The organism is Kutzneria sp. NPDC051319, from assembly GCF_040682195.1.
Classification (GTDB): domain Bacteria; phylum Actinomycetota; class Actinomycetes; order Mycobacteriales; family Pseudonocardiaceae; genus Kutzneria.
In genome coordinates, this window is the sequence record NZ_JBFBAM010000062.1 from 1 (window position 1) to 53,034 (window position 53,034).

The 53,034-nt window shown below is 70.3% G+C and carries 57 protein-coding genes and 1 pseudogene; 30 read left to right on the forward strand and 28 right to left on the reverse strand.

The genetic code is table 11. The annotated features are described in order from the left end of the window. Positions 1-55: 55 nt before the first annotated feature. From AB0M73_RS38050 to AB0M73_RS38060, 3 genes are all read right to left on the reverse strand, one after another. Positions 56-1,180: a DUF3500 domain-containing protein gene (locus AB0M73_RS38050; protein ID WP_363901765.1), complete on the reverse strand. Its 1,125-nt coding sequence runs from the start codon at positions 1,178-1,180 to the stop codon at positions 56-58. 87 nt (positions 1,181-1,267) lie between these two features. Further along, on the reverse strand, positions 1,268-2,512 hold the full coding sequence (locus AB0M73_RS38055) for a GGDEF domain-containing protein (protein WP_363901768.1): 1,245 nt from the start codon (positions 2,510-2,512) through the stop codon (positions 1,268-1,270). 178 nt (positions 2,513-2,690) lie between these two features. After that, a complete protein-coding gene (locus AB0M73_RS38060; protein WP_363901771.1) occupies positions 2,691-3,878 on the reverse strand; it encodes an MFS transporter in 1,188 nt (395 codons plus the stop codon). Between the two features lie 145 nt (positions 3,879-4,023). Here AB0M73_RS38060 and AB0M73_RS38065 point away from each other — a divergent pair, with 145 nt between their 5' ends. From AB0M73_RS38065 to AB0M73_RS38115, 11 genes are all read left to right on the forward strand, one after another. Then, positions 4,024-4,605, forward strand: coding sequence for a helix-turn-helix domain-containing protein (locus AB0M73_RS38065; RefSeq protein WP_363901774.1), 582 nt, complete (start codon positions 4,024-4,026; stop codon positions 4,603-4,605). 47 nt (positions 4,606-4,652) lie between these two features. Beyond that, positions 4,653-5,195, forward strand: coding sequence for an RNA polymerase sigma factor (locus tag AB0M73_RS38070; protein WP_043728975.1), 543 nt, complete (start codon positions 4,653-4,655; stop codon positions 5,193-5,195). Then, on the forward strand, positions 5,192-5,848 hold the full coding sequence (locus AB0M73_RS38075; protein ID WP_363901778.1) for a Rieske (2Fe-2S) protein: 657 nt from the start codon (positions 5,192-5,194) through the stop codon (positions 5,846-5,848). Before AB0M73_RS38070 ends, AB0M73_RS38075 begins: the two co-directional genes overlap by 4 nt. A 54-nt stretch (positions 5,849-5,902) precedes the next feature. Continuing rightward, on the forward strand, positions 5,903-6,283 hold the full coding sequence (locus AB0M73_RS38080) for a cupredoxin family copper-binding protein (protein ID WP_363901781.1): 381 nt from the start codon (positions 5,903-5,905) through the stop codon (positions 6,281-6,283). Next, the gene (locus AB0M73_RS38085; RefSeq protein ID WP_363901784.1) at positions 6,280-7,230 is read left to right on the forward strand and encodes a metallophosphoesterase; all 951 of its coding nucleotides are present in this window, start codon (positions 6,280-6,282) and stop codon (positions 7,228-7,230) included. Before AB0M73_RS38080 ends, AB0M73_RS38085 begins: the two co-directional genes overlap by 4 nt. Then, entirely contained in the window at positions 7,227-7,595 is a 369-nt protein-coding gene (locus tag AB0M73_RS38090; RefSeq protein ID WP_363901787.1) for a hypothetical protein, read from the forward strand. The genes AB0M73_RS38085 and AB0M73_RS38090 overlap by 4 nt, the downstream gene beginning before the upstream one ends. A gap of 131 nt (positions 7,596-7,726) precedes the next feature. Continuing rightward, positions 7,727-8,482, forward strand: coding sequence for a nuclear transport factor 2 family protein (locus AB0M73_RS38095; protein WP_363901790.1), 756 nt, complete (start codon positions 7,727-7,729; stop codon positions 8,480-8,482). Between the two features lie 287 nt (positions 8,483-8,769). Further along, complete coding sequence (locus AB0M73_RS38100) at positions 8,770-9,480, forward strand: SDR family oxidoreductase (RefSeq protein ID WP_363901793.1); 711 nt, start codon at positions 8,770-8,772, stop codon at positions 9,478-9,480. Then, positions 9,480-10,664, forward strand: a complete 1,185-nt coding sequence (locus AB0M73_RS38105; RefSeq protein WP_363901796.1) for an MFS transporter — start codon at positions 9,480-9,482, stop codon at positions 10,662-10,664. The genes AB0M73_RS38100 and AB0M73_RS38105 overlap by 1 nt, the downstream gene beginning before the upstream one ends. 152 nt (positions 10,665-10,816) lie before the next feature. Beyond that, positions 10,817-11,230 carry a helix-turn-helix domain-containing protein gene (locus tag AB0M73_RS38110; protein ID WP_363901799.1) on the forward strand — a complete coding sequence of 138 codons (414 nt, stop codon included), beginning with the start codon at positions 10,817-10,819 and terminating at the stop codon, positions 11,228-11,230. 201 nt (positions 11,231-11,431) lie between these two features. Beyond that, a complete protein-coding gene (locus AB0M73_RS38115) occupies positions 11,432-11,776 on the forward strand; it encodes a hypothetical protein (protein ID WP_363901802.1) in 345 nt (114 codons plus the stop codon). Here AB0M73_RS38115 and AB0M73_RS38120 read toward each other — a convergent pair. Together AB0M73_RS38120 and AB0M73_RS38125 are read right to left on the reverse strand one after the other, a co-directional pair. Beyond that, positions 11,745-12,239 (reverse strand): hypothetical protein, encoded by a 495-nt coding sequence (locus tag AB0M73_RS38120; RefSeq protein ID WP_363901805.1) that lies wholly within the window; start codon positions 12,237-12,239, stop codon positions 11,745-11,747. The two genes, AB0M73_RS38115 and AB0M73_RS38120, sit on opposite strands and share 32 nt — an antisense overlap. A 41-nt stretch (positions 12,240-12,280) precedes the next feature. Further along, a complete protein-coding gene (locus AB0M73_RS38125; RefSeq protein ID WP_363901808.1) occupies positions 12,281-13,306 on the reverse strand; it encodes a hypothetical protein in 1,026 nt (341 codons plus the stop codon). 77 nt (positions 13,307-13,383) lie between these two features. Here AB0M73_RS38125 and AB0M73_RS38130 point away from each other — a divergent pair, with 77 nt between their 5' ends. Beyond that, positions 13,384-14,070 (forward strand): class I SAM-dependent methyltransferase, encoded by a 687-nt coding sequence (locus AB0M73_RS38130; protein ID WP_363901811.1) that lies wholly within the window; start codon positions 13,384-13,386, stop codon positions 14,068-14,070. A gap of 22 nt (positions 14,071-14,092) precedes the next feature. Here the strand turns inward: AB0M73_RS38130 and AB0M73_RS38135 are convergent, their stop codons facing one another. The 3 genes from AB0M73_RS38135 to AB0M73_RS38145 all read right to left on the reverse strand — a co-directional run bounded on the left by AB0M73_RS38135 (position 14,093) and on the right by AB0M73_RS38145 (position 17,101). Then, on the reverse strand, positions 14,093-14,944 hold the full coding sequence (locus tag AB0M73_RS38135; protein ID WP_363901814.1) for an LLM class flavin-dependent oxidoreductase: 852 nt from the start codon (positions 14,942-14,944) through the stop codon (positions 14,093-14,095). Positions 14,945-15,246: 302 nt separating this feature from the next. Beyond that, entirely contained in the window at positions 15,247-16,098 is an 852-nt protein-coding gene (locus AB0M73_RS38140) for an LLM class flavin-dependent oxidoreductase (protein WP_363901817.1), read from the reverse strand. 46 nt (positions 16,099-16,144) lie between these two features. Beyond that, positions 16,145-17,101 (reverse strand): WYL domain-containing protein, encoded by a 957-nt coding sequence (locus AB0M73_RS38145; RefSeq protein ID WP_363901820.1) that lies wholly within the window; start codon positions 17,099-17,101, stop codon positions 16,145-16,147. A 59-nt stretch (positions 17,102-17,160) separates the two neighbouring features. Between AB0M73_RS38145 and AB0M73_RS38150 the strand changes: the two genes are divergently transcribed. Then, complete coding sequence (locus AB0M73_RS38150; protein WP_363901823.1) at positions 17,161-17,838, forward strand: alpha/beta hydrolase; 678 nt, start codon at positions 17,161-17,163, stop codon at positions 17,836-17,838. Here the strand turns inward: AB0M73_RS38150 and AB0M73_RS38155 are convergent. Continuing rightward, positions 17,822-18,889, reverse strand: a complete 1,068-nt coding sequence (locus AB0M73_RS38155) for a hypothetical protein (RefSeq protein WP_363901826.1) — start codon at positions 18,887-18,889, stop codon at positions 17,822-17,824. The genes AB0M73_RS38150 and AB0M73_RS38155 overlap by 17 nt on opposite strands. A 113-nt stretch (positions 18,890-19,002) precedes the next feature. Between AB0M73_RS38155 and AB0M73_RS38160 the strand changes: the two genes are divergently transcribed. Next, positions 19,003-19,362 carry a YciI family protein gene (locus AB0M73_RS38160; RefSeq protein WP_363901829.1) on the forward strand — a complete coding sequence of 120 codons (360 nt, stop codon included), beginning with the start codon at positions 19,003-19,005 and terminating at the stop codon, positions 19,360-19,362. A gap of 102 nt (positions 19,363-19,464) precedes the next feature. Here AB0M73_RS38160 and AB0M73_RS38165 read toward each other — a convergent pair whose 3' ends face one another. After that, a complete protein-coding gene (locus AB0M73_RS38165; RefSeq protein WP_363901832.1) occupies positions 19,465-20,058 on the reverse strand; it encodes a TetR/AcrR family transcriptional regulator C-terminal domain-containing protein in 594 nt (197 codons plus the stop codon). 98 nt (positions 20,059-20,156) lie between these two features. On the opposite strand from AB0M73_RS38165, the gene AB0M73_RS38170 reads away from it, so the two are divergent. Beyond that, a complete protein-coding gene (locus tag AB0M73_RS38170) occupies positions 20,157-21,083 on the forward strand; it encodes a zinc-binding dehydrogenase (RefSeq protein WP_363901835.1) in 927 nt (308 codons plus the stop codon). A 6-nt stretch (positions 21,084-21,089) separates the two neighbouring features. Here AB0M73_RS38170 and AB0M73_RS38175 read toward each other — a convergent pair whose 3' ends face one another. Both AB0M73_RS38175 and AB0M73_RS38180 read right to left on the reverse strand, forming a co-directional pair. Further along, entirely contained in the window at positions 21,090-21,515 is a 426-nt protein-coding gene (locus AB0M73_RS38175) for a MarR family transcriptional regulator (RefSeq protein WP_363901837.1), read from the reverse strand. A 10-nt stretch (positions 21,516-21,525) separates the two neighbouring features. Further along, complete coding sequence (locus tag AB0M73_RS38180) at positions 21,526-22,365, reverse strand: LysR family transcriptional regulator (protein ID WP_363901839.1); 840 nt, start codon at positions 22,363-22,365, stop codon at positions 21,526-21,528. 70 nt (positions 22,366-22,435) lie between these two features. On the opposite strand from AB0M73_RS38180, the gene AB0M73_RS38185 reads away from it, so the two are divergent. Further along, on the forward strand, positions 22,436-23,308 hold the full coding sequence (locus AB0M73_RS38185) for an NAD(P)H-binding protein (RefSeq protein WP_363901842.1): 873 nt from the start codon (positions 22,436-22,438) through the stop codon (positions 23,306-23,308). Here the strand turns inward: AB0M73_RS38185 and AB0M73_RS38190 are convergent. From AB0M73_RS38190 to AB0M73_RS38205, 4 genes are read right to left on the reverse strand one after another with little or no spacing between them, the layout of a single operon-like run. After that, positions 23,298-23,585 carry a DUF1905 domain-containing protein gene (locus AB0M73_RS38190; RefSeq protein ID WP_363901925.1) on the reverse strand — a complete coding sequence of 96 codons (288 nt, stop codon included), beginning with the start codon at positions 23,583-23,585 and terminating at the stop codon, positions 23,298-23,300. The genes AB0M73_RS38185 and AB0M73_RS38190 overlap by 11 nt on opposite strands. Next, the gene (locus AB0M73_RS38195; protein ID WP_363901845.1) at positions 23,585-24,127 is read right to left on the reverse strand and encodes a DUF664 domain-containing protein; all 543 of its coding nucleotides are present in this window, start codon (positions 24,125-24,127) and stop codon (positions 23,585-23,587) included. Before AB0M73_RS38195 ends, AB0M73_RS38190 begins: the two co-directional genes overlap by 1 nt. Next, positions 24,124-24,966, reverse strand: a complete 843-nt coding sequence (locus tag AB0M73_RS38200; RefSeq protein WP_363901848.1) for a DinB family protein — start codon at positions 24,964-24,966, stop codon at positions 24,124-24,126. The genes AB0M73_RS38195 and AB0M73_RS38200 overlap by 4 nt, the downstream gene beginning before the upstream one ends. 1 nt (position 24,967) lies before the next feature. Beyond that, positions 24,968-25,387, reverse strand: a complete 420-nt coding sequence (locus AB0M73_RS38205; protein WP_363901851.1) for a nuclear transport factor 2 family protein — start codon at positions 25,385-25,387, stop codon at positions 24,968-24,970. 182 nt (positions 25,388-25,569) lie between these two features. On the opposite strand from AB0M73_RS38205, the pseudogene AB0M73_RS38210 reads away from it, so the two are divergent. Both AB0M73_RS38210 and AB0M73_RS38215 read left to right on the forward strand, forming a co-directional pair. Then, positions 25,570-26,279, forward strand: a pseudogene (locus tag AB0M73_RS38210) (SDR family oxidoreductase). 2 nt (positions 26,280-26,281) lie between these two features. After that, on the forward strand, positions 26,282-26,629 hold the full coding sequence (locus AB0M73_RS38215; protein ID WP_363901854.1) for a hypothetical protein: 348 nt from the start codon (positions 26,282-26,284) through the stop codon (positions 26,627-26,629). On the opposite strand, the gene AB0M73_RS38220 is transcribed toward AB0M73_RS38215, so the two are convergent. After that, positions 26,608-27,327, reverse strand: coding sequence for an alpha/beta fold hydrolase (locus AB0M73_RS38220; RefSeq protein WP_363901857.1), 720 nt, complete (start codon positions 27,325-27,327; stop codon positions 26,608-26,610). The genes AB0M73_RS38215 and AB0M73_RS38220 overlap by 22 nt on opposite strands. Before the next feature lie 288 nt (positions 27,328-27,615). Between AB0M73_RS38220 and AB0M73_RS38225 the strand changes: the two genes are divergently transcribed. After that, on the forward strand, positions 27,616-29,457 hold the full coding sequence (locus tag AB0M73_RS38225; RefSeq protein WP_363901861.1) for a hypothetical protein: 1,842 nt from the start codon (positions 27,616-27,618) through the stop codon (positions 29,455-29,457). Here AB0M73_RS38225 and AB0M73_RS38230 read toward each other — a convergent pair. Further along, positions 29,448-29,993, reverse strand: a complete 546-nt coding sequence (locus AB0M73_RS38230) for a GNAT family N-acetyltransferase (protein WP_363901864.1) — start codon at positions 29,991-29,993, stop codon at positions 29,448-29,450. The genes AB0M73_RS38225 and AB0M73_RS38230 overlap by 10 nt on opposite strands. Positions 29,994-30,078: 85 nt before the next feature. On the opposite strand from AB0M73_RS38230, the gene AB0M73_RS38235 reads away from it, so the two are divergent. Then, on the forward strand, positions 30,079-30,639 hold the full coding sequence (locus AB0M73_RS38235; RefSeq protein WP_363901867.1) for a CGNR zinc finger domain-containing protein: 561 nt from the start codon (positions 30,079-30,081) through the stop codon (positions 30,637-30,639). Positions 30,640-31,248: 609 nt separating this feature from the next. After that, entirely contained in the window at positions 31,249-31,446 is a 198-nt protein-coding gene (locus AB0M73_RS38240; RefSeq protein WP_363901870.1) for a hypothetical protein, read from the forward strand. Here AB0M73_RS38240 and AB0M73_RS38245 read toward each other — a convergent pair. Continuing rightward, a complete protein-coding gene (locus AB0M73_RS38245; protein ID WP_363901873.1) occupies positions 31,409-31,738 on the reverse strand; it encodes a MazG nucleotide pyrophosphohydrolase domain-containing protein in 330 nt (109 codons plus the stop codon). The two genes, AB0M73_RS38240 and AB0M73_RS38245, sit on opposite strands and share 38 nt — an antisense overlap. A 504-nt stretch (positions 31,739-32,242) precedes the next feature. Between AB0M73_RS38245 and AB0M73_RS38250 the strand changes: the two genes are divergently transcribed. Further along, a complete protein-coding gene (locus tag AB0M73_RS38250; RefSeq protein WP_363901875.1) occupies positions 32,243-33,670 on the forward strand; it encodes an alpha/beta fold hydrolase in 1,428 nt (475 codons plus the stop codon). Then, positions 33,667-34,818 (forward strand): serine hydrolase domain-containing protein, encoded by a 1,152-nt coding sequence (locus AB0M73_RS38255; RefSeq protein WP_363901878.1) that lies wholly within the window; start codon positions 33,667-33,669, stop codon positions 34,816-34,818. The genes AB0M73_RS38250 and AB0M73_RS38255 overlap by 4 nt, the downstream gene beginning before the upstream one ends. Here the strand turns inward: AB0M73_RS38255 and AB0M73_RS38260 are convergent. Then, the gene (locus AB0M73_RS38260) at positions 34,797-35,219 is read right to left on the reverse strand and encodes a VOC family protein (protein WP_363901881.1); all 423 of its coding nucleotides are present in this window, start codon (positions 35,217-35,219) and stop codon (positions 34,797-34,799) included. The genes AB0M73_RS38255 and AB0M73_RS38260 overlap by 22 nt on opposite strands. A 168-nt stretch (positions 35,220-35,387) precedes the next feature. After that, positions 35,388-35,993, reverse strand: a complete 606-nt coding sequence (locus tag AB0M73_RS38265) for a TetR/AcrR family transcriptional regulator (protein ID WP_363901883.1) — start codon at positions 35,991-35,993, stop codon at positions 35,388-35,390. A gap of 59 nt (positions 35,994-36,052) precedes the next feature. Between AB0M73_RS38265 and AB0M73_RS38270 the strand changes: the two genes are divergently transcribed. After that, the gene (locus tag AB0M73_RS38270; RefSeq protein WP_363901886.1) at positions 36,053-36,280 is read left to right on the forward strand and encodes a hypothetical protein; all 228 of its coding nucleotides are present in this window, start codon (positions 36,053-36,055) and stop codon (positions 36,278-36,280) included. Here AB0M73_RS38270 and AB0M73_RS38275 read toward each other — a convergent pair. Continuing rightward, the gene (locus tag AB0M73_RS38275) at positions 36,277-38,139 is read right to left on the reverse strand and encodes an ABC transporter ATP-binding protein (protein ID WP_363901889.1); all 1,863 of its coding nucleotides are present in this window, start codon (positions 38,137-38,139) and stop codon (positions 36,277-36,279) included. The two genes, AB0M73_RS38270 and AB0M73_RS38275, sit on opposite strands and share 4 nt — an antisense overlap. Before the next feature lie 61 nt (positions 38,140-38,200). Between AB0M73_RS38275 and AB0M73_RS38280 the strand changes: the two genes are divergently transcribed. Next, complete coding sequence (locus AB0M73_RS38280) at positions 38,201-39,085, forward strand: BadF/BadG/BcrA/BcrD ATPase family protein (RefSeq protein WP_363901892.1); 885 nt, start codon at positions 38,201-38,203, stop codon at positions 39,083-39,085. A gap of 91 nt (positions 39,086-39,176) precedes the next feature. On the opposite strand, the gene AB0M73_RS38285 is transcribed toward AB0M73_RS38280, so the two are convergent. The 3 genes from AB0M73_RS38285 to AB0M73_RS38295 are packed head-to-tail and all read right to left on the reverse strand — an operon-like array spanning position 39,177 to position 43,131. Further along, the gene (locus AB0M73_RS38285) at positions 39,177-40,778 is read right to left on the reverse strand and encodes an alkaline phosphatase family protein (protein WP_363901895.1); all 1,602 of its coding nucleotides are present in this window, start codon (positions 40,776-40,778) and stop codon (positions 39,177-39,179) included. A 20-nt stretch (positions 40,779-40,798) separates the two neighbouring features. After that, positions 40,799-41,992, reverse strand: a complete 1,194-nt coding sequence (locus AB0M73_RS38290) for a Dyp-type peroxidase (RefSeq protein ID WP_363901897.1) — start codon at positions 41,990-41,992, stop codon at positions 40,799-40,801. Beyond that, positions 41,989-43,131, reverse strand: coding sequence for an EfeM/EfeO family lipoprotein (locus AB0M73_RS38295; protein WP_363901900.1), 1,143 nt, complete (start codon positions 43,129-43,131; stop codon positions 41,989-41,991). Before AB0M73_RS38295 ends, AB0M73_RS38290 begins: the two co-directional genes overlap by 4 nt. A 177-nt stretch (positions 43,132-43,308) precedes the next feature. Here AB0M73_RS38295 and AB0M73_RS38300 point away from each other — a divergent pair, with 177 nt between their 5' ends. The 3 genes from AB0M73_RS38300 (at position 43,309) to AB0M73_RS38310 (ending at position 48,096) form a co-directional block, all read left to right on the forward strand. Beyond that, positions 43,309-45,558 carry a hypothetical protein gene (locus tag AB0M73_RS38300; RefSeq protein WP_363901903.1) on the forward strand — a complete coding sequence of 750 codons (2,250 nt, stop codon included), beginning with the start codon at positions 43,309-43,311 and terminating at the stop codon, positions 45,556-45,558. Beyond that, entirely contained in the window at positions 45,555-46,613 is a 1,059-nt protein-coding gene (locus AB0M73_RS38305) for a glycoside hydrolase family 88 protein (RefSeq protein WP_363901905.1), read from the forward strand. The genes AB0M73_RS38300 and AB0M73_RS38305 overlap by 4 nt, the downstream gene beginning before the upstream one ends. 280 nt (positions 46,614-46,893) lie before the next feature. Next, positions 46,894-48,096, forward strand: a complete 1,203-nt coding sequence (locus AB0M73_RS38310; protein WP_363901908.1) for an acyltransferase — start codon at positions 46,894-46,896, stop codon at positions 48,094-48,096. A 118-nt stretch (positions 48,097-48,214) separates the two neighbouring features. On the opposite strand, the gene AB0M73_RS38315 is transcribed toward AB0M73_RS38310, so the two are convergent. Then, positions 48,215-49,009: a class I SAM-dependent methyltransferase gene (locus AB0M73_RS38315; RefSeq protein ID WP_363901911.1), complete on the reverse strand. Its 795-nt coding sequence runs from the start codon at positions 49,007-49,009 to the stop codon at positions 48,215-48,217. Between the two features lie 99 nt (positions 49,010-49,108). Here AB0M73_RS38315 and AB0M73_RS38320 point away from each other — a divergent pair, with 99 nt between their 5' ends. Further along, positions 49,109-50,932 carry a glycoside hydrolase gene (locus tag AB0M73_RS38320; protein WP_363901914.1) on the forward strand — a complete coding sequence of 608 codons (1,824 nt, stop codon included), beginning with the start codon at positions 49,109-49,111 and terminating at the stop codon, positions 50,930-50,932. On the opposite strand, the gene AB0M73_RS38325 is transcribed toward AB0M73_RS38320, so the two are convergent. Together AB0M73_RS38325 and AB0M73_RS38330 are read right to left on the reverse strand one after the other, a co-directional pair. Then, positions 50,922-51,656, reverse strand: coding sequence for a hypothetical protein (locus tag AB0M73_RS38325; RefSeq protein WP_363901917.1), 735 nt, complete (start codon positions 51,654-51,656; stop codon positions 50,922-50,924). The two genes, AB0M73_RS38320 and AB0M73_RS38325, sit on opposite strands and share 11 nt — an antisense overlap. Further along, complete coding sequence (locus AB0M73_RS38330) at positions 51,644-52,240, reverse strand: RNA polymerase sigma factor (protein WP_363901920.1); 597 nt, start codon at positions 52,238-52,240, stop codon at positions 51,644-51,646. Before AB0M73_RS38330 ends, AB0M73_RS38325 begins: the two co-directional genes overlap by 13 nt. A gap of 13 nt (positions 52,241-52,253) precedes the next feature. Between AB0M73_RS38330 and AB0M73_RS38335 the strand changes: the two genes are divergently transcribed. After that, positions 52,254-52,943, forward strand: a complete 690-nt coding sequence (locus AB0M73_RS38335; protein WP_363901923.1) for a L,D-transpeptidase family protein — start codon at positions 52,254-52,256, stop codon at positions 52,941-52,943. The last annotated feature ends 91 nt before the right edge of the window (positions 52,944-53,034 follow it).

A 53,034-nucleotide genomic window follows, 5' to 3' on the forward strand; every position in this document is an offset into this window, starting at 1 on the left:
GGACGCCTTACCCTCGTTGAACGCGGGTAAGGCGTCCTTCCCTGCATCGGTGTGGTCAGCGGTGGTGGGCTGCGATGTGGCTGGCCAGCACGTCGTCACCGAAGTCGTTCACCGGGTCCCGCCACACCGTGTGCACGTGGTTGGCCTCGCGCTGGGTGTTGTCGTACTCGGCCAGCAGGTGTGGGCCCTGCAGCCGGTAGTAGTGCGGCCGCCCCGGTTCTCTCGAACCCGCCCAGGCGAAGCGCACGTCCTTGATGGCGTCCCCGGCGAACTTCTTTGCCTCCTGCTCGGCCAGCTCGTCCGGGACCCTTCCGAGGAACGTCATGAGCACCGCTCGCAACTGATCTCGTTGCCCTGCCGTCATTTCAGCGGCCGACACACCTTTCGGCTTCGCGGTCAGGCTCAGCCGGTCGTGATGCTCCGGCGTGATGCCGATGTGGGCGTCGGCCTGGCGTTGGAACTCCTCCACCGCGTCGGCCAGCCTCGGGTCGTCGAACCGTCCCCGCCACACCTCGGGCAGCCCCATCGCCTTGTCGCCTTCGCCTACGCGGGGCCGATTCCCCGTCACGAGGTCGGTCGGCGCCACCGCGCTGATCACCGCCTTGGTTGCCGTCTCCTCGTCGAACGAGCCGATCAGGTCCCGGGCCAGGTCTTCGAGGGCACCCAGCGGCCGCAGCACGTGGCCGCCCAGCAGCGGCGAGGCCGCCGGGTCCGCCCCGAGGAAGCACGGCGTGCTGCCCTGAACTGTCCCGTCCAGTACAACGTGGTGCACCGACACGTGATGCCCGCCGAACCGCCACGACCACGGGCCTTCGGTCGACGGCTCCCCGAACACCCTCAGCCAGTACAGCTGCGGGTCCCGGCCGCGCTCCCGGCCCCAGTCCACCTGCCAGCCTTCCAGCTGGTCCAGGACGTTCTCCAGGCCCAGGATCGTCGACACCGTCACGAAGCCCGGCCTCGACAGGCCCGAGGCCACCAGCCTCATCGCCAGCTGTTGCTGCCGTTGACCCATCCGGGCCAGCGGCAGGCCCCCGTGGTCCGTCGGCGTGTAGTACCAGCGGTGTCTTTCCTCCTCCGCCGGCCACGGCCACCGGGCCGCCTCTCGCTGCCCGTCGTCGAGACTGCCCAGCCAGGCCCGCGCCGCTTCCACCATGCGCCCGGCCACATCACCGTCCGTCACCTTCCCGACGCTACGGCTCGCTCACCACGAGCACCAGTGAGCCGTCGTACACCGCTTGCTCGCGGTCGGCCGAGGCGCGATAGGCCCTCACGCTGCTGGGGGTGCGAGGCGGACGCGGTCGCGGCCGGCGGCTTTGGCGGCGTAGAGGGCGGTGTCGGCGGCGAGTTGGAGGTCGTCGAGGCTGGTGATGCCGGGGCTGGGGTAGAGGGCGCCGCCGATGGAGACGGTCTGGTCGGTGACCTGGCCGTCGCCGGGGATGTCGACGGTGAGGGAGCGGACGCGGTGGCGGAGGCGCTCGGCGATCTCGTGCAGCTCGGAGGGGGAGACCTCGGGCAGCAGGATGGCGAACTCCTCGCCGCCCCAACGGCAAGCGGCGTCGTAGCTGCGGACGGCGTCGTTGATGGTGTCGGCGACGGCGCGGAGGACCTGGTCGCCGGCGAGGTGTCCGTGGGTGTCGTTGAGCCGCTTGAAGTGGTCGAGGTCGAGCATGAGCACGCCGAGGCAGGCACGGGAGGCCTCGGCGCGGGTGAAGGCGCCCTCGGCGATCTGGTGCCACCAGTTGGGCGTGTAGAGCCCGGTCTTGCCGTCGGTCTGGGAGGCGCGGCGGAACTGGGGCAGCAACACGCTGCGGTGCAAGGCATAGAGGCCGACGACGACGCCGATGAGCAGCCGCGGGTCGTACTCGACGAGCCCGGCGGCGGCGAGGCCGATGCCCATGGCGCCGGCTTCGAGGACCTGCTCGCCGAACTCGCCGACGATCTGGCCGGCCCGCAGGTCGGGCGAGGAGACGAGGATCGCGCCGAGGATGAGGGAGTAGTTGATCAGCCACCGGACCAGGGCGGCGGCCAGGATGAAGGCGATGCCGATCCAGCCCTCCGGCAAGCCGGGATGCGGCCCGGGGGCGGCCAGCAGCAGGACGGCGGACGCCTGCGTGGCCAACAGGACCGTGGCGGCGCTGAACACCCACTTGTACAGCGGCCGACGGCCCCGCCACACGCGGAACCACACGTAGGTCTGGGTGAACACGACCAGGGCGGTGGCCAGCGGCGCGGGCAGGATCAGCACGGCGGTGAAGTGCCACACGGTGAGGCCGTCGACGAAGGGCCCGGCCCCGGACGCCAGCTTGCGGGCGCGCTCGATCGACCGTGACAGCTCGACGTGGGCCAGCACGCAGCCGAAAAGAACACCGAGCCGGATCCAGTCAGTCTCGGTGACGGGCAGGATGCCGGCGGTAGCGCCGGTGGCGATCACGGCCAGGGCGTCGACGATCAGCACGTACGCCAGCACGTGCCGAGGCGTGGTCCACACCTCGAAGCCGCGGACCCATCCCACGCACAGCAGCGTAACCGAACTGGCGCATCCGGAGTCTGCGCTGGTAGGAGACCATATGAACCGCACCCGGTTGGCCCAGCGTCCCCTAGGACACCCGCCTGGAGAACGAGGAGGTGAGCTGCGATGCGTGAGAACACCTGGCGCGAGAACACCTGGAAGTGACCCGTTCGGCGGAGTCTCAGCTCGCCGCGCGTCGCCAGGCAACACCAGCGGCGACGGCGGCGACCACGCCGGCCGCCCCCGCGAGTCCGACCACGGCGGCCGGCGTGAGGACCTGGGCCAGCAGACCGGCCAGCACGATGCCGACGCCCTGCGCCGCCTGCATCGCCGCGCTGGCCAGGCCGATCGCCTGCCCCCTCGACTCGTCCGGCACCCGCTGCACGAAAGCGCCCTGCACCACCATGTCGTGCGCGCTGGCCAGGCCGGACACCGCCCACAGCGCCACGGACACCGCCAGCACGGGGGCCCAGCCGCTCGGAACCAGGATCGCGCACGTCGCGACGGTCAGCGGCGCCATCAGCCGTAACCGCAGGTCGGGGCGGACGCTCTTGAGCCAGATCATGCCGACGATCGAACCGGCCGGAACCGCCGCCAGCAGCCAGCCCACCGCGCCCGTGCCCTGGCCCAGCTGGGCCGCGTAGGGCACGGCCAGCGACTCCGGCACCACATAGAAGCCGTTCACGCAGGCGATCGCCACGAGTGCCCTGAGCTGCGGATTTCCGGTGACGATACGGAGTCCGGCACCCAGGTTCACCCGCTGTCCGGCCCGCGGCGGCCGATGCCGGCCGACGCCCAGCCGAACCAGGACGGCCGACGCCGCGAAGGTCGCCGCGTCGATCATCAACGTGGTCGAGGTGCCCAGGTACGTCACCAGCGTCGCGCCGATCGCGATGCCGCCGACCAGGCCGAGCTGGTCGGTCGTGCGCATTACGGCCAGGCCGACCATGTACCGGTCGCCCGGCAGCACCGCGGGCAACACCGCGTTGCGCGCGGCCGAGAACGGCGCGAACGGCAGTTGCACCAGGCACAGCAGCACCACCAGCACCGCGATCGGCTGGCCCGGGATCACCATGACCGCCACCAGTGCCGCACGGGTCAGGTCCGCCGCCACCATCACCGTCCGACGGTCGAACCGGTCGGCCAACCCCGCCAACAGTGTCCCGCCGGCCAGGTTGGGCAGGATCGTCATCGCGTACGTCAACGCGGTCCACGCCGGCGAGTGGGTGCGCTCGAACACCAGCACCGACAGCGCCACCCGGGCCAGCTGATCGCCGATCCTCGACTGCGCGTGGGCCAGCCACAGCACGCGGAACTGGCCCACCGCCGCCACGTCCCGCCACCGCGCCGCCGCCACACCGCCCGCCACCCCGACACCATCGCACGAAGTGACGACCCGGTCACTCAAAAGCCACCCGCCCACTCACCACCCGCGCCCGCTTTTTTGCCACATGCGCTTCCCATATGGCGCCTGATGCCACATGGGAAGCGCATGTGACGTTAGGTAGGGTTGGATGCGGAGTCGGTTCCGCTTAGATCCCCTGGAGGCCGCCGTGGCGGAGCGTCGCAAGCTGCGGGCGGACGCCCAGCGCAACGAGGACCGCCTGCTGGTCGCCGCGGCCGCGGCCTTCACCCGGGACGGCGCGAACGCCTCCGTGAAGGACATCGCCAAAGAGGCGGGGGTGGGCGTCGGCACCCTCTACCGGCGGTTCCCGTCCAAGGAGCTGCTGATCGAGGCCACGTACCGCAACGAGGTGCAGCGCCTGTGCGACGCCGCGCCCGAGCTGGCGACCGGACTGCCGCCCGCGGAGGCGTTGCGGGCGTGGATGGAACGCTTCATCGACTTCATGACCACCAAGGACGGCATGGCGGACGTGCTCCGCGTCGTCCTGACGGACGAGGGCGAGAAGCTGGAGACCCGGGCGATGCTGGCGACCGCCATCGAAGGCCTGCTCACCGCGGACATGCGGCCCGACGCCAACGCCCACGACGTGCTGATGGCCCTCGGCGGCATCAGCCTGATCGCCGCCAGCGAGGGCCGGCGCGACCTGGCCGGCCGGCTGATCGACCTGCTGCTGCACGGCATCCTCGTGTAACCCCGCTCCGTACCCGTCTTCGGGACGGGTGGAGGATGGTGGGCAGCGTGGGCGAGCGGCAACGAGCCGAGCCGAGGGGGCTGCACCTGGTGGGCGAGGAGGTCTACGCCGACTGGGAAGCGGTCTACCGGGACAACATCGGCCGGATTCACCGGCTGATGTACGCCAAGGTCGGCAACCGGCCGGATGCGGAGGATCTGACGACCGAGGTGTTCCTGACAGCGCTGCGGCCGCTGCGGATCTCGGCCAGCGTCGGCGAGGTCCGGTCCTACCTGCTGGCCACGGCCCGCACGGTGCTGGCGGACTACTGGCGGCGCACCCTCGGTCGCGAGATCACCACTCTCGACGAGGAGCTGGGCATGTCGACGCCGGAGCCGGCGCCGACGGACCCGACCGCGCCGGCCCGGGCGGCGGCGATACTGGCCGAGCTGCCCGAGCGCTATCGGCGGATCCTCGAGCTGCGGTTTCTCGGCGCCTGCTCGATCAAGGAGGCCGCCGCCGAGATGGGGGTCTCCATCGGCAACGCGAAGGTGCTGCAACACCGGGCCCTGCGTCAGGCCGCGACGGTGGCGGAAGGGATGCTGTCGTGAAGACTCCAGTGTGGCGCTACGTCGAGGACCTGCTGGCCGGGCGCCGGCCGCGCCGGTTCCGGCCCGACGAGGACGATGCCGCGGAGGTGCGGGCGGCGATCCTGTTGCGGGCGGCGGAGGATCCCGGGGAGCCGTCGGCGGAGTTCGTGGCGAGCCTGCATGACCGGCTGGCCGCCGAGATGGACGGGGAGAAGCCGGCCAACCGCCGGCGTTTCGTCAAGGTCACCACGGCGGCAGCGGCCGCCGTGGCCGTGGGCGCCGGCGTCGACCACGTGATCACCGATGCCGTCACGGCCGCGGCGCCGAAGGACCAGAACCTGGTGCCGGACGACGGGGAATGGCGGCCTGTGGTGGCCTCCGCGGACCTGCCCGACGGCAGCGTGCGGCCGTTCGATCTCGGTGCGGTGGCGGGATTCCTGCGGCGCGACGGCGCCGAGGTGTCGGCGGTGTCGGCCGTCTGCACCCATCTCGGCTGCCGGCTGCGGCTGGACGCCCCGGAGCGCAAGCTGAACTGCCCGTGCCATCGCACGTCGTTCAATGTGGACGGATCCTTGGCCGCGCATGAGCTTCCGGTGGCCCCGCCGCCGCTGCCGCACGTGCTGGCCCGGGAGTCCAACGGCCACGTCGAAGTTTTCGTGCCGCCGTCGGCGTAACCCCGCCCCGTATCCCATGGCATGAGGAAATACCGTGGGACAAGGGAAATCGCGGTGATCGGCTTGGCGCTCGTGGCGCTGGCCGCCTGCAGCCCGGCCCAGTCGTCGACCGCCACGAGCCCGACGTCCGGCATGGACATGCCGTCCAGCTCACAGTCCACACCGGACAAGCCGGTGGCGACGAACACCGTGTCCATCAAGAACTTCACCTTCGATCCGGCCAGCATCACGGTCAAGGTCGGCACCACGGTCACCTGGACCAACGCCGACCAGGACCCGCACACCGTCACCAGCGACGGCAAGTCCGGCCCGCTCAACTCCAAGCCGCTCAACCAGGGCGACACCTATCAGTACACCTTCACCCAGGCCGGCACGTTCTCCTATCTCTGCACCATCCACCCGTTCATGACCGCGACCGTGACGGTGACGCCGTGAGTGAATCCACAGAGGACGAACACGGCATGACCCGCCGGCAGCTGATGCGCCACACCGCCTGGTTCGGCGCGGCCGTGGTGCTCACGGTCGCCGGCGGCGAGGTGATCAGCCACATCTCCGCCGGCCCGGCCGACGCGGCCGCCCCCGACCCGTTCGCCGATCCGCACGCGCTGCGGTTCGTGCAGGTCAGCGACAGCCACATCGGCTTCAAGGGCACGGCCAACACCGCCGTCGAACAGTCCTTCACCCACGCCGTGAACCAGGTCAACGCGCTGCCGTTCCGGCCGGACTTCGTGATGCACACCGGGGATCTCACCCACCTGTCGACGCCGGGCCAGTTCGACCAGGTCAAGCAGATGATGAGCCGTCTCAACACATCCCAGACGCTGACCGTGCCCGGCGAGCACGACTCCGTGGACGACGCGGGCCAGAAGTACCGGGCGGCCTTCGGCGCGGGCACCGCGGGCGACGGCTGGTACAGCTTCGACCTGAAGGGCGTGCACTTCCTGGCCCTGGTCAACACCTTGAGCCTGGAGAAGCTGGGCCACCTCGGCGCCGACCAGCTGGAGTTCATCCGCAAGGACGTCGCCAAGCTGTCCTCGGACACACGGATCGTGGTGTTCAGCCACATCCCCCTGTTCGCCATGTATCCGGCCTGGGGCTGGGGCACCGACGACGCCGTGCAGGCGCTGTCCTACCTCCGCCGGTTCTCCTCGGTGACGTGTCTCAACGGGCATGTGCACCAGCTGTTCACCAAGACCGAGGGCAACATCACCTTCCACAGCGCGACCACAACCGCGTATCCACTGCCCAAACCCGGCGTCGGCCCCGCGCCGACCCCGGTCACGCTGCCGGCCGGCAAGCTCGCCGACGCGCTCGGCATCCGCGAAGTCGCCTATCGGCCGGGGAATCCGGGATTGGCCCTGAAGGACGTGAAGCTGTCATGACCAGGTACGTCTGCGCGGTGCTGCTCGCCGCCGCCGGTTTTGTCCACGCCGACCTGTACCTGCACGGCTATCGGGCGATTCCCCTTGTCGGGCCGGCGTTTCTGCTCCAGGCCAGCGGCTCGTTCGCGATCGCCGTGCTGCTGCTGGTGAGCAACGTGCTGATCCTGCGGCTGGCCGCCGCCGGCCTCGCGGCCGGCGCGCTGGCGGGCTTCGTTTTGTCCCGCACGGTCGGCATCGGCACCTTCGTCGAGCGCGGTTTCGATCCCGCGCCGCAGGCATTGATCAGCGTGCTCCTGGAGGTCGCCGTCGTGGTTCTGCTTGCGGCTCCCTGGCTTGTCGGCCGGCTCCGGCCGGCGCGTGCCTAGACCGCCGTGGGAGATGTCCACTTTTGACCACACGTGGGCGTGAACCGACCTCGTTCGGACGCCCCGTGGGGGAGAGGGTGAAGCGGTGCCCGGCGGACATCCCGTCCGCCGCGAACCGATGAGGACACCCCATGAGCAACAAGGATCTGGTGCTGCAGGCCGTTGGTGAGCTGTTCGGCGACGCCGACCCCGGCGCGGTGGACCGTTGGGTGGCGCCCGACTACCGTCAGCACAGCGCGCTGGCCGCCGACGGCCCCGAGGGTCTGCGGGCCCTGATTTCCCAGCTGCCCAACGGTTTCCGCTACGAGCTGGCCCGCGTGCTGGTCGACGGCGACCTGGTCGCGCTGCACGGCGTCTACCACGGCTTCGGCCCGGTGCCGCTGGTCGCGTTCGACCTGTTCCGGGTGGCGGACGGCAAGCTCGCCGAGCACTGGGACGCGCTGACCCCGCTGGTGGAGAACACCGCCAGCGGTCGCACGCAGACCGACGGCCCGTCGACGCCGTTCGCCTCCGGGCTGACCGAGCACAACCGGTCCCTGGTCGCCGTTTTCGCGCAGAAGGTGTTGCAGGACGCGGACTACTCCGTGCTGACGGACTTCATCTCCACCGAGTCCTACCACCAGCACAACCCCGAGGCGGCCGACGGCCTCGACGGCTTCGGCGCCGCCGCCGCGGAGTGGGCCGAGCAGGGCAAGCACCTGGCGTACAAGACGATCCACCGCGTCATCGCCGACGGCGACCTGGTCCTCGTGCAGTCCGAGGGCGAGTTCGGCGTGCCGGTCGCGTACTGGGACCTGTTCCGGGTGCAGGACGACAAGATCGTCGAGCACTGGGACGTGATCGCGCCGATCCCGGCCCAGCTGCCGCACGGCAACGGCCTGTTCTGACCATCAGGCGGCGAGGTCCAGCCTCCGCGTCGGGCGGAGGCGAACCGCCCTGTCGGGCAGGCCGGCAGCGGGTGGCCCCGAGCCAGCCTCTGTTTCGCGTACGTCCGGCATGAGTACAACCAACAGGGACAGGCTAAGGAACGGCCGAGCTCCTAGCATTGCGAGCAAAGAGCCGAAGGCCGAAAAGCACTGCCCGGCCATAGGTGATTCCCTCGCGCACGCAGTTCGGCGTGCGCAGTTCGAAAAGGTGATGACATGGCGGCACCACTTGCGGGTCGGCGGCGCTGGTGACCGGGGCTTCGCGGGGTATCGGGGCGGCGGTCGTGCGGCGGCTGGCAAATGACGGCGCCGCGGTGGCCTTCACTTACGGAGCCTCGGCCGAGGCTGCGGAGAAGCTGGTGGCGGAGGTCGTCGAAACCGGGGGAATCGCGGTGGCGATTCAGGCCGACAGCGGCGACCCCGTGCAAGTGGCCGGGGCGATCGACCAGACCGTGACCCAGTTGGGAGGCCTGGACATTCTTGTCAACAACGCCGGCATCCTCCCCGCGGCCCCGATCGAGTCGCTGACCATGGAGCAGTTCGACCGAGTGGTCGCGGTCAATGTGCGGGGTGTCTTCGCCGCAATCCAGGCGGCTGTGCCGCATCTGGGCGCCACCGGTCGAATCGTCAACATCGGCAGCATCAACGCGGACCGGGTGCCGTTGTCCGGGATGTCGATCTACGCGATGTCGAAGGCGGCGGTGGCCGGATTGACCCGCGCGCTGGCCCGCGAACTCGGGCCCCGCGGCATCACGGTCAACAACCTTCAGGTGGGACCCACCGCAACCGACATGACCCCCGAGGACAGCGAGATCGCCGACTCGTTGCGCGAGCTGATGGCGCTCGGGCGTTTCGGCCGGCCCCACGAGATCGCCGGTGCGGTCAGCTACCTGGTCGGACCGGAGGCGGCGTTCGTCACCGGCGCCAACTGGAATGTCGACGGCGGCTTCACCGTCTGATGGCGCAGCCCGTGCCCGCGGTGGTGGGAGGAGACCGCCTTCCGGGCAAGGCCCTCCTCGGGCTCTTCCTCACCGGGTTCGTGGGCATCCTCACCGAGTGCCTGCCGGCCGGCCTGCTGCCGGACATGGCGCGTTCGCTGCACACGAGCGTCGCGCTCACGGGCCAGACCGTAACCCTGTACGCGGCGGCCACCTCGATCGCGGCGATCCCCCTCTCGCGCGCGTTCTCAAAGTGGCCTCGCAAGAACGTGCTGCTGCTGGCCCTGGCCATCGTGGCCGTCACGAACGCGCTGACCGCCCTGTCCGACAACTACCCGCTGACCCTGGTGATCCGGTTCGTCGCCGGCCTGGGCACGGGTCTGATCTGGCCCCAAATCGGCGGATATGCCGCTCGGCTCGCTCCTGGCGGGCAGCAGGGCCGCGCCATCACCATCGCCCTGGCCGGCACGCCCATTGGGCTGGCCCTGGGCATTCCGCTGGGAACCTGGCTCAGCACCCTGGGCGGGTGGCCGGTCGCCTTCTACTCGTCCGCCGGCCTGACCGTGTCGACCATGCTGTGGGCGCTGGCGACGTTGCCGAACCTGCCCGGCCGGCCGATGGACCAGCGCCGCAAGGCTTCCGACACGCTGACCGTCCCCGGGCTGCGGGTCATCCTGTTCGCGAGCGCCACATACATGGTGGCGCACAACATCCTCTACACCTACGTCAGCGACTTCCTGCGCCACGCGGGTATGGAGGGCCAGACGGGGACGGTGCTGTTCGTCCTCGGCGTCACGTCAGTGCTAAGCATCCTCGTGGTCGGCGCGCACATCGACCGTCACCTCCGCAAGCTCGTGGTGGGCAGCACTGTGGTGTTCGCGATCAGCGTGCTCGTCCTGGCCGTGCTCTCCGGCGTGCCCGTTCTGGTCTACATCGCCGCGGGGGCCTGGGGTTTCGCCTTCGGCAACTCCTCCACGCTGTTCATCGGCGCCGCGATCAACGCCTCCCGTGACGCCGCCGACGTCGCCCAGTCGATCATCATCACCGTCATCTCGGCCTCCATCGCGGCCGGCGGCCTCCTCGGCGGCCTGCTCATCGCCAACCTGGGCGCCGCATCACTCACGTGGGCCGCCCTGGCGCTGCTGGTCGCCGCCACCGCGGCCGTCGCCGGCGGCAGGAAGCACGCCTTCCCGAGCAGCGCCTGATCTGGCGGTACCCAGCCGGTCCAGGATCCCCGCTGCTGTTCGTTCAGCCGGCCTCGGGGCGGGGTCACGGGCAGAACCCTGGCCGATCACTTGAATGCTCACATCGGCGTTGCTACGTTTCGTGAACATTCAAGTAACTCGTGGGTGATGTCATGCCACTGTCCGCAGTCCGGCCGCCGGCCGGGGCCTGGGAGGAGCACGCCATCCGCTCGCTCGCGGACGGCGTGGGCGCCAACGCCTGGGCCCGCCGCGCCCAACTGGTGCTGGCGGCCTGGCGCGGCGAGTCGGTCACCTCGATCGCCAGCGACGCCGGCCTGACCCCGCACACCGTCAAGCGCTGGCTGGCCGCGTTCGACGAGCAGGGCGTGCAAGGCCTGATGGCCCAACCGGGTTCGGGCCGCCGTTCCACCATCACCGAGCGGGACCGCGACCGGATCGTCGCCGTCGCCGGCAAGCGCCACTGGACGCTGGAGGCGCTCGCGGAGGCGGTGCGCGCCGACGGCATTCGTCTCAGCGCGGGCCAGCTCCGCAAGATCCTCATCGCCGCCGGCGTCAGCTGGCGCTGATCGGAGCCTTGTTTCGGTGTCATCGGGGACACCCATGCGCGGCGCAGTGTCTACATCGGACACCGTCGGTGCGGCCCTGGAGCGCCGTGCCTGCGCTCGGTGCACCGGGGCGTGACCGGCGCGGCGAATCCCCTGCGCGGATCGAGGGACGCCCCTATGCTCCGATGTGAACGATCCACAACTGAGCAGGGGGAAAGACAAGTGTTGCTCACACGTGCGCTGACATCCGTGGGACTCGCCGCGCTGGCCGCCGTCGGCTTCGCGTTGCCGGCCGCTGCCGCGCCCACGGCCAACCAGGGCGTGTTCACCGCCGACGGTGTGAAGATTCGCACCTGCGCCGCGACGACCTGCACGGGCAAGGGCTCGGGCTACAAGGGCCAGTCCGTGACCGTGTACTGCTACAAGTACGGCACCGCGCCCGGCCCGGGCTTCAACGAGGTGTGGTTCTCCGTGCGCGACAACGCCACCGGTGTCAGCGGCTTCGCCCACTCCGGCGGCCCCGACCAGCGGTACTTCACCGGCACGGCCGGCGTTCCCCAGTGCTGAGGGCCGCCACCAGGTCCTGAAGGATCCCGGTCAGCACCTCGACCTGGATCTCCGCGGTGAAGACCATCCCCGCGTGCTCGGGATGCTCGCGGAGGTGGTCTTCCCGCCAGAACTGGGCCGTCAGCACAAGTCCGTCGCCGTTGCGGAAGGCGAACGAGATCACGTTGTCGGTGGTCGGGCCCCAGCCGTCGAGGAACCAGAACTCCGACAGCAGCTCGTTGTCCTCCGCCAGCAGGCGCCGGTGGGCGGCGGCCGCGGACAGGCCGGGGAAGGGCACGGCCGCGGGCGGCAACCGATCCAGGGTGAGGCCGACGTGGTGCCGGAACTGCGGCACGTAGACGGTGTTGTCGTCGCAGGTCAGCCACTGGCCGGCGGCCCACAGATCCACCCGGCGCATGTCGGTTCCGTCGCAGTCGCCGACTTCTGCCGCGAAGGTGCGCTTGTCACCGAGGAGGAGAGCCACCGGGGCACAGTGCCAGCCCCGGTGGCCGATCCACAAGCGACTTAGTGCCAGGGCTCGTCGTCCACGCGGACGGCGAGGCCGCTGTCGGCGGCTTCCTCGATGGCCAGGGCGATGCGGTGGTCCTGGATGCCGTCGGCCAGGGGGTAGGGCGCCGGCCCCTCGTCACGGACCCAGCGGCCCATGTCCCGCAACAGGGTGGCGATGGCGATCTCCTCATCGTTCCACCGCTTTCCCTGGTACGGGTTGCGGTAGAGGACCTCGTCGCCGAAGGTGATGTGGTCGGTGTCGTAGCCGTCCAGGTCGAGGTCGTAGCCGGTCTGCCGGCGCACGATCTCGCTGCGCACGATGGTCTTCGGCGCGGTCAGACGCACAACCTCGTTGTCCCGCAACTCACCCAGGGTGCCGCGCACGAGGATTCGCCGCATCAGCAGCTGGTTGTGCCACTGGTTGTCGGTGAAGTCGTACAGCCCCAGGCCGCCACCCTCGAACTCGACGGTGGCGATGGTCGTCGAGGCGTCCTTGACCTCGGCCGGATCGGCCCAACCGTCGCGGGTCAACGGATCCGTCAGCCGGGCGATGGTCCGCACCGCCCGCACGTCGGCCCGTCCAAGGCCGATGCCCAGTAAGGTCCGCATCAACGACACGGCGTGGTACTGGTGCGTCGACGACACGTCAACGCGAGTCGGTTCGCCCAGCACTCCCTTGCGCACCAAGGCCACCCGCGCGGCATGTGACGGCATCCGGGTGTACTGCTCAGCCACCTGCACCAGACCCGTGGACCCGACGCGAGCCCACAGCGCCCGCAGCCCCGCCACGTCCGGCGCCGGCGGTGTCTCCGCCAGCACCGGCACGCTCGCTGCGGCCAGCTCCGCCACCAGCGACGGCGTCACCGCCCACGGCGTCGCCGTCACCACGAAATCGGGCCCCGCCGCCAGACATTCGTCCACGGTCCGGAACACCGGCACCGGCAGGTCGCTCCTGCTGCGGGACACCACCCCGACGCAGTCCAGGTCGTCCAGCTCCGCCGCCAGCCGCCAGAAGAACTCCGCCCGCCAGCCCGTTCCCACGATCGCGAATCCACTCACAAGACCCCATCCAACCAGCGCAAACGATAAGATCAAGGCTCACGGGGGAGGGTCTTCACATGGATCGCCGCATTCGTTGCGTCGAGGACGTGCTGAGCGTGCTGGACGGCCTGTTCACCATCGACGCCGCCTGGTGGGACCGGTTCTACGCCGACCGCTCGCGGCCGGTGCCGTTCTTCGCCGCCGAGCCGGACGAGAGCCTGGTGTCGTACCTGGAACGCGGTCTCGTCACCCCCGGCCGGGCCCTGGACGTCGGCTGCGGCGCGGGGCGGAACGCCCTCTACCTCGCGGCCGAGGGCTTCACGGTGGAAGGCGTCGACCTGTCGTCCGAGGCGATCGCCTGGGCCGAGGATCGGGCCCGGGAAGCCGGCGCCACGGTCGATTTCCGTTGCCAGAACGCCTTCTCCGTGACCGGGACGTACGACCTGATCTACGACTCCGGATGCTTCCACCACCTGCCGCCGCACCGCCGGATCAGCTACCTCCAGCTCCTGGACCGCGCCCTGGCGCCGGGCGGACACCTCGCCCTCACGTGTTTCACCACCGAGGAGGGCTCCAGCCGTCCCGACGCGGACTTCTACCGGAACCCGGTGCTGGGCGGGGGAGTCGGCTACGAGCCCGACGACCTGCGCTGGATCTTCGCCGACCTGGCCGAGGTGGAGATCCGGCGCATGCGGGCGGACACCCCGCACTTCGGCGTGGACTTCCTGTGGACGGCGCTGTTCCGGAAAAGGCCGGAGGCGTGAGCAGCCCCCGGCCTTCAGGACGTCACAGCACGATTTCGGCGAGCCGCTCGATGTCGTCGAGGTCGTCGGTGGTGGGGTTGAGGATCAGGTCGGTGGCCCCGATGGCCTCGAAGCTCTTCACGGTCTCCCGCAGCTTCTCGGCGGTGTCGGACATGTTGGCCGACACCAGGTCGGCGAACTCGCCGGACACGACGTAGTAGTCGTGCACGTTGGCGCGGCCCTTGTCGGGGTTGCCCAGCGCGAAGTAGGCGATGGCGACGAGGCGCTGCTCCTCGGTGCGGCCGGCGGCCTGCCACGCGGCGCGGGCCTGGTCGAAGTGGCCGGCCACCCAGTCGGCGGGCACGGAGCCGGCGACGTAGCCGACGCCCCACTTCGCCATGCGGTTGAACGAGGCCTCGGCCATGCCGCCGAACAGCATCGGCACCTCACGGGTGCCGGCCGGCACGCCGGGGTTGGCGCCGCCGCCGACCGGCTGCCCGGTCCAGAACTTGCGGTACTCCTCGAGGTCGGCGTCGATCCGCTTGCCGAGGCCCTTGGGGCCGCGGCCCTCGACGACGAAGTCGTCCTCGCGGCCGCCGATGCCGAAGCCGATGGTGAGCCGGCCGCCGGAGACGCCGTCGATGCCGGCCAGCTCCTTGGCCAGCAGCTGCGCCGGCCACACCGGGGCCAGCATGACGTTGCTGATCAGGCCGATGGTGCTGGTCGCGCCGGCCGCGGCGGCCAGCGTGACGCTGTCCATGACGCCGGGGTAGGCGATGCGGCCGACGGTGCCGAGGGTGGAGAAGCCGGCCGTCTCGGCCCGCCGGGCCCAGGCCGGGATCACCGTGGGGTCGACGTCGCGCACCTGGTTGGGAAGTCCGATGCCGATCTTCATCAAAGTACTCCTGTAAGAAAATATTGAGTCTTCAACCTATAGCCTATCCAATCATCCCTGACACGCAAGGGCCCTCGTCCCCCGAACCTCGGCGGACGGAAGACGGCGGGAGACTGCCCGATCGGTCTACGGCACGGCCGCGGGCGAGCCGCTGACGCCGGCGATGGAGCAGTAGTCGCGCACGTTGGCGCGGCCCTTGCCGACGTCTCCGAGGGCGAAGTAGGCGATGGCGACCAGGCGGATCTCCTCGGTGCGACCGGCTTCCTTCCATGCGGCGCGGGACTGCCCGTGCGCGCGCTGCGTCAGAACACGATTTCGGCCAGACGGTCGATGTCGGACACATCGTCGGTGGCCGGCACGAGCATGTACTCGGTGACGCCCAGTGCCCGGAAAGCGGCGATCGCCGCCCGCACGGAGTCCGCGTCATGGCTGAGGTGCGCCGCGGCCATGTCGGCGTACTCGCCCATGCCGGCGTAGTAGTCGAGCACGTTGGCCCGGCCCCGGTCGGGGTCGCCGAGGGCGAAGTAGCCGCCGGCGACCAGGCGCTGCTCCTCGACGCGGCCGGCGTCCCGCCACGCGGCCCGGGCCTGGTCGAAGAAGACGGCGGCGTCGGCGGCGGGCAGGCCGGGGACGATGTATCCCGCGCCCCACTTGGCCATCCGCTTGAACGAAGCCGCCGCCGTGCCGCCGATCAGCATCGGCACCTCGCGCGTCCCGGCCGGCACGCCGGGATTGTCGCCGCCGCCCACGGGCTGTCCCGTCCACACCTCCCGGTAGCTCTCCAGGTCGGCGTCCAGACGCTTGCCGAGGCCCTTCATGCCGAGCCCCTCGACGACGAAGTCATCCTCGCGACCGCCGAGGCCGATGCCGAGCGTGAGCCGCCCGCCGGAGACGCCGTCGATGCCGGCGATCTCCTTGGCCAGCAACCGGCCTGGCCACACGGTCGTCAGCATCACCTGGCTGAGCAGGCCGATCGTGCTGGTCGCGCCGGCCGCCGCGGCCAGCGCCACGGTGTCCATCACGCCCGGGTAGGCGATCCGGCCGATGGTGCCCAGCGCCGAGAAACCGGCCGCCTCGGCCCGCTTCGCCCACTCCGGGATCACCGTGGGATCGACGTCGCGGACCTGGTTCGGCATGCCGATGCCGATCTTCATGGCCACTCGCCAGTTAGTCAGTAATCATGACAGTAACGAATACTGACTACTCGGGCAACCGGGCCAGCGACGCCGTCAGCCGGGCCACCAGCGTGGCCATGGCCGCCCGCAGCTCGGGGCCTTCCTCGATGCGGAACGGCAGCGGCACGCCTGCCAGCCACTCCTGCGCGTACATCTCGGGATTGTTGGTGCTGCCCACCAGCACGCAGCCGTCGCCGAGCGGCTCCAGCCGCCCCATCGGCCCCCGGATCCACGGCGCGACCCGCGCCACCGGCGCGTCGAACACCACGCGCGTCGAGTACTGCCAGCCCGCGCCGAGGTTCTCCTCCAGGGATTTCACCGGATCGAGGTCCTCGGGCGGCTCGAACTCCAGCGCCGTCGGCTCGACGGCGCGGATCCGGTCGATGCGGTACGTCCGCACGGCCTCGGCCCGATGCGAGTGGCAGAGCAGGTACCAGCGCCCGTGGCGCGCGACCACCGCCCACGGGTCCACCTCGGTGTGCCACTCGTTCCCGGCCTCGCTCCGGTACGTGACCGCCACGCGCCGGCTGGCCGCGACCGCCGCGACGAGCGCGCTGGTGGTGGCCGGATCGGGCCGGGCGGCGCCGCGGTCCGGCGCGGCGGAGGCGTGCTCACGCAGCGCGGCGGCCTGCCGTCCGATGCCCTCCGGCAGGGCCCGGATGACCTTGCCCAGCGCCCCGCCGAGCAGGTCGTCGCCGGGCGGCTGGCCGTCCAACACGGCCATGACCAGCACCAACGCTTCCGCCTCGGTGAAGACGATCGGCGGCAGCTTCATCCCGCGCCCGAGCCGGTAGCCGCCGTGCGGGCCGCGGACCGACTCGACCGGGATGCCGGCCTCACGCAGGATGCCGACGTAGCGCCGGGCGGCGCGCTCGGTCACGCCCAGGCGCTCGGCCAGCTCGTCCGCCGTGGTGCCGGGCCGGGTCTGGAGGATCTCCAGGGTCCGCAGCGCCCGCGCGGTGGGGCTGATGTCGGTGCTCACGTCAGCAGGCTAGGTGAACCGGAAGCCGAACGTCCGGAATTGCTCCTAGGGTGCCCCGCATGGACATTCTGTTCGCCTCCGGCCTGTGGCTGGACGGGTCGACCGCGTGGGACGACGTCGTGGCCGCCCTCGACCACCGGGCCGTGCCGATCACCCTGCCCGGCCAGGGCGACGGCAACGCCGCCGCCACCCTCGACGACCAGCTCGCGGCCGTGCTGTCCGCCGTGGACTCGGCGAAGGAAAACCCCGTGGTGGTCGGGCATTCCGCCGCCTGCACGCTGGCCTGGCTGGCCGCCGACCGGCGGCCGGACCGGGTGGCCAAGGTCGTGCTCGTCGGCGGCTTCCCGACCTCGGACGGCCAGCCCTACGCCAACTTCTTCGACATCCGCGACGGCGCGATGGCCTTCCCCGGCTGGGATCCGTTCGAGGGACCGGACATCGCCGACCTCGACGCCGCCACCCGGCAGCGCATGGCCGCCGCCGCGATCCCCGTGCCCGAGGGCGTGGCCACCGGCACCGTCCGCTACACCAACGAACGCCGCTTCGCCGTGCCCGTCACGCTCGTGTGCCCGGAGTTCAGCCCCGAGCAGGCCAAGAAGTGGATCGACGGCGGCGAGGTCGCCGAGCTGGCCAAGGCCGAGCGCGTGGCGTACGTGGACATCGACTCCGGGCACTGGCCGATGGTCACCCAGCCCGCGGAGCTGGCCCGGCTGCTCGACGCTATCGCTGCGAGTTGATCTCCGCCTGAAGCCGCAGCCAGGTCGGATCGGTCGGCTCGGCCTCGGTCACGGTGGCCAGGTCGTCCCAGCTGCGGGTGCCGTCGGTCTTGGTGGCGACCGACCACACGTCGGCGTCGGCGGGAATCTCGTTGGTGGCGGTCAGGAATCCTTCGACACCAACGGGATCCGCCGGCGTGGCGCCGGCGACCAGCACGAGCTCGCCGGCGCTGGCCACGACGAGGTTGCCGGTCGCCATGGCGGCCAGGGCGGTGATCGGGGCGCCCACCAGTTCGTCGTGCTCGACGGCGCTCCCGTCGGCGATGTCAACCTCGACCAGGGACCCGCTCGGCGTGCCGATCCACAGGGCGGCGCCGAACGCGATGTTGTGCCGCGACCAGGTGTGCATCTCCGCCCGCCAGTCGTCCGGGATCGGGTAGCCGGGGAAGGGGGTGCCGAGCGTCGTGGACAGCACGCGCCGCAGCGATGGGAACTCGAACACCGCCACTGTGTTCTCGTAAGCGTTGCCACGGATGGCGATGTGCCGGCCGTCGGCGCTGAAGATCGGCGCGCGGTACCCGTCGGCGTCCAGGATCAGCGCACGGTCCAGCAGCCGCAGCGCTCCCCGGTCGACGCGGGCGAACACCGCCAGCGTCGCGCCCTGCTCGCTCTGCAACGCCACCGCCAGCCCGCCGGCCGGGTGCACTGCCAGCCCGGTGTCCCAGCGCGGGCCGGATTCGACCCTGCCGTTGGTGATCGCGTCGGCGTGGTCCCAGTCGCCTTCGCTCGGTGACGCGAAGACCGTCTCGCCGTCGGGGCTGAACGCCAGGTAGTCGTAGTGGTCGGCGAGATCCGACGGTGTCACTCCGTCCGGCGTCCAGCGCACGGTTCTGTTCAGCAGCAACGGTTCCGTCGGGTGCCAGGCCACAGGGCCGCTGGCCGCGACGACCTGGGGCGCACCCTGGCCGTCCCAGATGTGGATCACGTCCGGGCCGATGCCGGCGATCAGGGGCAGTCGCGGGTGGCCGATCAGCCGCTCGATCGGGCCGGCCGGCACACGGGTGATGATCACGGCGTCACGGTACGGGGACCGACGGCGAATTTTGGGCGTTTTCGCAGCACAGCGGGGGATCGTCTGCTGGGATCGGGGGACGGACCGGCCGAGCGACGACAGGGAGCACGACGATGCGGTTCCTCATGATGCACCGGATGGACGAAAGCCTGCCCGAGGCCTGGAACCCCAGCCCGGAGTTCATCCAGAAAATGGGCGAGAAGATCGGGGACTGGACCGCCCGCGGCATCCTCATCACGGCCGAGGGCGTGCACCCGTCGGCCAAGGGCGCCCTGGTGCGCAAGACCGCCGCCGGCTCCATCGCCTCGACCGACGGCCCGTTCACCGAGGCCAAGGAGGTCATCGGCGGCTTCGCGCTGATCAACGCCGACAGCCGCGAGCAGGCCGTGGCCTACGCCGAGGAGTATGCCGCGCTCTTCACGGAGATCGAGGTCGAGGTGCGCCAGGTCGTCGAGTTCGAAGACTTTCAGTAGCCAACACCGTCAGTAGACAACACCGTCAGTAGACGACACCGTCAGCGCGCCGAACCGTCAGCAGAGCTGACGTTCAGGGGGCCGGTCGATCGCGGCCGGCCCTCAGGTCGCGGCGCGGATGCCCGTGACGATCAGCCGCAGCCCGTGCTCGAAGTGCTCGTCGGGATGGGGCGCCGGCACGAACTCGATGGCCGCCGCGAGGTTCGGGTACGGCTCGACGGCCGCGGCCAGCCGTTCGGCGCCCTCGTCGGTCAACGCCAGCTGGTGCTCGATCGTATGGGCCACAACGTGATACGTGACGGTGTCGGCGGTCCAGGCGGCGTCGCGATGCGACAGGCCGGCCTCCAATAGCGCCCCGATCATCGCGTCCCCGTAGGCCAGGGCGTTGGGCAGCGGGAAGAACACCGCCGAGTAGACGCGGGCCCCGTCGCGGCGGCTCAGCAGCGCCCGCCGAAGCCGTCGCGCGAGGTCGGCGACCCTCGTGTCCCACGGCCCGGTCACGCCTTCGGCGGCCCCGGTCAGCAGCTCGTCGGCCATGGCCTCCAACAGGGCCTGCTTGCTGCGGAAATGCCAGTACGTGGCCCCGTTCTGCACGCCGAGGGCGGTGGTCAGCCGCCGCATGGTCAGCTGGTCGAGCCCTACCTCGTCGAGCAGGTCGAGCGCGGCGGACAGCACCTGCTCGCGATTGAGCCGCACGGGCCTCTCCTCGGTGACGCGTTGACGACGGCCACCAGTATGCCGCAGACTTCAACGGCGTTGAAGTTCAACAGCGTTGAAGTTGCGAGGGGGCAGACATGCGTCGCGTCGTCTTTCGCCGCTACGGCGGACCCGAGGTGCTGGAAACGGACCACGCCGAGCGGCCGGAGCCGGACGAGGGGCAGGTGCTGGTCGAGGTGGACGCGATCGGCGTCAGCCTGCCGATCGTGCGCCTGAGCAGGGGGAACAGCGCCGAGCTGCCGCACGTCCCCGGCGGCGAGGTGGTCGGCCGCGTGGCGGCGATCGGCCCGAACGTCACCGGCTTCCGGCTGGGGCAACGCGTGGCGGGCCTGGCCTTCTCCGGCGCCTACGCCGAGTTCGCCATGGTCGCGGCGCCCTTCCTCGCCCTCGTCCCGGACGGTGTCGACGACGGGGCGGCGGTCTCGCTGGTGCGCGGCGGTCAGGTCGCCCTCGGCACCCTCCGTGCGGCGGCGATGCAGCCGGGCGAGAGCGTGTTGATCACTGCGGCGGCCGGGGCCGTCGGCCACCTCGCGATCCAGCTGGCCAACGCCTTCGGCGCGAGCCGGGTCGTAGCCGCGGTCAGCGACGAGAGCAAGGCCGACTTTCTGCGCGGCATCGGGGCGCACGAGGTCATCCGCTACGACCAGACCGCGTCCCGGCCGGTCGACGTCGTGCTCGACGGTGCCGGCGGCGAGGCCCAGAACGCGGCCCTGAACCAGCTTGCGCCGTTCGGTCGCCTCGTCTCGTTCAACGCGGCGGGGGAGAAGGTGGACGTCAACGAGCTCCGCTTCCACGGCCGCACCGTCATCGGGTTTGCCATGGCACACTTGGCTTCCCGTCGTCCGGAGGTCTACGTCCGACACCGCGGGGAACTGTGGGACCTATACGCGCGAGGTGCCCTGAAGCCGGCCGTCCACGCCATGCTGCCGCTCGAAGAAGCCGCCCAGGCACACCGGATCATGGAGGCACGGGCCAGCCTCGGCAAGATCGTGCTGACGCCCTAGATCGCCCTAAATCCCTTGGGCCAGCCGCTCGATCAGCGGCACGGCGAGGGCCAGCGCGGCCAACTCCTCCTCGGAGAAGCCGGAGCCGAGGGCGGCGGCCAGCTGCCGGGCGTGGGCGGCCCGCTTGCGGCGCAACATTTCCCGCCCCGACTCGCTGGCCGACATGATGATCCGGCGGCCGTCGTGCGGGTCGTTGCGGCGCTCGACCAGGCCACGCTGCTCCAGCCCTCCGAGCGTGGTGGCCATGGCCTGCGGGGTGATCTGCTCCGCCCGCGCCAGTTCGGCCGACGTCGACGGCCCGCCACGGTCCAAACGGGACAGTGCCGAGCGTTCCGGCAGGGTGAGCTCCCCGGGCGTCGCGGCCTGGCGGAGTCGGCGCGCGAGCAGGCTCACGCTGTCCTGCAACGCGGAAGCCAGATCGTCGACGTCCATGGGCGCGAGCCTAGCCTGCGGTGGCCGGCACCAGGCTGGCCACGGTCATTGCCGTGCGCACGAACGCGGCGACGGCCGGCGACCGCGCCTCGCGGGGCCAGGCCACGGCGATGGTGATCGGGTCGAGGTCGAGCACCGGCCGGTAGACGATGCCGGGCCGGGCATGGCGGCGGGTGACCGACAGCGGCGGGTACCAGACGATCTTGCCCAGCTCGACCAGGCCGAAGATCTGCGCCAGATCCAGCGGCCGGCCGCCGCTGACGTCGCTCGGCCCCGGCCGCCCGGCCAGGTCGGCCTGGCCCAGGGTTTCCTTGGCCACCAACGGATCCGTCGCGGCCAGGGCGACGAAGCAGGGCTCGGTCGTCAACGGCTCGAAGTCGATGTCCCGGTCGTCGAACGGGGCCGGGACGAGGGCGACGTCGGCCCGGCCGTCACGCAGGGCCGGGGCCTGCTCGCCGCGGCCGCCCATGTGCACCGACACCGGCACGGCGGCGTCTTCTTGTTCGTACAGAGCCAGGATCTGCGGCAGCAGTCCGCCGTCATAGTCGGCCTTGAGGGTCAGTCGAAGCCCGGGTTCGTCCCGGCCGGCGTGCTGGGCCCGCCGGCCGGCCGCCGCGACGGCGTCCAGCGCGGCCAGCCCGTCTCGCAGCAACACCTCGCCGGCCGGGGTGAGCGAGACCTGCCGGGTGGTGCGGATCAGCAGCTGCACGCCGAGCTGCCGCTCCAGGTCCCGGATCGCCCGGGACAGCGGCGGCTGCGCCATGCCCAGTCGCTCGGCGGCCCGCCCGAAGTGCAGCTCCTCGGCCACCGCGACGAAATACCGGAGCTGTCGGACCTCCAGGTCACTCATATCTCCAGGGTATCAATCGCAACCGGATCGGTCATTCCGTTTTTGCGGGGCCGGCGGTTGACTTCAGGACATGATCGTTGTGACCACCCCGACCGGAGCCATCGGCAGCAAGGTGCTCCGGAACCTGCTCGCCCACGACGCCAAGGTCCGCGTGATCGTGCGCGACCCGGCCCGCCTGCCCGAAGACGTCAGAGAACGAATCGAGGTCGTCACCGGCTCGCACGGCGACGCCGATGTCGTCAACACCGCCTTCGCCGGCGCGGACGCCGTGTTCTGGTTGGCGCCGCCGAACTTTCGGGCCGAGAGTCTCGACGCGGCCTACCGCGACTTCGCCCGCGCCGCCTGCGACGCCTTCACCAGCCAGGGCGTGCACCGCGTCGTCGGCGTCTCCGCCCTCGGCCGCGGCACGGCCGTCGCCGACCGGGCCGGCTTCGTCACGGCCGCGCTGGCCATGGACGACCTGATCGCCGGCACCGGCGTCAACTTCCGTGCCCTGGCGCTGCCCGGCTTCATGGACAACGTGCTGCGGGATCTCGCGGAGATCGTCGAGCACGGCGTCTACCGCACGCCGCTGCGCCCCGACCTGAGGCTGCCGCACTGTGCCACCAAGGACATCGCCGCCGCGGCCACCCGGCTGCTGCTCGACGACACCTGGACCGGCCAGGGCCACGTCGCCGTGCTCGGCCCCGAAGACATCTCCAGCAACGAGATGGCGGCGATCATGGGCGACGTGCTCGGCCGGACCGTCCACTGTGAACACACCGAGCCCGAGGCCTTCCTGGCCGGGCTGCGGGCCTCCGGTGCGACCGAGGCCGTCGTGCAGGGCTTCTACGACATGATGACAGCCAAGAACAACGGCCTGGACAGCGCCGAGCCTCGTACCCCGCAATCCTGCAGCCCCACCGGTTTCCGCCAGTGGTGCGAGGAGAACCTCAAGAGCTGACCGCCAGCCGGAGATCGACGGTCATGCCCTCGTCGACGTCCTCGGCCCGGCGCACCTTCGCCTTCAGCGGCACGAGATAGCGGCCGTCCTTGGGGAACATGGACGTCTGCCAGGTGGTGTCGCCGAGGGTGACGGTGCACGGCACGCAGCCCCAGCCGTACGAGACCGCCGCCGACACCTCGTGCAGCTCGCGGCACTGCTCCTCGGGCATCGTCACGAAGTAGAACGGCGACGGCCCGCGCCAGTGCCAGATCTCGCCGCTGAAGCGGAACTCCATCACGGGGCGTCCTCCCCGACCCGGCCGTCGATCGCCTCGCGGATCAGGTCGGCGTGGCCGGTGTGCCGGGCGTACTCCTCGATCATGTCGGTCAGCAACCGGCGCAGGCTGGGCGTGCCCCAGCCGGGGAACTCCTGCCCCTTGGCCCGGTCGAGGCCGCCGTCGGCCAGCGCCTCGGCGACCAGCCGCCGCGACCGCTCCACGGCCGCCCGCCAGTCCCGCCAGGTCTGCTCGACATCGCTGTCCGGGCCCCATTCCCAGTCGGATTCCCAGTCCGCGCGGGTGGGGCTCGGGCCGCCGTTCAGCTTCCACACGAACGTCGACGCCTCGCACCGGGTCAGGTGGCGCAGCAGCCCGCCAAGGGTGATCGAGGACTTGCCGACCTGGGTCGACATGGCGGCAGCGTCGAGGCCGGCGCACTTCCAGGCCAGCACCCGCCGATTGCGCTCCAGGGTGCGCACCAGCGTGGTCAGCTCGTCGCCGGCCACCGGCGGCTCGGCCTCGACGCCGTCGAACAGCACGTCTACGAAGGGCTCGGTCATGGCGACACAGTAGAACCAGTTCCGGACGATCCCCTTCCGGAATCGACACAGCCGGAATTGGCACGGTCGGAACTCGCCAGGGCGTCCAGATCGCGTTCGGCGTACAGCCGGTGCTCCCACTCCTCGTTCAGCACGGTCAGCAGGCACTCCCGCACCGGGAAGCTCTCCCCGGACGGCGGCCAGCCGACGCCGTCGACCGGCTCGGTGTCGCCGGCCAGGAACTCCTCGGTCAGGTCGTCGACCAGCTCCCGCACCGTGGCCATCCGGTCCCGCCGCAGCTCCAGCACCTCGTCCAGCGACGGCCGTGCCGCCCGGTCGCGGGGCACACCCGGGGTGTCGGGCATCTCGTCCCACGGCAGGGAAAGCTCGTGCCACGGCGCCGGCTGGCCGAGAATTCCCCGGTAGATCCAGCATTCGGTGGCGAACACCAGATGCCGCTGGGTCTCGGTGAACGACCACTCGCCGTCCACGGATTCGTGCAGCAGCGCGGGATCGAAGGTGCGGGCCCGCTGCACGGTGCCGTCCCACAGGCGTTCCACCACGTCCCACGCGGCGCGGAAGCCGGCCGGGTCGGTGGGCCGCATCTTCGCCCGGTCGGGGTGCCGGCGGTCCAGCTCGGCCTCGACCAGCGGGCCGATGTCGACCCCGTTCACGGTGACGTTGACCAACTCGCCGGTGATGTCCACGTTGCGCAGCTCCAGGCCGTGCAGGGTGGCGTCCTTGACCAGCGCCCCACGCATCGTCACGTCGGTCAGGTTGACGGAACGGAACTCGGCCCCGATGAACCGGACGCGCTCGAACCGGGAGCCGCTGAGATCCTCGCGGATGAACTCGGGCATGTCAGGACTGTAGGTGCCGGCTCAAGTCCCCGCGCAGGTGAATCGTGACCCGCCGTTCGGCGAATCGCCAGCGGCCGTCGACGCGCGCGAAGGCGTCCCGGTAGCGGCCGGCGGCGATGCACTGGAGCGGAAAGTCCGGCAGGGCCTGGAAAATCGTCACGTACGCGTGTGTGACGGCGGTGTCCCCGTCGACGTCGATGATCAGGTTGCTGGTGGCGTGCTGGGTGCCGGGCGTGCCGTCCTCGTAGCGGATGACGGTGTTCTCCAGCATCCCGGTGACGGCCTCGCGGCCGGTGAACTCGCCGACGCCGACGAAGGTGGCCTCGGCGAACAGCTCGCCGACGCCGGCGAAGTCGCCGGTGTCGACCAGGAGGGCGTAGCGGGCGATCAGGTTCTGGATCGCCACGTGATCGTCGGACATGGGTCCATCATCGCCGCCACCGGGCACTGCCGGCGCTCCGAAGCGTCAGGTTGGCGGGATGTGCGCGGCCCTGTGAGGTTTCGCCTACCACAGCCTAGGAAAGCGGTCGTGGCAACCGAGTTCTTGTTGGAGCACCATCGAACTAGTCAGACGGAGGAACCACCCGGAAAGCGAGAAGTTCGATGAGCACAGCACACAAGGTCGCGATTGTCACCGGCGCGTCCCAGGGCATCGGCGCCGGCTTGGTGGCCGCCTACCGCAAACTCGGCTACCGCGTGGTGGCCGTTTCCCGGTCCATCGAGGAATCCGGCGATCCGGAGGTGTTGGCCATCAGGGCCGACCTTTCCCGGCCGGGCGCCGGCGTCGAGGTGGTCCAGCAGACGCTGGCCACGTTCGGCGAATCGACACGCTGGTCAACAATGCCGGCATATTCGTGGCCAAGCCGTTCACCGAGTACACCGACGAGGACTACGACGCGGTCACCGGCATCAACCTGCGGGGATTCTTCGACGTCTCCCGCGGCGCGGTGGCGGCCATGGTGGAACAGGGCGGCGGGCACGTCGTGTCGATCTCGACCACGCTGGTCGACCACGCCCTCGCCCAGGTGCCCTCGGCGCTGGCCTCGCTGACCAAGGGCGGCCTCAACGCCGTGACCAGGTCCCTGGCCATCGAGTACGCGGCCCGCGGCGTGCGGGTCAACAGCGTGGCGCTGGGCATCATCCGCACGCCGATGCACGCGCCGGAGACGCACGACTTCCTGGCCGGCTTGCACCCCGTCGGTAGGCTGGGCGAGATCGACGAGGTGGTCGACGCCATTCTGTACCTGGAGAACAACCGGTTCGTCACCGGCGAGATCCTGCACGTCGACGGCGGCCAGAGCGCGGGGCACTGAGAATGAACGCCGAAGAGCAGATCCTGACCACGGTCCTGGACCGGTGGAAGAGCGCGGTCGACGCCCACGATCCCGAGCGGGTGGCCGTCAACTTCACCGAGGACGCTATTTTCCAGGGCCTGCATCCGTACACGGTCGGGCCCAAGGGAGTCGCCGAGTACTACGATTCCCAGCCGCTCGGAATGGTGGCCGAGTACGAGATCCAGGAAACGCGCCGGCTGGCCGAGAACCTGGTGCTGGGCTACCTGCACGTCGATTTCACCTTCACCGACCGGGACACCGTGAGCGTTCAGCTCAGCCTGGTGGTCGAGGGTGAGAAGATTCGGCACTACCAGGTGTCGCGGCTCTGAAGAAACGGCACCACCACATCGCGGAACTGGTTCGGGCACCGGCTGTGCACGCGGTGCCCGGCCGCGATGGCCACCAGTCGCCCGTTCGGCAGCCGGCGCGTCATCTCCGTGACGTGGTCGAGCCGGACGTGGCTGCCCGGGCCGCCGTGCACGAGCAGCGTCGGCGCCGCGACCGCCGGCAGCCGTGACCACCAGAACGGGTCCGGCGTGCGGAACTGCGTGACCACCGGCCGCACCATGGCCCGATCGAAGGCGCGCCACACGAGCAGTTCGGCCAGCGACGCCAACGATCTCGTCGGCGGTGGGCCCGGCTCGTGCGGCGGCGGGGGAGTGTCCTCCAGGACCAGCCGGCGCACCCGGCCCGGCTGCTCCAGCGCGATCATCGCCGCCACCCGCCCGCCCAGCGAATGGCCGACCAGGTCCACTTGTCTCAGGCCCAACTCGTCGAGCAGACCGACGATGTCGTCCCGGAAACCGGCCAGCGTGTAGTCCGCCGCGCGGGAACTCCGGCCGTGGCCCCGCAGATCCGGCACGATCACCCGGCGGTCGCCCAGGCCCGCCGCCAGCCGGCGCCAGGTCCTGCCGCTGCTGGCCATGGCGTGCAGCAGCACGACCGGCGGGCCGTCGCCGGAACCGGTGTCCCGGTAGGCGATCTCCACATCCCCGACCCGCACGGTGGGCAGGACGGAAGTGGGCACGGTCCAACCCTAGCCGTGACCGGTCCGTCGCGGTGCGTGGTCACTCGAACGCCGCGGAGGGGACGTCCGGACGCTCAATCCGGTCGGGCCGTAGCGCGGGGGCGATCAACGAGGTAGAACTAGCCAACCTCCCATCGTTAGACCGAACACGGGACCCGCCCGGGCCGCGAGAGAGCGCTCTCACCGGTCCGCCCGACGCTGGGAAGGGGGCTTTCCTCCACTCCGAGTGGAGGAAAGCCCCCTTCCCAGCGTTCGTCAGACCCCGAGACGACAGGACGACCTATGACCATGGCTCGAAGACTCGGCCGGGCGCTCGTGCTCGGCATCGCGCTGGTGGCGGCCCTGCCCGCCATAGCGACGGCGGCTCCGGCGCCGCAGTACCACCCCGGCGGCAGCGGCGGCCCCGACCTGGGCCCCAACGTCACCGTGTTCGACCCGTCGATGCCGGTGACGCAGATCCAGGCGGCGCTGGACGCGGCCAGCACGCAGCAGGTCGACAACGAGATGGGCACGCAGCGCGTCGCGTTCCTGTTCAAGCCCGGCACCTACGGCACCGCGACCCAGCCGCTGCAGATCAAGGTCGGCTACTACACCGAGATCGCCGGCCTCGGCGTGTCCCCGAACGACGTCGTGATCAACGGCAAGATCGAGACCTACAACCGGTGCCTGGAGGGCGGCGGCACCAGCAACTGCCTGGCGCTGGTGAACTTCTGGCGCACCGTGTCCAACCTCTCGCTCAACATCAACGCCACCGGCCAGGACGCCTGCCGCGCCACCGCCAACTTCTGGGCCGTGTCGCAGGCCGCTTCGGTGCGCCGGGTCAACGTCACCGGCGGCGGCCTGTCGCTGATGGACTACTGCACCGCCGGCCCGCAGTACGCCAGCGGCGGCTTCATCGCCGACTCCAAGCTGCCGTCGGTGACCAACGGCTCGCAGCAGCAGTGGCTGATCCGCAACAGCGAGGTCGCCGGCTGGTCCAACGGCGTGTGGAACCAGGTCTTCTCCGGTGTGGTCGGCGCGCCCGCCGAGACGGGCTTCCCCAACCCGCCGTACACGACTCTCGACACCACCCCGGCCAGCCGCGAGAAGTCGTACCTCTTCCTGGACTCGCACGGGAAGTACAACGTGCGGGTGCCGTCGGTGCAGCACAACAGCAAGGGCGTCACCTGGGCCAACGGCTTGACGCCCGGGCGCACCGTCCCGCTGTCCGACTTCTTCGTGGCCAAGCCGTCCGACCCGGTGTGGCTGATCAACGCGGAACTGGCGCTGGGCAGGAACCTTCTGCTCACGCCGGGCGTGTACAACGTGGCGCAGAGCATCCACGTGTTCCGGCCAGATACCGTGATCCTCGGGCTCGGGCACGCCACGCTCACCGCCGACCACGGCGCGATTCCGTTGGACATCGCCAACGTGCCCGGCGTGATCGTGGCCGGCGTGACCTTCGACGCCGGCGCCCAGAAGTCCCCGGTGCTGCTGCGGGTCGGCCGTGAGCACGGCATCGGCTTCAGCTCGGCCGGCGACCCCACGACACTGTCCGATGTGTACTTCCGCGTCGGCGGCCCGCACGTGGGCAGCGCCGACACCGCGCTGGAGGTCAACAGCGACAACGTGATCATCGACAACACCTGGGTGTGGCGGGCCGACCACGGCGTGGAGAACCTGACCGACACCCAGCGCTGGAACACCAACATCGGCCGGGTCGGCGCGGTCATCAACGGCGACCACGTCACCGCCACCGGCATGTTCGTCGAGCACTTCCAGACGTACAACACGGTCTGGAACGGCAACGACGGCACCACCATCATGTACCAGAACGAGCTGCCCTACGACCCGCCGACGCAGGCCGACTGGATGAACGGCAAGGTGTTGGGCTACGGCGGCTACAAGGTCGGCGACAAGGTGAAGACCCACCACCTGTACGGGGCCGGGGTCTACGTGTTCAACCAGAACAACACGACCATCCACACCGCCAACGGTTTCGAGGCCCCGAACCGGCCCGGCGTGCAGCTGCACCACATCATGACCGTCAACCTCAGCGCCGGCACCATCGACCACGTGGTCAACGGCGTCGGCGGCCCGGCCGACACGACCAAGGTCGGCCAGCCGGTGTTCGTCACCGACTACCCGTGATGCTGATCGCGCGGGGGAAGCGTGCCTTCCCCCGCGCGATCCCGGTGTGCCACCAGCACTCTGGTGACATGGCCGTCCTCATTGGACACGTCGCGGTCGTGCACGAAGCCGATCTTGCCCAGGGTGTGCAGCGAGGCCGCGTTGTCCTCGTGCACAGTGGCGTAGACCCGGTCGAGTCCGAGCGTGCCGAAGCCGTAGGCCACGATGGCGGCGGCCAGCTCGGTGCCGAGGCCACGGCCCCAGGCCGACTCGGCCAGGACGTAGACCAGCTCGTGGCCCTCGATCGTCTTGCTGGGCTTGATCTCGGCGTGCCCGATGTGCCGGCCGTCCTCGCGCACCGCCCAGACGTCGAAGCGGTTCTCCTCGTAGACCGGGAACACGCGGAGGAACAGCGACCGGGCGTCCTGTTCGGACAGTGCGCCGTCGCCGACGTAGCGGTTGACGGCCTCGTCGCCCACCAGCACCACGAAGGTCTCTTCGTCGCCGTGGTCGTAGGGCTCCAGCAGCAGGCGTTCGGTGCGGATGGTCGGCGTCACGGCCGGAGGCTAGCCCGGGCGTGCCGATCCCTCCATGCGAAATAACTGTATGCTTGACAGGTATGTCGTCGAGAGGTGGTGCGCCGTGTGGCCGGCGAACGGGCGGTACGGGATGGACGTCGCCCCGGCAGGCCTCGGCTTCGTGCACGACCTGCTGAACACGCTCCCGGCCGGCAAGCCGCGAGTGGATCTGTTGGCCTCGCTGGACGACGCTCAGCCCTGGCTCGACGGCGCGCTCGCGGCGTGGGCCGGGGAGACCGGCCGTGAGCGGCCTGAGGTGTCGCTGACGGAGCGTGACCTCGATCAGGTCCGCGGTTTGCGCGAGGAGATCAAGACCCTGCTGACCGGTGGGGAGCCCGCGCATGAGCTGTCGTCGGCGACGCTGCGGCTGGGGTCCGACGGCCGGGTGGCCGTCGAGCCGCGGGGGACCGGGGCGCGGCTGGTGGCGTCGGTGGTGCTGATCGAGATGCTCGCCGCGCAGCAGGCCGACACCTGGCGGCGGCTCAAGGTCTGCCGCAATCCCCGCTGCCAGGTCGCATTCTTCGATCGCTCTCGTAACAACAGCGGGGTCTGGCACGCCACCAAGACCTGCGGCAACGTGGAGAATCTCCGCGCGCATCGGGCCCGGGCCAAGTCGACCGCGTGACCGGATCCGCAGGGTTTCGCTTCCCCGGCCCGGCAGGCCGGTGACCTGCCCCGCGAGCCGCATTCATGAGTCTGACGAAAATGTCCGGCCGCCGTCCTCGTCGGCCGCCCGGCCGGACACCTGGAAAACACCCCCGAGCGGCCGCGTCCCGCTCTTTGACAATGGCCGGACCCGGGAATGCGCTTTGTGACGCCGAACGGGTGATCAACTAGGCGTTGTCCCAGTCCGCGGGCGGTCCGGTAATTGGCGCTGGCCGCCCTGTTCGCCCTGGGCTAGACTGACGCCCGATTCGGAGAAAAGCGTTTCTGCCCGGGGGAAACGAGCCGGGGAGGGTGACCCGCTGGGGGTGAGTCACCCTCCCCTTCCGATAGTGGCGCATTCAACCTCTTGTCGTGCACACGCTGTGACGAAAAGCCGGAAACCCCGTTCCGGATGTGTCGCTCGCGGGCCATTTCCTCGCCGGTCGTGGGAATGTCGATCAGTCGCGGAGCGCTGCCAGGGCTGCGTGGAACAGTTCGCCCAGCGGCTCCGCGCAGTCGTGCCGGATCCATTCCTCGCCGGCGACCATGTCCGCACGGCTTGCTCGCCGCCGCCGGCGAAGCGCGGATCGTGTCGGTCAGCTCCGCGCTGCACCTGGCGTCGCCGATCGTCTTCGACGACATCCACTACCGCTGCAACGAGGCCGAGGTGGTGCACGACAGCGACGGCTGGATGGTCGGCGTCGCCCCGTGGGCGCTGGACGAGGGGCATGCCGAGAGGTTGTGGGAGGTCACCGAGGAGATGCTTGCTCGCGCCAGCCCCGGGTGAGGACCACGCCGGCCTTCTCGGTGATGGCCTGGTCGAGGTCGATGCCGAGCTCCTCGGCGGCCACGAAGGCCGTGATGACCACGTCGGCCAGCTCGGCCCGCAGCTCCTCGGCCGTGCCGGTGCGGCGGGCCTGCCCGGACCAGCGACGGTAGGCCCCGACGAACTCGCCGCACTCCTCGGCCACCGCCAGCACCTGCCGGTTGGCCGCCCCTTCGGCGGGGAAACCGTTGGCCCGCAGGTTGTCGGAGATGACGCGCGCCAGGTCGCGCAGGTTCCCGGTGTTGATGTCCACGGGCGCATCCTGCCGGCCCCGGGGCTCAGCCCCGGCATGGGGTGTGCCACCGTCCCAATCCCACGGGTCCAGGGCGAAGCCTCAGCGTGAGGGTGTGCCACCGTCCCACCCTTATGGGGTCCGGGGCGAAGCCCCGACGTGGGGGCCGTGCCCCCACAGGGCGCTTCGAGCGACCCGGTCCGCGTTCTCCGTGGTCGGGTGTCCGTTGGGGGGTGGTTTGGCGCCGTGGGGTGTTTCAGCTGCTGAGGTCCTCAGCGCATTCTGATGGGGTCCGGGGCGAAGCCCCGGCGTGGGGGTGTGGGGGCCGTGCCCCCACAAGGCGCTTCGAGCGACTAGGTCCGCGCTTTCCGCGGACAAGCGTCCGCTGAGCGAGAGCGAGAGGGTGAGCTGTGACTTCCCCTCACGGCTCACCCTCTCGACAGTCACTCTACCACGGGATCGAACGTGTGTTCGACCGGTGGTGGCTCATGTCACGCGATAGGGTCGTCCCGAAGGGGGACAACCATGATCGTGAACGTCAACGGTGTGGAGATCGACGCGGACACCTTCGGCCAACCGGGTCGGCCGACGGTGCTGCTGCTGTCGGGCTCCGGCGGCTCGAAGGACTTCTGGCGGCCGGAGTTCTGTCAGAAGCTGGCCGAGGCGGCGGGCTTCGTCATCCGCTACGACATGCGGGACACCGGCCAGTCCACCACCTACCCGGTGGGCGAGCCCGGCTACACCATGCTCGACCTGGCCGCCGACCCGATCGCGCTGCTCGACCACTTCGGCGTGCGGCGCGCGCACTTCGTCGGCATCTCGATGGGCGGCGCGGTCGCCCAGCTGATCGGCATCAATCACGCCGACCGGGTCGCCTCGCTCACCCTGCTGTCCACCAGCGGCGGTGGCGCCGATCTACCCGGCCCGACCGAGGCGCTGCGGGCCTTCTTCGCCGCCGAGCAGCCGTCCGATCCGGTCGAGGCGGCGGTCGCGGCCGGGCGGGCCTACGCCGCGCGGTCCGTGCCGTTCGACGAGGCCGCCACCCGCAAACTCGTCACCGACGAGTACGCGCGGACCAAGAACATCGAGGCCCTGAGCAACGCGCACGCGACCAAGAGCATCGATTCCTGGACCGGCCGGCTGGGCGAGATCACCGCGCCGACGCTGGTCATCCACGGCGACGAGGACCCGCTGTTCCCGATCGAGCACGGCCGGGCGCTGGCCGACGCGATTCCCGGCGCCGAGCTGCTGACGCTCAAGCAGGTCGGCCACGAGCTGCCGCCCCGGGCCTGGGACAGGGTGATCACGGCCGTCGCCGAGATGGCCACCGACGACTGGGACCTGCGCGGCGATCGCCTTGCCGCGCAAGCGATCGCCGTCGGCCAGCCGACGTCCTGGTTCGACCGCCTGTACGCCGAGGGCGTGCGCGGCGAGGTCCTGATGCCTTGGAACCGGCAGCACCCGCACCCGATGCTGGCCGAGTACCTCGAAGGCCGCACGGGCCAGGGCAAGCGCGGCCTGGTCGTCGGCTGCGGGCTCGGCGCGGACGCCGGGTTCCTGGCCGGCAAGGGCTTTGCCACCACGGCGTTCGACGTCTCCGAGACGGCGATCGAGGTGGCCCACGAACGGCACCCGGGCGTCGACTTCCAGGTCGCCGACCTGTTCGACCTGCCGAAGGAATGGTTGCGGGCCTTCGACTTCATCGTCGAGATCTTCACCGTGCAGGCGCTGCCGGAGTCGATCCGGGCCGAGGCCACCGCCGCCGTCGGCACCCTGTTGGCGCCCGGCGGCACGTTGTTCGTGGTCGCGATGTCCCGTGAGGAGGGCACCATCCCCGATGGCCCGCCCTGGCCGCTGACCCGAAGCCAGTTCGACGGCTTCGCGGTCGACGGCGTCACGCCGGTGTCCGTGGAGGAGCGGGACAACCGCTGGATCGGGGTGTTCACGCGATGAGCCTGTCCAGCCGGGGCCTGACCCGCCTGTACGACACCCTGTGCAAGCACGTCGACAGCGGGGCCTGCCCCGGTCTGGTCAGCGTGATCCACCGTCGCGGCGAGACGCACGTCGACGTGATCGGGGATGTCCGGCGGGACACCCTGTTCCGCATCAGCTCCATGACCAAGCCGATCACCGCCGCGCTGGCCATGGCACTGGTGGAGCAGGGCCGGCTGCGGCTGGACGACCCCGTCGACGAGCTGCTGCCCGAGCTGGCCGACCGCCGGGTCCTCACGTCCCTCGACGCCCCGCTCGACGACACCGTGCCGGCCAACCGTCCCATCACGTTGCGGGACCTGTTGACCTTCCGCCTCGGTTGGGGCGGCATCTTCGCCCCGCCCGGCACCTATCCCGTGCAGGCCGCCGCCGCGGCGCTGAACCTCGGGCTCGGCGACGGCCCGCCGCAGCCGGCCGGTCCGCCCGAGCCGGACGAGTGGATGCGCCGCTTCGGCACGCTGCCGCTGCTCGCCCAGCCGGGGGAGCGGTGGATGTACCACGTCGGCGCCGAGGTGCTGGGCGTGCTGCTGGCCCGGGCCACCGGCACGACGCTCGGCGAGGCCATGCGGGAGCACCTGTTCGAGTCCCTCGGCATGATCGACACCGGCTTCCACGTGCCGGCCGACAAGATCGGGCGTCTCACCGCCGGCTACTCCGACGGCCAGGTCTTCGACGCCGTCGGCGGGCAGTGGAGCAGGCCGCCCGCCTTCGAGGCCGGCGGCGGCGGTCTGGTCTCCACCGCCGACGACTACCTGGCCTTCGCGACCATGTTGCTGGGCAACGGAAAGGGCATCCTGTCCCGACCGTCGGTCGCCCTGATGACCACCGACCACCTCACGCCCGCCCAGCACGCCTCCGACGGCTTCTGGCCCGGCTTCTTCGGCGAGCACCGGGGCTGGGGCTTCGGCGTGCAGGTCGTCACCAAGCGCGATCAGCTGTGGGCCACCCCCGGCCGTTACGGCTGGGACGGCGGTCTCGGCACGTCATGGCACAACGACCCGGCCGAGGAGCTCACGGCCGTGCTCATGACCCAGCAGGCCGCGTTCCCGCTGACTTCCCCGCTGTACCTGGACTTCTGGAACGGCGTCTACTCGGCGCTGGACGACTGATAGCCCTTCTCCTGCAACACCCAGGTGTTGCCGTCCGGGTCGGCGAAGTCCGCGAAGGAGTTGTAGTCGGCGTGGTCGGGGTCCGCGCCCGGCTGCCAGCCGTCCTTCATGTGCCGGACCTCGCTGACCTCCAACCCCTTGGCCGCCAACGACTCCCTGACCGCCGCGATGTCGTCGACCACGAGGTGCAGCCCCTTCACCGTGCCCGGCTCCGCGTCCGTGATGCCCACGCCGAACGAGATGGAGCACGCCGACCCCGGCGGATCCATCTGCACCACCCGGAAGCTCTCCCCGGCCCGGTGGTCGACATGCACGGCGAACCCGCACTTGTCGGCATAGAACGCCTTGGCCCGGTCCACATCAGCCACGGGCAGCAGCACCAACTCCAGCTTCAGCTCCACCAGGCCACCTTCTCACACCTCCCGCGCCTCAGCCCCCGCCCGACCCGGTGCCACCCCTTTATGCAGGGAAGGACGCCTTACCCTCGTTGAACGCAGGGAAGGACGCCTTACCTGCATGGCGGCATGCAGGTAAGGCGTCCTTCCCTGCATGACGGGGGAGGGGGCGGGTCAGTCCACCGGCGGGAAGACGCGATCGAGGTTGTAGTCCAACGTCGCCAGGACTTCCTCCGCCGTGACCGTGCCGACCAGCACGTCGGGGCCCATGCCGTTGGCCACGGCCATCAACGTCGCGACCTCACGCTCGGGATGCAGCCACGTCGGCGACGTGCCGGCGGCCTGGGAATCGCGGATCAAGGCGGCGAAGAAGGCGGCCAGCTCGTCGGTGCCGTCGCCGCGGAAGGCCTCGCTCAGGGCGGGATCGTTCAAGGCCCGCACGAAAAAGGCGATGAACACCAGCGACACCATGCGACTGCGCTCGTCGACAGGCACGAGCTCGACGAGGGTGGCCCGGATGATCTCACGGGGCGTGGGCTCGCGGCCGAGGTCGAGGCGGGCCCGGACCTGCTGCTCCAGGACCTCGTTGAGGTGCTTCAAGGCGTAGAGCAGCATCCCGTGCTTGGTCTCGAAGTAGTACTGCACGAGCCGCATGGACACGCCGGCCTCGGCGGCGACCTGGCGCAGGCTCACCGACTCCAGCCCGCTGACGCCGGCCAGCCGCCAGACGGCGGCGGCGATCTCGCGTCGCCGCTGCTCGTGGTCGACCAGTTTGGGCACCGAGGCTCCTCACGATCTGTTATGGTGCGATCGCATCATAAAACATCCGGGGGGTAGTGATGAGCAAGCGGACCTGCGAGATCCTGCAGATGGTGGCGGCCTTCGCCGGGATACACAGCGGCATCCTGCCGTTCGTGTTCAAGCTGATCGGCCGCGGCGCGTCGGGCCTGGCCCTGCCGCTCTACCTGCCGGACCCGGCCGCGCTGATCGTGGCCGGGTCCGTGCTGGCGGCATCCGTCGCGGCGCTGTGGCTGCTGGAGAACGCCAAGGGCCGCGCCATGAGCTAGGCCACGGAGGGCTGCTCGCGGAACTGCGTGTTGTGCAACTCTGCGTAACGGCCATCGGCCGCCATCAACGAGGTGTGCGTGCCCCGCTCCACCACGCGGCCGTCCTCGATCACGAGGATCTGGTCGGCGGCGCGGATGGTGGACAGCCGGTGCGCGATGACCAGCGCGGTCCGGCCCTGCAACGCCTCGGTGAGGGCGGCCTGCACCGCGACCTCCGACTCGGAGTCCAGGTGCGCGGTCGCCTCGTCGAGGATCACCACGCGGGGCCGGGCCAGCAGCAGCCGGGCAATGGTCAGCCGCTGCCGCTCACCGCCGGACAGCCGGTAGCCGCGCTCCCCGACCACGGTCTCCAGGCCGTCGGGCAAGTTCCGGATCAGGTCCCCGAGGCGGGCCCGCTCGATGGAGTCCCACAGCTCCTCGTCGGTGGCGTCCGGCCGCGCGTACCGCAGGTTGGCGTCGATGGTGTCGTGGAACAGATGCCCGTCCTGCGTCACCACACCGACCGCGCCCCGGACGTCGTCGAACGACAGCTGGCGGACGTCCACATCGGACAGACGAACCGAGCCCGACACCGTGTCGTACAGACGCGGCACCAGCGACGCGATGGTCGACTTGCCGGCGCCCGAAGACCCGACCAACGCCACCAGCTGCCCGGCCTCGGCCCGGAAGCTGATGCCGTGCAACACTTCCTGCCCGCCCCGGGTGTCCAGATTGGCCACCGCCTCCAGCGAGGCCAGCGAGACCTGGTCCGCCGCCGGGTAGCCGAACCGCACGTCGTCGAACTCGACCGACACCGCCCCCGCCGGCAGCGGAGTGGTGCGCTCGGCCTCCACGATCATCGGACGCACGTCCAACACCTCGAAGACCCGCTCGAACGACACCAGGGCGGTCATGATGTCCACCCGGGCGTTGGCCAGCGCGGCCAGCGGCGTGTAGAGGCGGGTCAGCAGCAACGCCAACGACACCACGGTGCCGGCGGCCAGCTGACCGCTCAGCGCCAGCCAGCCACCGACGCCGTACACCACGGCCTGGGCCACGGTCGGCAGCAGCGCCATGCCGGTGAGGAACCAGCGCGTGGCCATCGCCGTCTTCACGCCGATGTCCCGCACCCGCTCGGCCTTGTCGCCGAACTCCGCCGCCTCCGCGCCGGGCCGTCCGAACAGCTTCACCAGCGTCGCGCCGGGCGCGGAGAACCGTTCGGTCATCTGGTTGGTCATGGACGCGTTCAGCCCGGCCGCCTCCCGCTCCAGCCCGGCCATCCGGGTGCCCATCCGCCGCGCCGGCAACAGGAACGCCGGCAGCAGCACCAGCGCCAGCAGCGTGACCTGCCACGACAGCGACAGCATCACGGCCAGCGTCAGCACCAGCTGGATCACGTTGGTGACCAGGCCCGACAGCGAGGACGTGAAGGCCCGCTGGGCGCCGATCACGTCGTTGTTCAGGCGGCTGACCAGGGCGCCGGTCCGTGTGCGGGTGAAGAAGGCGACCGGCATGCGCTGCACGTGCTCGAACACCGTGCGGCGCAGGTCGTAGATCAGGCCCTCGCCGATCCGCGACGACTGCCAGCGCTCGACCAGGCTCGTGGCCGCGCCGATCACCGCCACCAGCGCGATCAGCGCCGCCAGCCCGATCACCACGCCCAGCGCGGTCTTGTTGATGATGCCGTCCACCACCCGGCCGGCCAGCACCGGCGTGCTGACCGCGAGGAAGGCGTCCACCACCGTCAAACCGAGGAACCACGCCAGCTTGCCCCAGTGCGGGCGGGCGAACTCCAGCACCCGCCGCAGGGTCCCGCGGCGCACCTGCTTGGGCGTGTCCGCCCTGGCCATCGCGCCGCGCATCAACATCCAGGAATCCATGATCCCCCCGACCTCGTGTGTACCGACGACCGGGGAACCGGGCCGTCTACTCTTCTATTCCATGTATCTCGGCGTCGACGCTGGCGGTTCGAACACCAGGGCGGTGCTCGTCGACTCGGACGGCGCCGTCCTCGGCACCGGCAGGGCCGCCGGCGCCAATCCCGTTGTGCACGGTGTCGAGCACGCCGGCCAGCAACTGGAGTCGGCGCTCCGGCAGGCGCTCGGAAACCATACTGCCGCCGGCGTGTCCGCGGCGGTCATCGGGCTGGCCGGCGGTCCCACCGCGGGCCGGCCGCTGCTGGACGAAGTCGCCCGCGTGGCCCGCCACCTGGGCATTGTCACGCCCCGGGTGGTCAGCGACGTGGAGGTGTCCTTCGCCGCCGGCAGCGAGTCACCCGATGGCGTGCTGGTGCTGTCCGGCACCGGCGCGGCCGCCGCCGAGCTGCGGAACTGGCGGCTGGCCCGGCACGTGGACGGCAACGGCTGGCTGGTCGGCGACGACGGCTCCGGCTTCTGGGTCGGCCGGCAGGCCGTGCGCGCCGTGCTGCGCATGATCGACGGCCGCGGCCGCCCGACCAAGCTCATCGACGTCATCTGCTACGCGCTGGCCGCCGAGCCGGACGTGACCTCGCTGGAGGCCGCCGTCTACAACGAGCCGCCCCTGCGGCTGGCCAGCCTCGCGCCCCTGGTCACCGCGCTCTACCACGACGACTCCGTGGCCGCCGAGATCGTCACCGAGGCCGCGGAGCTGTTGCTGGCCGCCGTTTCCGCCCTCGGCCCCGTCGCCGCCGGCTACCGCGACGCCGTGCTGGCCGGCGGCCTGCTGCTGGCCCAGGGACCGCTGCGCGACCTCGTGGCCGGCGGCCTCCAGGACCGCTTCGGCCTCACCGCCCGCTTCGCCGACAACGGCGCCCTCGGCGCCGCCCGCCTCGCTCGCGGCCTGTGACCCCCCAATGCAGGGAAGGACGCCTTACCCGCGTTCAACGAGGGTAAGGCGTCCTTCCCTGCATAAAGGGGGAGCGGAGCGGAGTCGGTGGTTACTTCACCACGGCTCCGGTCTTGGGGTCGAGGATCAGCTTCTTGTCGTTGGGACGCTGCCAGAAGTTGAACATGCCGAAGAGGCTGCCGGCGCGCTGGTCGAAGGAGTGATCGCCGATCTGGCCGGTCCGCCAGTTCTCCTCGATGAACTTCAGCACCGAGGTCTGGTCGGTCAGGGAGTGGTCGACGTGGTTGGTCTTGGCGTAGGGCGAGACGACCAGCAGCGGCAGGCGCGGGCCGTAGCCGCAGCGGTCGGCGTAGCCGCCGGACACCGGGGCGCGGCCACAGATGGAGGCCTGGTCGAGCGCCGCGTCCTTGGAGCCGTTGACCTTCGGCGGCGTGACGTGGTCGTACCAGCCGTCGGAGTCGTCGTAGGCCAGCACGACGGCCGTGGAGGACCACTCCTTGGACTTCTGGAGCTGGTTGATCTCACGCACGACGAACGCCTGCTCGTCCAGCGGGTCCGAGTAGCCGGCGTGCCCGTCCTGGTACTCGCCGGCCTTCAGGAAGCTGACCGACGGCAGGTTGTTGGCCGCCAGGGCCGCGTCGAAGTCCGAGGTGTCGTACTGGTGGTTGGCCTGGTCGGTGTGGCCGATGGCGTTGACCGAGGTCGGCGCCAGGTGCTTCGGGTTGGCCGTCGACTGGTAGTACATGAACGGCTCGTGGTGCGGGCTGTAGTCGTTGGACGCGTTGCCGCCGACGTTGGCGTGCGTCGTGCCGCAGACCGCCTTGCCGTCGGGGCTCGTCGAGGTCGGCTTGAAGCCGCCCTGGAACCAGCCCCACGTGACGTGCTTCTGGTTGAGCAGGTCACCGATGTTCTGCCCGTGCATGACGGCCAGGTTGTTGGCCGACTTGCCGTTGTTGTTCGAGCAGTCGTCGTAGTACGGGTCGGGGTCGTTGGTCATGGTGCCGATCCCGTTCTTGTCGGGAGACTGCACCGCGTACGCGTCGGTGGTGGGCTTGCCGGTCTTCGGGTCGATCGCCTGCACGCCGTGCGTGTTGCCGGAGATCAGGTTGATCGCGCCCGGGGACGAGGGGCCGTACACCGTGTCGAAGGAGTTGTCGTTGAGCGCGTAGTGCTGCGCGTAGTTCCACATGCCGGTGACGGTGTTGCCGTCGAAGTAGTCCATCACCAGGCCGGGCTCGCCGAACAGCACCGGCTGCCCGGTGCACTTGTCGGTCTCGGTGTTCTCGACGAACTTGTCGTCCTTGCCGCCGTTGACGGCCTTCTGCTCCGGCCCGTAGCTGTGGTTCTGGTCGCAGGTCAGCGCTTGCGACGGGGCCAGCCGCTTCGGGTTGTAGGCGTTGGGGTTGTCGGTCAACAGCTTCTGCGACAGCCCGTTGACGTGCGGCGTGCCGGACGCGGCCTTGAACGGCGTCCCGTCGGCGTTGGTGGCGTTCGGGTAGGTGCCGAAGTAGTGGTCGAACGAGATGTTCTCGCCGAAGATCACCACCACGTGCTGGATCGGCGTCGTGGGGCGCACGATCTGGTACGAGTCGGCGGCGTTGGCCACCTGGTTGGCGTCGCCACCGCTGCACGCGGCCAGCAACAGCCCCGTCGCGGCCACGGCGGCCGTGGCCAGGACACGGCTTCTAGGCATGCCTTTTCCTCCTGAGTGACTCATGTGAGCAACGACCGTCCGAAGTGGTCGTTGCTGTCCCGAACACCGGGAAGCGCGAAGAAGTAGCCGCCGCCGACCGGCCTGATGTAGTCGACGAGCGGCTCGTCGACCAGCCGGGTCTGCACGGCCTCGAACTGCCGGACGATGTCCTGCTGGTAGCCGCAGAACATCAGCCCCATGTCCAGGTCGCCGACGGAGTCGGTGCCCCGGTCGTAGTTGTAGCCGCGCCGCAGGAACTGGCTCGGCGCGGTGTCGTCGGTCCGCGGATTGGCTTTGCGGATGTGGCTGGTCAGCGGGATCGCCGTGCCGGTCGGGTCGGCGGGGTAGTCCGGCACGTCGGTCTCGGTGTTGCCGTCCAGCGGCGCCCCGGTGTCCCGCCGCCGCCCGAACATGTTTTCCTGCTCGCCCACCGACACCCGGTCCCAGAACTCCACCAGCATGCGGATCTGGCGCAGCACCTGGTAGCTGCCGCCTTCGGTCCAGGCGGGCTCACCGTTGCCCTTGCCCACCCACACGAGCTTGCCGAAGTCGGCCGGCGCCGGCTTGACGATGCCGTCCTTGAAGCCCATGAGGTTGCGCTGCGTGCCGGAGGGGCGGGGCGGGTTCTGGAACCCGTCGATCCGCCAGCGCAGCTGCATCGCGCCACGAGTGTGCCGGGCGATGTCCCGCAACGCGTGCAGCACGGTGTCGGTCTCGGCGGCACATAGCTGGAGGCTGAGGTCCCCGTGGCACTGGCTGTCGTCCAGGCTGTCGTTGGGGAATGCCTTCATCGGCGTCAGCTTGGCCGGCCTGCGGTCCTTGATGCCGTAGCGGTCGTCGAACAGCGAGGCGCCGACACCGACCGTGACGGTGAGGTCGTCGCCGGGCATGTCCGGCCCGAGCACGCCGGAGTCGGCCGGCGGCGCGGTGATGCCCAGCGGCGGCAGCGCGCCGCCCGCGGTGAGCATCCGGGCCCGGTCGGTCAGCGTCTGGAGCAGCGCGGTCAGCTCGGCCTTGTCGGCGGCGATCACGTCGAAGGAGGCGAAGATGGCCTGCTTCTGCGGCGGGGTGTCGATGCCGGCCTGGTGCACGCCGTGGAACGCCACCGCCGTCGACGGCTCGGCGTCGGCGGTCACCGACAGCCCGGTCACCGCCGCCGCGCCGGCGCCGACGAGAGCGCCGCGCAGGAAGGAACGGCGGCCGACGCCGGTCATGAACTCCTCCGTACTTCGCAGATCGCGGCCACCGGCGCGAGCTTCTCCAGCAGCTCGCCGACGGCCCCGTTGATCTGTTCGCGGGTGGTCCGGTCCAGCTGGCCGACCGGCGTGTTCAGGTGCGCGGTCAGCAGCGTCCGCGTGCGGTCCGACCACTTCTGCACGGCCGGCAGGTCGGCGTAGCGGGGCTTGAGCACCGGGTCCAGGATGGCCAGCACCTTGGCGCTGCCGTCGAGGTTGGCCAGCGCGGTGTTCAGCACCGTGCCGCTGCCCTGGTCGTTCTCGCCGGTGAGCTCGAACTGAAGCGCGTTCTCCATGATCTCGTGGGCCCGCAGCCCGAGATCGTTCGGATCCACCTGTTCGTTGGGCAGGTCGGCCTGAAGCCCGTGCACGTCGGTGGACAGCTGGTCGGCGATCGGCTTGAGATCGGCGGCCGAGGCGTTGTGCCACAAGCCCTTCTCCAGCGGGTGGAAGCCCGCGTCGGAGCCGTCGATCTTGTCCGCGAAGTCGCCGAACGCGCCGTAGGCCGCGCCGAGCGAGTTGTACGCCAGGTGGGCCGGCAGCCAGTCGGAGCGGGCGGTGCCCAGGTTGCCGGCGCCGATGTCGTCGCGCAGCTTGTCCGTCTTGGCAACGAGATCGGCGACGCCGACGGATACCGCGGCCTCGTACCGCTTGACCAGCGGCAGCATGTCGTTCTTGGTGACCGGAACCACGGCCGCGCCGCCCTTGGCGTCGCTCTGCAGCCGCACGGCCGGCCCCGTGAGCGGATCGGTGTCCTCGATCAGGCAGCGGAAGGCGAACTGGCCGGCGCCCAGCTGCACGTCCATCGACGCGCTGGTGTTCGGCCCGAGCCCCTCGACCTCGCCGTACACCTTGCCGCTGCCCAGCTCGACCAGGTCGACCTCGGCCGCGGCGTCGCCGGTGTTGTGCACGGTGAACGTCTGCCGGCCGGCCTTGGCATCGTTCCAGCCCTGGCCGCAGGCGCTGCGGGACACGGTGATCTGCGGCGGGCCGCCGGCCGCGTCGGCGGAGCCCTCCCAGGGCCGCCAGACCGCCACCGCGACAACCGCTCCCACGCCGACCAACGCGATCGCCGCCGGCAGGGGACGGGGTGTCCGCACGAGGTCGCTCCTGGTCATCGGCAATCTCTATCGTGGGGAATCCTAAGGCTGCGGTCAGGGGAGTCCAGCACTGTTGGTCCGCTCGTCACTCAGTGTTCGTCCTAGTCGGACAGAATCGGCATTGTGCCCTCGAATGGACGCACCACTCATCGACTGTCGGTAACCGGTTCGGTACGGGATTGGGTGGTGCGGCCCGTGATCGCCGCACCCGTGCCCGACTCGGATCTCGGTCTGGAGGCCACGGGTTCGCCGTGGGGGTCCGACGGCCGATGGGTCCTCACGAACGGCCCGGACGTCACCCCGCTCAAGCGCAGGCTCTACCTCTCCCGGCCGCTGCCGGTCGACCGGCCGGTGCCGGAAGTCGTTGAGGGGCCCGACTTTCGCCGTATTCATACCGGAACGGACGGTTTGGTCGATTGGAGCGAATTCTGCTTCACGCCGACCTACCGGACCGCCGTGGCCGGCACCGCGTTGGAGGTCGACCAGGCCGAGTGGCGGACGCTGCGGGTGGCCAGCACCGGCCCGGTTCTGGTGCATGTCAACGGTGAACTCCTTCTGCACGCCGACGCCGTCACCTACATGGAGCCGGCCGAGCACACGATCCGGGTATGGCTGCCGTCCGGGGTGTCGCAGGTCGTGATCACGTCGTGGCAGGTCGGTTTCCGGGAGTGCCGCCAGGTGCTACGGCTGCGGGTCGACGGTCTGCCGGTGCGGGTGGTGATTCCCAGTCCCGGGGCGGACGAGCGGGCCTCGGCCGCGGCGGAGCGGATCCTGTCCGCGGTCGGCACGCCGACGTGGGGCACCGTCAACGGTTCCGTCGAGCTGACCGGGCCGGCCGGGGCTTCGCTGCGGGTCGGCCGCGAGCTGGTGACGTTGATCGACGGCCGGGCGACCGTGCGGCTGGACTCGGACGCCGAGGGGGCGGTCGGGTCGGCGTCGATGCTGGCCAGCGGCGAGGTCACGCTGCGGGTGTCGGTGGACGGTTCGCCCGTGTTCCGGGAGTTCCCGGTCGCGGTGCTGCCCTCGTCGTATCGGGGCGAACCCGTTGGCCCGCCGGAACAGTGGCGATCGGAGCTGCTGGCCCACGTGCGGTCGACGACGCCGAGCGTGGCGACCGCGCTGGCCTCGGGATACGTGTCTGGGGCGGCTTTGGCGCGGTCGCTGTGGATGATCGGCAGCCGGGCCGACTGCGCCGACTTCGAGGCCGTCGGCCTGTTGACGTTGCTGCACCGGATCGGCGTCGAGGACTGGGATCCGGGGCTGCGGGACGAGGTCCGGGCCGCGCTGCTGGGCTTCAAGTACTGGATCGACCAGCCCGGTCTGGACGCCATGTGCTACTTCACCGAGAACCACCAGCTGGTGTGGCACACCGCCGAGCTGCTGGCCGGGGAGCTGTTCGGGGACTCCGTCTTCGGCAACACGGGATGGCGGGGCTCGGCGCACGCGGCGCACGGCGGAGAGCTGGCGGCCGAGTGGATCCGGCGGCGGCTGGCCGGCGGGTTCAGCGAGTTCAACTCCAACGCCTACCTGGCCATCGACGCACTCGCGCTGGTGTCCATTGTGGAGTTCGTCGCGGATTCCTCGCTGGTCGAGGCCGCCCGTGAGCTGCTGGACCGGATCCTGACCGGGCTGCACACGACGTCCTGGCGGGGCATCAACGGGGCCGCGCACGGGCGGTCGTACGTCAACACCGTGCGGTCGTCGCGGTTCGAGGAGACCGCGCCGATCCTGTGGCTCTGCTACGGCGTCGGCGCCCTGAACGCCGCCGTCCTGCCGGCGACGGCCCTGGCCACGGCGGTCCGATACCGCCTGCCCGACGCACCTTCGGCGTTGGAATTAGTGCGGATCAGCTCGGCGGGGGAGTACCGCTTCGAGCACGACCTGCTCTCGCGGCCATACCACTCGGACATCGTGGTGCACAAGACCCCGGACGTGATGCTGTCCACTGTGGAGGATTACCGGCCGGGGCTGCCCGGATTGCAGGAGCACGTCTGGGGTGCGACGCTCGGGCCGGAGACGCAGGTCTACGTCACCCACGCGCCCAACTCCTCGACCAGCTCCTCGGCCCGGCCCAACGCCTGGGCCGGCAACCGGATCCTGCCCCGGGTCAAGCAGTTCCGCGACGTCGTGCTGGCGCTGTACCGGATCCCGCCGGACGACCCGATGGGCTACACCCACGCCTGGTTCCCTTTGTCCACTTTGGACTCTTGGGAGCAGCGTGGGGTGTGGACGATCGGGCGTCGCGGCGACGGTATCGTGGCCCTGGCCTGCGAAGGCGGGGCTCGGATCGTGACCGTGGGGGCGGATGCGTACCAGGAGCTGCGGCCCAACGGTCCCGGCACCGCGTGGGTGTGCGTCGTCGGCGACCCCGACCCGGCCGAGCCGGAATTCTGGTCCGGCGGCGTGAAATACCGCGAGCACACCCTGGACTGGGAGGGACCGTGACCGGACTGGACCCGAGTTCTTCCCTGTACGCGCAACCCCCGCTGCCGCCGGTCGACCCCGCGCTGTTGACAGTTGACGTGTTGGCCAACACCGGTCGGCGGATCGCGGCCCGGGCCTCGGACATGGGCCTGTCACGGTGGTTCTGGGGCGAGGGCGTGGTGCTGCTCGGCCTGCTTCGCCTGGCCGAGGCGACGGGGGATCCCGTGCCGCCCTTCGTGATCGATTTTGTCGATCGCCACCTGGCCGCCGGCATCGAGCCCGATCATGTCAACTCGCTCATTCCCGGCGCCGCTTGTGCCTGGCTGTACCGCGAAACCGGCGATCGCCGCTACCGCGACGGCTGCGTGCGGCTGCTGGACTGGCTGGCCGCACGCACCGATTCCGGGCCGTTGGAGCACTGGCCCGGCGGGGTGTGGGCCGACACCGCCTTCATGGCCGGGGTTTTCCTCGTGCACTGCGGACGCGCCCTGGACCGACCGGAGCTCATCACCGAGGCCGCCCGGCAGTGGACGCTGCACGCCGAGGTGCTCGGCGATCCGGCCAGCGGCCTGTTCGCCCACGGCTCGCATCGTGGCGAGACCATCCGGTGCTTCTGGGGCCGTGCCAACGCATGGCTGGCCCTGGCCGGCGTCGAAATCCTCGAAGCCGACCCGAGCCTCGGTCACGTCCGTGAACGCCTGGCCGCGCAGCTGACCGGGCTGATGGCGACCCAGCCCTCCCATGGCGTCTGGGACGTTCTGGTCGACGGCCACCCGGAGACCCGCGGCATCATCGAGACCTCGGCCACAGCCGGCATCGCCGCCGCGCTGTTCCGGGCCGCGGCTTTGAATGTTGTTTCTGCTGAAGCGTTGAGGTCAGCGGGATGGCGGGCCCTGGGCGGCCTGCATCCGCACGTCACGGAGAACGGAACGGTCACCAGGTCCAGCGCGGGAACGGTGTTACAACTGGTGCCGTTCGGGTACTCCGTCATTCGTGACGACCGCATTCAGCCTTGGGGTCAGGGCCTCGGGCTGCACGCTTACGCGGCGGCCCTGGTCACCCGGTCGTGTCGGTGATCCCGTTCGCTACGGTGAACCGACGCTCGGCCCGCGGCGTGATCTCCACCGGGAAGCCTGGGCGTCACCTGTCGAGATGCTGAAGGTCACCTGTCCGGCCCAGTGCCAAGGGTCGGAGGTGAATCCCCTGGTCGGAAGGGACTTGCGCGGATCATGGGAGAGCTTGCCGGGCCGTCGAAAGGTTATCGACAGGCAACGAAACGCCCATCCTTAATCCACTCTCAGGTCGAGGTTGTTAGCTAGTCACCGATCACGAGATGGATGAGGGAGGACACGCCCGATGAGCGTTCAGATGCTCCCCGCCGCGCCGGCGGCCACCGCCAAGGCGAAGGCGGGCAAGGGACACCTCAACCAGGTGGACCTGGTCCGAGTGCTGACCTTCGCCAGCGTGATCGCCGTGCACGTCATCACGTACACCAACGACGGGGCCAACGTCACCGCCTACGGCGCGCTGACCCTGCTGCACTTCACCCGGTCCGTTTTCTTCTTCCTGACCGGTTTCGTGCTCGTCTACACCTACCGCAGGCGTCCGCTGGCCGCCGGCAACTTCTGGCGACGGCGGATGTCGCTGGTCGGCATCCCGTACCTGATCTGGACCGCGTTCTACTTCGGGATCATCCAGCAGGTCGGCATGCCCGCGCTGCCGGTCGGCGAGTTCCTCGACTACCTGTGGGGCTGCATCTACAAGGGAATCGGCTGGTACCACCTGTACTTCCTGCTGGTGTCCCTCCAGTTCTACATCCTGTTCCCGCTGGTGCTGGCCGTGCTCAAGGCGACCGTCCGGCACCACAAGAAGATCCTCGTCGGCTCCCTGGTGCTGCAGGTGGCGCTGTCGTTCGCCGAGACCTACCTGCCCGCCCCGTCCGACCCGGACTCCCTGCTCGGCGAGCTGTGGTCCAACGACGGCACCATCGTGTTCACCTACCAGTTCTTCCTGATCGCCGGCTGCATCGCCGCGTTCCACTACGAGGCCTTCCAGGCGTGGATCACCGCCCACTCCCGGCTCATCTGGTGGGGCCTGGGCCTGTCCGCCGCCTTCGCCCTGACCTGGTACGGCGTCAACATCGCCTACGGCCACACCCCCGGCGACGCCACCGGCGTGCTCCAGCCCGAGATGCTGCCCTGGTACGGCTTCGTCGTGCTGGCCCTGTACCTGGTCGGCTCGCGCTGGGCCGCCAAGCAGGAGACCGGCTCCCGCTGGCAGCGCATCGTCGCCGCCGCCTCGCAGCGTTCCTTCGGCGTGTTCCTCGTGCACCCGGCGATGCTGTGGGTGTTCCTCAACGAGTTCGACATGTGGTTCCCCAACCACATTCCCCAGGGCCTGCCGCTGACCGCGTCGGCCTACGTCTTCGCCGTGGTCACCTCGCTGATCTTCGTGGAGATCGTCATCCACACCCCGCTGGCCAAGGTCCTCATCGGCCGCGCCCGCATCCCCTTCACCAAGCCGGCCCCCACCCCGGCCCCGGCCCCCGCCGCCGCCTGAACCCCCGCGAGTCCCGCTCAGCGTCACACCGAAACACGGTTTCCGGCAGATCCGAGACTCAGGGCTCAGATGTGCTGGAAACCGTATTTCGGTGTGTCTGAGAGCGGGACTCGCGGGGTTAGACCACGGCCCAGGCGGCTATGAGTTCTGGGGAGTACATGACGCCGTCGACCTGGGCGATCTCGGCGCGCAGGCGGTCGTAGAGGGTGTCGGGGGCGATCTCCGCCATGGTGGCCAGGCTGGCCTTCTCGATCATGGGGGCCAGCGAGGTGACGGTGGCGGCGGCGTGCACGACGTTGACCGAGTCGGCGTTGCCAGCCGGCCGCGACCCGGCCACGCCGGCCACCTCCAGCCCGGCGTCGCGGAAGGTCCGGTACATCGACTCGCCGGGATTGGGCTCGATGCCGGCGGCCCGCATCGAACCCCGGATCCAGTCCAGGCACTGCGTGGCCAGCGGCGTCGGCGGCGCGGCCCGGCAGGTGTCGAGCTCGAAGTCCTGGAACGTCACCACGCCGCCGGGGCGCACGTGCCGGGCCAGCTCCCGCACCGCGGCGGCCGGATCGGGCAGGTGCATGAGGATCAGCCGCCCGACCACGGCGTCGACCGGTCCGTCCAGCTTCACGTCGGGCAGCAGGCCCTGCCGGAACTCCAGGTACGGCAGCTCCCGCGCCCGCGACCGGGCGACCTCCAGCACCGCCGGGTCGGCGTCGACGCCGATCACGGCCCCGGTCGGTCCGACCAGGTCGGCGATCAGCAGGCTGATGTCGCCGGCCCCGCAGCCCACGTCGAGGACCCGCATGCCCGGCTCGATGCCGGCGATCGTGAACAGGTGCCGGCTGTGCGAGCGGTAGATATCGGCCTGGAGCATCAGCCGCTCGGTCTCGCGGTCGTTGCGGCCCATCGCGTAGTCCATACGGCCCATTCTGTCCCGGTTTCCGCCGTTCGCGCCTGCGGTCAACTGGCAACGGATGGCTCTTTCCGCCGACCGTGATCACTCCCTAACGTCAACGGCATGCGGGCGTGGATGCTGGCGACGGCGCTGGTCATGACGGTTGCGGGCGCGCCCGCGGTGGCGGCGCCACAGGCGGCCGCGGAGGTGTCGGGCACCCCGGCGCAGTCCGTCCAGGGCTTCGGCGCGTCCGGGGCCTGGTGGGTCAACGACCTCGCGAACTTTGCCCCAGCGGTCCAACAGCGGGTCGGCGATCTGCTGTTCGGACCCGAAGGACTCGACCTGAGCGTCTACCGCTACAACGTGGGCGGCGGCGGTGTCGGCGTGACGAATCCGCCCCGGGCGCCGCAAACCGCCCTGGTCAGCCCCGGCGTCTACGACTGGTCCAAGGACCCGGGCGGCACGACCTTCGTGCAGCAGGCGGCCCAGCACGGCGTCCCCGACCTTCAGGCGTTCGTGAACAGCGCCCCGCCGGTGTGGACGACCAACGGCAAGAGCTGCGGCGGCTCCCTCAAGAGCGGCAACGAGGCCGCGTACGGCCAGTTCCTGGCCGACGTCGTCACCCACTTCCAGCAGCAGGGCGTGACGTTCTCGCAGGTCAGCCCCATGAACGAGCCGGACAACAGCTTCGGCGACTGCGGCCAGGAGGGCATGTCGGTCGGCACCGGCCAGCGTGGCCCGATCGTCCGGGCCCTCGGTGCCGCCCTGGCCAACGCCGGCTCGCCGGCACAGGTCCTGGCCGACGAGACCAGCTGGGCGTTGCAGGACATCTTCGAGCTGCCGGCCTGGGCCGGCGACGCGAACACCCAGCGCTACCTGGTCGCGCTGGCCCACCACACGTACGACTTCCCGACCAACGCCACCCTGAACACGTTGCGGGCCAGCGCCAAGAACTACGGCAAACCGTTGTGGGCCACGGAGATCTGCTGCTCCAACGGCGGCGGCTACGGCCAGGGCTACGATCCGACGATCGACGGCGGCCTGCGCATGGCCGACCTGATCCACCAGGACCTGACCGAGGCAGGAGATGCCCAGTTCGACTGGTGGACCGCGCTGTCTCCGGTGCTGGGCTGCGACCCGGTGGCCGCGCCGAGCTGCCCGACCGCCAAGAACGGCCAGGGCTGGAACGACGGCCTGATCTACTACGACCCGAACTACGCCGGCAACGGCAACCAGCATCTCTATGTCACCAAACGGTTCTGGGCGCTGGCCAACTTCAGCCGGTTCGTCCGCCCCAACGCCGTTCGGTTCCCGATCAGCGGCATGCCCTCGGGCGTGTGGCCGGTGGCCTTCGAGTCCGGCGGCACGTGGACGGTGGTGGCGATCAACGACAACACCGCGGACACCGCTTTCCCGCTGCACTTCGGCGCGACGAACGGCCAGCTCACGGCCACCGGCACCTACCGCACCTCGGCCACCGAGGACCTCGCCCCGGTCGCCCTGCCCGCCGTCAGTGGCAGCACGGCGACCGCCACGCTGGCGGCCCGCAGCATTACCACGTTCACCTTCAGCCAGCCGACATCCGTTGTCCCGGGCCACAACTACGTCCTCCAGGCCACCAACTCCGGCTCCGCCGCCGACGTCGCCGGGGCGTCCACTTCGGACGGCGCCGGCATCATCCAGTACCACACCACCGGCGACGCCAACCAGCGCTGGACGGTGCGCGCCGACGGCACGATCGCCTCCGTCCAGAGCGGAAAATGCCTGGATGCTTCGGTTGCCGCCGTTGTGCAGCGAGCCTGCAACGGCTCCGCCGGCCAGCAATGGATCATCGCCAACGGCGTGATCTCCAACCAGGGCAGGGGATTGTCGGCAGCGTCCACAGCGGACGGTGTGCAGCTGACCGTCGGCTCCGCCCAGCAGTGGGCCTTGAACGCTACTGGTTGACGATCGTGTCCTTGTTCAACGACAGCACCGTGTTCGTGTCGGCGTCGATGATTATCTGTATCGCTGCCGGGCCGACGTTGAGCACATACAGCGCGCCCTGCCGGCCGGTGAGGTCGCGGGTCTTGGTCGGGTCGAGCAGACCGACCCCGGGCTGCGACAACAGGACCCGCACGGCCGTCGCACGCAGGTCGGCGCCGAGCCCGGGCTTGCTGAGCAGGTCGCCCAGCACCTCCCCGTTGTACTTGCCGTTCGCCTTGGCCACCGCGGCGACGACGACTTCCAGTGCTGCGTCCGTGTGCGGCAGACCGGCGACGACCGTGCGCTGATCGGCCACCAGCACGTCCGGCGACATCCGGGCGAACTCCGTCGGCATGCCCGGCTTGTTCAGCGCGATCGGCTCCGGCACGTCGGTGAAGGTCCGGTCGAAGTCCGGCGACTTGAGCCGCACGGTGTGGTGCACGTCGTCGATCCACACCTCGTCGGCCCGTTGGTTCTCCGCTCCACCCTCCGGGGTGATCCACCGCAGGTAGCGGATCGACGACGGCGCGCTGGCCACCGGCGCGTCGGTCGATCCGATCGGCGGCCGCACCACGGTCAGCACCAGAACCGCCGCCGCCACGGCCGCCGTCCCCACCGCCGGCAGCCACCGCCGCCGGCGTTTCGGCGACTCGACCTGCCGGAGGCCGGCCAGCATCCGCTGCTCGAAGGGCGTCAGGTCGGGCATGTGGTCTCCACCAACGACACCAGCTTGCGACGGGCCCGGGTGAGCCGCATGCGTGCCGCCGACGGCGAGATGCCCAGCACCTCCGCCGCCTCGATCGGCGTCAGCTCGTCCAGGCTGACCAGCAGGAACAGCTCCCGCTCGGCCGGCGGCAGGTCGCCAAGGCCGGCCAGCACGGCGGTCGCGGCGTTGGCTGCGTCCACTCGTGCCTCCAGTTCGGCGAAGTCATCGGCGGCCAGTGTGCGTTGACCGTAGACCCGTTGCAACGCCCGGTACTCGGCTCCACGTCGTCGGCCCCGGGAGGCGATCATGTGCGCGGCGATGCCGAACAGCCAGGCCCGCGGCGTGCCCCGGCTCGGGTCGTAGCCGCCTGGCCGTTCCAGCACGGCCAGGAACACCGCCGCGATCACGTCCGCGGCCTCGTTGGGATCGCCGAGCCGGCGCGCGGCGTACCCGAGCAGGGCGTGCACGTGCTCCCGGTAGAGCGATTCCAGGTTCTCCACGGTGTGGTCGACGATCGAGTGGCGGCAGAAGTTGCGCTGCCGCAGACTTGTGCCAATCCCCAGTGACGCCGTTCGTGAGCTCAAGGGGTCCGTGTTGATGTCTCGTACCGTGAAAGTGCTGGTCACAGGCTCGGCGCTACTGCTGTCGGCCGCGTGCGGCCAGGCTCGCTCCGCGCCTCTGCCGGCGGCCGCACCCACTGTGACGTCGCCCACAACGACCACGACCACGCCCAAGCCGGCCCCGCCCAGCACGTTCCAGGTCCAGCAGGCGCTCGGCACGCTGGGCTACCAGGCCCGGCAGGCCACCGGCGCGCTCGACGACGAGACCAGGCACGCCGTCATCGCCTTCCAGAAGGTTCAGGGTCTGTCCCGCACCGGCGTCGTCGACGACGCCACGGCGGCCGCGTTGAGGGCGCCCAGGACGATCACCCCGCAGCACGCCACTCCCGGCACGCATCTGGAGGTCGACATCGCTCTCCAGGTCGCCTACGTCGTCACCGACGGCCACGTCGCCAAGATCTACGACGCCTGCACCGGCGACAACGTCGGCGAGCGGGTCACGCCGCTGGGCGACTTCCATGTCTACTACCAGATCAACTTCATGGAGTACGCCCCGCTCGGCAACCTCTACCACCCCAGCTACATCACCACTACCGGCATCGCCGTGCACGGCGGCGAGCCCGTGGAGGCCGTGCCGGCCAGCAACGGCTGCGTCCGCCTGACCGACCCGTCGATCGACGACGTCTTCCCGTTGCTGCACCCGGGGGCCGAGGTCCTGATCTTCTAGTGTCCTGAGTTGTTAGTTCGTTGTCAGTGGGTACACGAGATCTATGCCTTACCCGGTAGCGGTCCCGATCGTGCTCACTGACGACGAACGC

What these genes read in the sequence shown, in the direction of transcription:
- AB0M73_RS38065 (WP_363901774.1), top strand. Translation starts at nt 4,024, where the DNA reads ATGCGGAGTCGGTTCCGCTTAGATCCCCTGGAGGCCGCCGTGGCGGAG.
- AB0M73_RS38090 (WP_363901787.1), top strand. Translation starts at nt 7,227, where the DNA reads ATGACCAGGTACGTCTGCGCGGTGCTGCTCGCCGCCGCCGGTTTTGTC.
- AB0M73_RS38095 (WP_363901790.1), top strand. Translation starts at nt 7,727, where the DNA reads ATGAGCAACAAGGATCTGGTGCTGCAGGCCGTTGGTGAGCTGTTCGGC.
- AB0M73_RS38105 (WP_363901796.1), top strand. Translation starts at nt 9,480, where the DNA reads ATGGCGCAGCCCGTGCCCGCGGTGGTGGGAGGAGACCGCCTTCCGGGC.
- AB0M73_RS38110 (WP_363901799.1), top strand. Translation starts at nt 10,817, where the DNA reads ATGCCACTGTCCGCAGTCCGGCCGCCGGCCGGGGCCTGGGAGGAGCAC.
- AB0M73_RS38130 (WP_363901811.1), top strand. Translation starts at nt 13,384, where the DNA reads ATGGATCGCCGCATTCGTTGCGTCGAGGACGTGCTGAGCGTGCTGGAC.
- AB0M73_RS38135 (WP_363901814.1), bottom strand. Translation starts at nt 14,944, where the DNA reads ATGAAGATCGGCATCGGACTTCCCAACCAGGTGCGCGACGTCGACCCC.
- AB0M73_RS38140 (WP_363901817.1), bottom strand. Translation starts at nt 16,098, where the DNA reads ATGAAGATCGGCATCGGCATGCCGAACCAGGTCCGCGACGTCGATCCC.
- AB0M73_RS38150 (WP_363901823.1), top strand. Translation starts at nt 17,161, where the DNA reads ATGGACATTCTGTTCGCCTCCGGCCTGTGGCTGGACGGGTCGACCGCG.
- AB0M73_RS38160 (WP_363901829.1), top strand. Translation starts at nt 19,003, where the DNA reads ATGCGGTTCCTCATGATGCACCGGATGGACGAAAGCCTGCCCGAGGCC.
- AB0M73_RS38170 (WP_363901835.1), top strand. Translation starts at nt 20,157, where the DNA reads ATGCGTCGCGTCGTCTTTCGCCGCTACGGCGGACCCGAGGTGCTGGAA.
- AB0M73_RS38175 (WP_363901837.1), bottom strand. Translation starts at nt 21,515, where the DNA reads ATGGACGTCGACGATCTGGCTTCCGCGTTGCAGGACAGCGTGAGCCTG.
- AB0M73_RS38180 (WP_363901839.1), bottom strand. Translation starts at nt 22,365, where the DNA reads ATGAGTGACCTGGAGGTCCGACAGCTCCGGTATTTCGTCGCGGTGGCC.
- AB0M73_RS38185 (WP_363901842.1), top strand. Translation starts at nt 22,436, where the DNA reads ATGATCGTTGTGACCACCCCGACCGGAGCCATCGGCAGCAAGGTGCTC.
- AB0M73_RS38190 (WP_363901925.1), bottom strand. Translation starts at nt 23,585, where the DNA reads ATGGAGTTCCGCTTCAGCGGCGAGATCTGGCACTGGCGCGGGCCGTCG.
- AB0M73_RS38195 (WP_363901845.1), bottom strand. Translation starts at nt 24,127, where the DNA reads ATGACCGAGCCCTTCGTAGACGTGCTGTTCGACGGCGTCGAGGCCGAG.
- AB0M73_RS38200 (WP_363901848.1), bottom strand. Translation starts at nt 24,966, where the DNA reads ATGCCCGAGTTCATCCGCGAGGATCTCAGCGGCTCCCGGTTCGAGCGC.
- AB0M73_RS38205 (WP_363901851.1), bottom strand. Translation starts at nt 25,387, where the DNA reads ATGTCCGACGATCACGTGGCGATCCAGAACCTGATCGCCCGCTACGCC.
- AB0M73_RS38215 (WP_363901854.1), top strand. Translation starts at nt 26,282, where the DNA reads ATGAACGCCGAAGAGCAGATCCTGACCACGGTCCTGGACCGGTGGAAG.
- AB0M73_RS38225 (WP_363901861.1), top strand. Translation starts at nt 27,616, where the DNA reads ATGGCTCGAAGACTCGGCCGGGCGCTCGTGCTCGGCATCGCGCTGGTG.
- AB0M73_RS38250 (WP_363901875.1), top strand. Translation starts at nt 32,243, where the DNA reads ATGATCGTGAACGTCAACGGTGTGGAGATCGACGCGGACACCTTCGGC.
- AB0M73_RS38255 (WP_363901878.1), top strand. Translation starts at nt 33,667, where the DNA reads ATGAGCCTGTCCAGCCGGGGCCTGACCCGCCTGTACGACACCCTGTGC.
- AB0M73_RS38270 (WP_363901886.1), top strand. Translation starts at nt 36,053, where the DNA reads ATGAGCAAGCGGACCTGCGAGATCCTGCAGATGGTGGCGGCCTTCGCC.
- AB0M73_RS38275 (WP_363901889.1), bottom strand. Translation starts at nt 38,139, where the DNA reads ATGGATTCCTGGATGTTGATGCGCGGCGCGATGGCCAGGGCGGACACG.
- AB0M73_RS38280 (WP_363901892.1), top strand. Translation starts at nt 38,201, where the DNA reads ATGTATCTCGGCGTCGACGCTGGCGGTTCGAACACCAGGGCGGTGCTC.
- AB0M73_RS38285 (WP_363901895.1), bottom strand. Translation starts at nt 40,778, where the DNA reads ATGCCTAGAAGCCGTGTCCTGGCCACGGCCGCCGTGGCCGCGACGGGG.
- AB0M73_RS38290 (WP_363901897.1), bottom strand. Translation starts at nt 41,992, where the DNA reads ATGACCGGCGTCGGCCGCCGTTCCTTCCTGCGCGGCGCTCTCGTCGGC.
- AB0M73_RS38295 (WP_363901900.1), bottom strand. Translation starts at nt 43,131, where the DNA reads ATGACCAGGAGCGACCTCGTGCGGACACCCCGTCCCCTGCCGGCGGCG.
- AB0M73_RS38310 (WP_363901908.1), top strand. Translation starts at nt 46,894, where the DNA reads ATGAGCGTTCAGATGCTCCCCGCCGCGCCGGCGGCCACCGCCAAGGCG.
- AB0M73_RS38315 (WP_363901911.1), bottom strand. Translation starts at nt 49,009, where the DNA reads ATGGACTACGCGATGGGCCGCAACGACCGCGAGACCGAGCGGCTGATG.
- AB0M73_RS38320 (WP_363901914.1), top strand. Translation starts at nt 49,109, where the DNA reads ATGCGGGCGTGGATGCTGGCGACGGCGCTGGTCATGACGGTTGCGGGC.
- AB0M73_RS38325 (WP_363901917.1), bottom strand. Translation starts at nt 51,656, where the DNA reads ATGCCCGACCTGACGCCCTTCGAGCAGCGGATGCTGGCCGGCCTCCGG.
- AB0M73_RS38335 (WP_363901923.1), top strand. Translation starts at nt 52,254, where the DNA reads ATGTCTCGTACCGTGAAAGTGCTGGTCACAGGCTCGGCGCTACTGCTG.